Genomic DNA, 42,553 nt, shown 5'->3' on the forward strand with positions numbered 1-42,553 from the left:
TTCGCTCGACTTGCATGTATTAGGCACGCCGCCAGCGTTCATCCTGAGCCAGGATCAAACTCTCCAATAAAGTTAGTTTGTCTAGCATCTAAAATAAAAATTGACGTTTCACGTTGTTTGTTTCGTTTAGTTTTCAAAGTTCAATATCGCGTTTCAGCGACTTTTATAATATATCATAGTATATTATTTTCGTCAACAAGTTTTTTTGATAAGTTATATCTCTCATTTGCTGACTCTGCCTATTATATAGGCTTTCTTTTCCCTATGCAAGTATTATTATAAAAAAATAAAGAGAGGGAAAATCCCCTCTCTTATTCTTCTGAAGAAACCTCTTCACTCGTTTCTTCCTCTTCATCTTTTTGTGCTTTTGCTACCGTCGCTACCTCTTGGTCTTCCTCTAATCGAATTAGACGAACACCTTGTGTATTACGTCCCATTTGAGAGATTTGATCAACTGGCATACGAATAATAACGCCTGCCGCTGTAATTAACATAATATCTTCTTCACCTGTAACAGATTTAACAGCTACTAATTTACCGTTCTTATCTGTAATGTTACAAGTTTTCAGACCTTTACCACCGCGACTTTGCAGACGGTATTCATCAATCGGTGTACGCTTTCCGTAACCATTTTTCGTTACAATTAGAACATTTACATCCTCTTCGACAATTTCCATACCTACAACTTGGTCTTCATCGCCCAACGTAATAGCTTTAACACCTGCAGCATTACGTCCCATAGAACGAACATCTTGTTCATTGAAACGAATTAGCATACCGTTACTTGTCCCGACAATAATATCCTTATCACCCGATGTTAAACGTACAGATATTACCTCATCCTCTTCACGAAGAGAAATTGCAATTAAACCATTTGTACGTATATTTGCAAATGATGAAAGTGGCGTTCTCTTAGAAACCCCTTGTTTTGTCGTAAAGAATAAGAACTGATCGTCACCAAATTCACGAATCGGAATAATAGCGTTAATCCACTCACCCTTATCTACCCCTAATAGGTTAATAATTGGTAGTCCTTTTGCAGTACGACTATACTCTGGAATTTCATATCCTTTCGTACGGTATACTTTACCCTTGTTTGTAAAGAATAAAATATGATCATGAGTAGACGTTGTTAATAAATGTTCAACAAAGTCATCATCATTCGTACCCATTCCTTGCACACCACGTCCCCCACGGTTCTGTGTTTTGTACGTAGAAGCTGGTAACCTCTTAATATAACCGTTATGAGTTAACGTAATCGCAATGTTTTGTTCAGGAATTAAATCTTCATCTTCAATAAATTCCATACCGCCAATTGTAATTTCTGTTCGTCTCTTATCATTGAAACGCTCTTTTACTTCTGTTAATTCTTCACGAATAATCTCAAGAACTTTTTCTTCATCTGCTAAAATTGCTTTTAATTCAGCAATTAACTTCATTAAGTCTTGATATTCTTGCTCAATTTTTTCACGTTCTAATCCAGTTAAGCGTTGCAGACGCATATCTAAAATCGCTTGCGCCTGTTTCTCACTTAAACCAAAACGTTCCATTAAGCCTTGCTTGGCAATATCTGCTGTTTTTGAACTACGAATTAACGTAATAACTTCATCAAGATGATCTAAAGCAATTCGTAATCCTTCTAAAATATGAGCACGTGCTTCTGCTTTTTCTAATTCATAAGCAGTACGTCTACGAATTACTACCTTCTGATGCTCTAAATAATGATATAGATTTTGTTTTAAATTTAGTACTTGTGGCTCCCCATTTACAAGAGACAACATATTAATACCGAAACTTGTTTGAAGCGCTGTATGTTTATATAGATTGTTTAATAGTACGTTTGCATTAGCATCACGACGTACTTCCATGACAATACGCATACCATTACGATCTGATTCATCACGTAAATCTGTAATACCTTCAATTTTCTTATCGCGAACTAATTCTGCGATTTTTTCAATTAATCGTGCCTTATTAACTTGATAAGGTAGTTCAGTTACGATAATAGATTGTTTACCGTTTGACTTCTCTTCAATTTCAACCTTAGCACGAAGCATAATGGAACCGCGACCTGTTTCATAAGCTCTTCGAATTCCACTTCTTCCTAAAATTAAACCTGCCGTCGGAAAGTCTGGACCGGGAATATATTCCATTAATTCCGCGATAGTAATATCAGGATTATGACTTAATGCCAACACACCATCAATTACTTCGCCAAGCTGATGCGGCGGTATATTTGTTGCCATACCAACAGCAATACCTGTTGTACCGTTTACTAATAAATTAGGGAAACGCGCTGGTAGTACTATCGGTTCTCTTTCGGAACCATCATAGTTATCTTGATAATCAATTGTATTTTTTGAAATATCACGTATTAATTCCATAGAAATCTTAGACATTCTTGCCTCTGTATAACGCATTGCAGCTGCTGAATCTCCATCTACAGAACCGAAGTTACCATGCCCATCTACAAGCATATAACGTTGACTAAAATCTTGCGCCATACGTACCATTGTTTCATAAACGGCTGAATCACCATGAGGGTGATACTTACCGATTACTTCACCGACAATACGTGCTGATTTCTTATACGCTTTATCAGCTGTAATTCCTAAATCATTCATCGCATATAAAACCCTACGATGCACAGGTTTTAATCCATCACGAACATCTGGTAATGCACGAGATACGATAACACTCATTGCGTAATCTAAAAATGAGGTACGCATTTCATGACTAATATTAATTTCTCGAATTCGTGCTTGTTGTTGATTGTCTGACATCAACGAGCACCTCCTCTTACATTTCCGTTACACATACATTGATTTATATGTAGAAGACAGGAATACTTAGATTCCTGTCATTACTCATTTAAATATCAAGGTTCTTCACGTATTTTGCATTCTCTTGGATAAAGTTACGACGCGGCTCTACTTTATCTCCCATTAAAATTTCAAATGTTTCGTCTGCTTCAATTGCATCTTGAAGGGAAACTTGAAGTAATGAACGTACTTCTGGATCCATTGTCGTCTCCCATAGCTGAGTTGGATTCATTTCCCCTAGACCTTTATAACGCTGAATCCCTGGCTTAGGTTGGGCCGGTAATTCTGCTAAGATTTTTTCAAGTTCCTTATCGTTGTAAGCATATTGAATTTTTTTACCTTGTTGTATTTTAAACAACGGCGGCTGTGCAATATAGATATAACCACACTCAATTATTTGACGCATATAACGATAGAAGAACGTTAATAATAGGGTACGAATATGTGCACCATCAACATCGGCATCGGTCATAATAATAACCTTATGATAGCGTGCTTTTTCAATATCGAAGTCTCCACCAATATTTGTACCAATCGCCGTAATAATTGTACGAACTTCATCATTTGATAAAATCTTATCTAAGCGTGCCTTTTCCACATTAATAATTTTACCCTTCAGCGGTAAAATTGCTTGGAAATGACGATCGCGTCCTTGTTTTGCAGATCCACCCGCAGAGTCACCCTCTACGATGTAAATTTCACTAATTGCTGGATCTTTCGAAGAGCAATCAGCTAATTTACCAGGTAAACTTGAAACTTCTAACGCACTCTTTCGACGTGTCAATTCACGCGCTTTTTTCGCAGCTACACGTGCACGTGCAGCCATCGTACCTTTTTCTACAATTTTTCGCGCTACATTAGGATTTTCTAGTAAGAACTTTTCAAACGCCTCTGAGAATACAGACTCTGTAATTGTTCTCGCTTCACTATTCCCAAGTTTTGTCTTCGTTTGTCCTTCAAATTGTGGATTTGGATGCTTGATTGATACAATTGCTGTTAAACCTTCACGAACATCCTCACCAGTTAAATTACTGTCCGCATCTTTTAAAATGCTATTTTTACGACCATAGTCGTTGATTACACGAGTTAAAGCTGTTTTAAAACCTACCTCATGTGTACCACCTTCATACGTATGGATGTTATTCGTAAATGAGTAAATATTATTTGTGTATCCCTCGTTATATTGAAGAGAAACCTCAACCTGAATACCATCTTTTGAACCTTCTACGTACACAGGCTCTTCATGAATCGGTTGTTTTGAGCGATTTAAATGCTCAACATATGATTTAATTCCACCTTCGTAATGGAATTCTTTCTTTTGCTTATGTTCACGTTTATCTTCAATTGTTAATTTAATATTGCGATTTAAAAACGCTAATTCACGCATACGAGTTGCTAGCGTATCAAAATCGTATACTGTTGTTTCTTGGAAAATTTCCGGATCTGGTTTAAATCGAGTTATTGTTCCTGTTTGATCTGTGTCACCAATGACTTTTAAATCCGCAACCGGAATACCTCTTTCGTATTTTTGGTAATGGATTTTACCTTCACGATGTACAAATACTTCTAATTCTGTTGATAGAGCATTTACAACCGATGCCCCAACACCATGTAAACCACCAGAAACTTTATAACCGCCACCGCCAAATTTACCACCGGCGTGGAGAACAGTCATAATAACTTCTACAGCTGGACGTCCCATTTTTTCTTGTATACCAACCGGAATACCACGCCCATTATCCGTTACACGAATACTATTATCTTCTTCGATACTAACATTAATTTCATCACAATAACCTGCAAGTGCTTCATCAATACTATTATCTACGATTTCCCACACAAGATGGTGAAGCCCTTTTCCACTTGTAGATCCAATATACATACCAGGGCGTTTCCGAACTGCCTCTAGTCCTTCAAGCACCTGTATCTGACTTTCATCATATGCATTTTCTTGCATTTGCTTTTGTTCCATTGACACAAAGATCACCTACTTTTCCATTTAAACAGGGGTTATTCCCTATCTATTTCACAATCTACAGTGCCGTTCGTTACATGAATTGTTTTCGCTTCTTTTAATGTTTCGTGTTCAATTCCGTCGACACTCGTCGTTGTAACAAATGTTTGCACTTTTCCTTGAATTGTATTTAAAAGATGTGATTGACGATAATCATCTAATTCTGATAAAACATCATCCAACAAAAGGATTGGATATTCTTTAACCTCTGAATAAATCAATTCAATTTCAGCTAATTTTAGGGATAGTGCGGTCGTTCGTTGTTGTCCTTGCGAACCAAAGACTTGAACATTTTTACTATTAACGAAGAATTGTAAATCGTCACGATGAGGACCAATTAAAGTCGTACCACGGAAAATTTCACGTTGTTTCACAGATTGAAAACTTTCATAGTATACTTCTTTTATTTTCGACAAATCCATTGATTCTGATACATCTACACTTGGTTTATAGACAATTTCTAACTCTTCTAATCCACGGCTTATACCTCGATGAATTGGAGCTGCCCATTCCTGTAGCAAATGCAAAAATTCAAAACGTTTTTGCAGTATTTTCGCACCATGCTCAATTAGTTGAAGTGTAAATACATCCAACATCGTTTCCTCATTCTTACTATTCCCTTGCATTTTTTTCAACAAGTGATTTCGTTGCGTGAGCACCTTTTGATATTGACTTAATTCATACAAATATACAGGAGCTATTTGTCCTAATTCCATATCTAAAAAGCGTCTTCTTACTTGAGGGCTTCCTTTTACAAGATTTAAATCTTCTGGGGCAAACATGACAACGTTCATCACGCCAATATATTGACTTAACTTTTGTTGTTCAAGTTGATTTAATTTTGCCTTTTTACCTTTTTTCGAAATATTTAATTCCAAAGACAAAGAACTGTTTCTTTTTTGTAATTTCCCCTTTATTTGACCAAAATCTTCATCCCAGCGGATAAGTTCGCGATCATTAGAGGTTCTATGAGATTTCGCCATCGCTAAAACATAAATAGCTTCCATCAAATTTGTTTTCCCTTGTGCATTTTCGCCGATAATTACATTTACCTTATCTTCAAAGGAAAGCTCTAATTTTTCATAATTGCGATAGTTTTTTAATTGTATTTCTGAAATAAACAAAGGGCTCCCCCTTTATGCCTGAACTTGGAAAGTTCCGCTTCCTGGAATTTCAATAACATCATTCGCATATAGTTTGCGACCTCTTCTATTTTCAAGTTCGTTGTTCACGTACACTTCATATTCTTGTAAAAACCATTTTACAGCGCCACCTGTATCAATTACATCAGCTAACTTTAAAAATTGTCCTAGTGTAATATACTCTGTTGAAATTTTAATACGTTTCATAAAATCGCTCACTTTCTGAAAGTGTTCATTCTTTCATTGTACTAAATAAACTAGCATTAGGAAAGTAATACCCAAAAATCAAATAAGGGCCACTAGCATCTTTAAACTAGCAACCCTTATTCCTTACCTAGTAAGTACGAACCGGTAAAATTAATTGAATAATCGAATCATCATTTACTGTACGAATTAAGAACGGTCTCATTGCCCCAGTAAAGCTAACTTTAATCTCTGTACTATCCAAAGCTTTTAATGCATCCATCATATATTTTGCACTAAAAGATATTTTTAACTCTTCTCCATCTACTTTTTCGCATTGTACTTCTTCGACAACTTTTCCGATTTCTGGTGAATTCGAAGAAATCTCTAGCATTTCTTGCTCTAAAGTTGATAATTTAACAACGTTATTGCGGCCATCTCTTGCTAATAGTGAAGCACGATCAATTGCTTGTAGGAATTCTTTTGTATTTACAAAAATATCCGTTTTACTCTCTGCTGGAATTAAACGTGTCGTATCAGGATAATTTCCTTCTAACAATCTTGAGAAGAATAATAAATGTTTTGTACGGAATAATACTTGATACTCCGTAATAACGATATCTACCATTTCTTCAGACTCATCTAAAATTTTACTTAATTCATTTAAGCTCTTACCTGGAATAACAACATTAGCTTGGAATTCATCTGCAATGTTATGTCCTTCAATTTTTGCTTTTCGAAGTGCCAGTCTATGACTATCTGTTGCAATACAAGTTAACTCGCTGTTATATACCTTCCAGTTTACACCTGTCAAGATCGGTCTTGTTTCAGAAGTAGAAACTGCAAATACAGTTTGTCTGATCATATGCTTAAGTAAATCTGTTGGTATCTTAAATACATGATGTTCTTCAATCTGTGGCAATAACGGATATTCTGCAGAATCTAAACCATTTAAGTTAAACTCTGATTTTCCAGATTTTATTTTTGTCATAAAATGATTTTCTACAGAAATTTCGACAGTGTCTTTAGGTAGTTTTTTTACAATCTCACTAAAATATTTTGCCTGTAAAACAATGCTTCCTGATTGAGCAATTTCTACGATTTCTTTTCCATCTTCTTCGACTGGAATAAACGATTCAATAGAAATATCAGCATCGCTTCCTGTTAATGTAACCCCTTCTTCAGTAGCTACAACTTTAATTCCCGTAAGGATGGGGATTGTTGTACGAGAAGAAACTGCCTTCATTACATCTTGTACACCTCTTACAAGATAGTCTTTTTGTATTGTAAAACGCATAAAGAAAAACCTCCGGTAAGTATAAGATTTTATTTAATTAATAAAGATAAAAAAATAGTAGTAATAGTAATAGGGCTTGTGGATATGTGGATAACCCCTATAAAGGATGTAAAAACAGTCTATCTACATGTGGATAGACTGTGCGTAAAACAAGGTAAGTTATTCACACTATTCAGCTACTACTTTAAAATACCATTAATTTCTTCAACTTGCTTTTGTAATTGCGTATCGGTTTTTAGTAGTTTAGAGATTTTTTCATGGGCATGGATAACTGTTGTATGATCACGTCCACCAAATTCTTCACCTATTTTTGGTAAAGAGGAATCTGTAAGCTCGCGCGATAAATACATTGCAATTTGGCGAGGAAACGCAACTGATTTGGTACGTTTTTTCGCTTTAAAATCTTCTAATTTCACTTGATAAACATCCCCGACAGCTTTTTGAATATCATAAATAGAGATAATTTTCGGCTTAGAATTTGGAATAATATCTTTAAGTGCTTCAGCTGCTAAATCAGCATTAATATCTTTATTAATTAAAGATGAATAAGCTACAACTCGGATAAGTGCACCTTCTAATTCACGAATATTTGAATCAATTTGATTTGCGATATAAAGCATAACTTCATTTGGTATATCAAGCCCTTCAGCTTTTGCTTTTTTGCGTAAAATCGCAATTCGTGTCTCTAAATCTGGCGGCGTAATATCTGTAATAAGCCCCCATTCAAAGCGGGAACGAAGACGATCTTCTAAAGTCGGAATTTCTTTTGGTGGTCGATCACTAGAAATTACAATTTGTTTACTTTCTTCGTGTAATGCATTAAATGTATGGAAAAACTCTTCTTGAGTTTGTTCTTTTCCAGCAAGAAATTGAATATCATCTATCAATAAAACATCTACGTTGCGATATTTATTACGAAAATCAACAGCCTTATTATCACGAATAGAGTTAATAAATTCATTTGTAAATTTTTCTGATGATAAATATACAACTTTTGCATTTGGATTATGTTCAATTACATAATGACCAATTGCGTGCATTAAATGCGTCTTTCCAAGCCCAACTCCCCCGTAAATAAAGAGTGGGTTATACGCTTTAGCTGGCGCCTCGGCTACAGCTAAAGAAGCTGCATGGGCAAAACGGTTACCAGAGCCGATAACAAATGTATCAAATGTATATTTTGGATTTAACATGCTCTGTGGTAAATGAGCTGAATCATCTTGTGCTGGATTCGGCTTAACTGGAGGCAGATCAATATCCTCTTCAGCTTGACTTTGGGGAATAATAAAGCGAATTGCTAATTTTGCCCCTGTTAAATCGTATAGTGTTTCTGAAATTAGTTCGGAGTAATGAGATTCTAGCCAGTCACGAGCAAATTCATTTGGAGCTGTAATCGTTAATACGTCTTTCTTCAAGTTATGAGCCGTTGTTGATTTTAACCATGTCTCATAACTAGGCTTGCTTACCTTTTTTTCTAATTCTTTTAAGGCACTATTCCATAAATCAGAGATATTTTCCAAAGGTGTCCCTCCTTTACTAAGATGGTAAAAGAATAAGGTTGCGCAACAAATGTACAACCCAATAAATATAAAATGTATATTTATACGAAACGTATTTTAAAACCTAAAAACGTCGTTTGTATATGAGATAGGGTTTTCGACAAAAAAAGCAAATGTGGACAACTATTTACCCACATGTTATTAAAACTGTCCACATGTTATACACAAACTGTGGATAAAATAAAGGTGTGGAAAACTTATTCAAAGTGAAAACACAACTATAATATCAAAAAAAAGTGGCTATAGCAATGAATTTAAGAAAGTTATCCACAAAATCAATACCTTGTGGAATAAACTTGTCCACAACACGATATACTGTGTAAAAGTGCGAAAAAAGTTTGTGGATATAAAAAACGTGAAAAAACATTTATCCACAAGGAAATATAGGTACTGTGTAAAAGTATGTGAATAGGTTCAAAATGAATATTTGATGAAAATTTCTAGAACCATTGACATTTTCCTAGTTGATTAACTATAATTTATAGGACTGTCTTTAACAGATATTCCTCAGGGAGGTGTCATATAATGAAAAGAACTTACCAACCAAATAAACGTAAGCGCAGCAAAGTACATGGTTTCCGCAGCCGTATGAGCACAGCGAACGGACGTAAAGTGCTAGCAGCTCGTCGTCGTAAAGGAAGAAAAGTATTATCTGCGTAGACCACTGATCGTTCAGTGGTCTTTTTTTCTAATAATAGTGAATTTCCGCTGATGAAATACAGGAGTGTCAATTGATATGAAGAAAAAACATCGTATAAAGAAGAATGATGAATTCCAGGCGGTTTTTCAAAAAGGAAAATCAAATGCGAATCGTCAGTTTGTTGTATACCAATTAGATAAAGAAGAACAGCCAAACTTTCGCATCGGCCTTTCTGTTAGCAAGAAAATTGGAAATGCAGTAGTTCGTAATCGAATTAAGCGTATGGTCCGTCAGGCTATTACAGAGTTAAAAGATGAGATAGATTCTGGGAAAGATTTTGTTATAATAGCAAGGAAGCCTTGTGCAGAGATGACATATGAAGAAGTAAAGAAAAGCTTAATTCATGTCTTTAAACGCTCTGGTATGAAAAGAATAAAAAGGTAGCGTAAGGAAATGAATTACACTATATACATACCGATACAAGGAGGAGTAGGCTTTGAAAAAGAAATTAGGTTTACTAGCCATGGTCGTTGCATTAATGGCGATTGCCACCGGTTGTAGTGAAACGGGTCAGCCGATTACATCGAAAAGTACTGGGATTTGGAATGAATATTTCGTATATCCGCTTTCTCAGTTAATCACGTATTTTGCCGAATTATTTAACAGTAATTACGGTTTAGCAATTGTTATTACAACTCTTATCATTCGTTTTGCATTATTACCATTAATGATTAAACAAACGAAGAGTACAAAGGCAATGCAAGCGTTACAACCAGAAATGGTGAAGTTAAAAGAGAAATATAGTTCTAAAGATCAAGCAACACAGCAAAAACTACAACAAGAAATGATGCAGTTATATCAAAAGAATGGTGTAAATCCATTGGCAGGATGTTTACCGATATTTGTTCAGATGCCTATTTTATTCGCGTTTTATCATGCGATTATGAGAACAACAGCAATTAGTGAACATACATTTTTATGGTTTGATTTAGGAAAGGCAGATCCGTTCTTTATCTTACCGGTTGTTGCGGCAATTACGACATTTATTCAGCAAAAGCTTGCAATGGCAGGAACAGCTGGCCAAAATCCACAAATGGCAATGATGCTTTGGCTTATGCCGATTATGATTTTAATCTTTGCAATTAACTTCCCAGCCGCATTATCACTTTACTGGGTTGTTGGTAATATCTTTGGTATTGCTCAAATGTACTTTATCAAAGGGCCAGAAATTAAGGCTAGCAAAGCTGGAGGCTCAAGCAAGTGAGTGTAATTACTGCTAAAGGACAAACAGTCGAGCTGGCAGTAGAGGATGCTTTAAGGCAATTAAATACATCAAAAGATCGAGTAGATATAAATATTGTTGATGAGGGTAAAAGAGGATTCTTAGGTTTATTTGGGAATCGTCCTGCAGTAGTAGAAGTTGTATTGAAGAAAGATCCAATTCAAGAATGTGAAGAATATTTAAGAAATGTTATTCACGATATGGGTGTGGAAGTTGAGATTAGTAAAATTGTAAAAGGACGCGAAATTGAATTTACAATTTCTGGTGATAATGTAGGTGTTTTAATTGGGAAAAGAGGTAATACATTGAACTCTTTACAGTATTTAACAAAACTTGTCGCGAATCGTAACACGAAGCAGTATATCGGTATTACACTAGATGCTGAAAATTATCGTAGTAAAAGAAAAAGTACGTTAGAATCACTTTCTTATCGATTAGCAAAACAAGTATTTAATACGAAAAAAAGAGTTATTTTAGAACCGATGCCATCTTTTGAACGAAAAATTATTCATCAGGCACTATCAAATCATCAAGGTATCAATACAACTTCTGAAGGAAATGAACCACATCGGCATGTTGTAATATCTCCTAAATGACCGGTTGCTCAAATGAGTGCCGGTTTTTTTGAGCGGAAAATAGATGTGGATAACTAAAAAACACTAAACTTATCCACTGTGAATAAGTTTAGTGTTTTTTACATGGGGATATAATAAAATGAGTTATTCTTCTTTTGTAGATAGGTTCGTTATGGTATCCTAATAATTTAGTGAAAGAAATAATCATGTTGAAATAGAGATAAATAAGCAAGTGAGGTGAAAGGACATGGAATTTGATACAATTGCTGCGATTTCCACAGCGCTTGGAGAGGGTGCAATTGCCATTGTTCGAGTAAGTGGGGATGATGCGGTTGAGAAAGTTAATCGTATTTTTAAGGGGAAGGATTTAACAGAGGTTCCTTCTCACACTATTCATTATGGTCATATTGTTGATTTAGATACAAATCAAGTTATTGAAGAAGTTATGGTGTCTATTATGCGCGCACCAAGGACTTTTACACGTGAAAATATAGTGGAAATTAACTGTCACGGTGGACTTGTTTCAGTAAATAAAGTATTGCAACTTATTCTAGCACAAGGAGTACGATTGGCAGAACCGGGCGAATTTACAAAACGTGCTTTTTTAAATGGACGTATCGATTTATCACAAGCAGAAGCTGTTATGGATTTGATTCGAGCAAAAACAGATCGTGCGATGAATGTAGCAATTAATCAAATGGAAGGGCGATTATCTAAATTAATTGGTCTTTTGCGTCAAGAAATATTAGAAACATTAGCTCATGTTGAGGTAAATATAGATTATCCAGAATACGATGATGTAGAAGAGATGACACATAATATTTTAATTGAGAAAGCGACGCATGTTCGTTCGGAAATCGAAAAAATATTAGAAACATCAAAACAAGGGAAAATTTTACGTGAAGGTATTGCTACGGCAATTATCGGTAGACCTAACGTTGGGAAATCATCGTTATTAAATAGTCTTGTTCAGGAGAAAAAGGCAATTGTAACTGATATTGCAGGAACAACTCGTGATGTTATTGAAGAGTACGTTAACGTGCGTGGTGTACCTCTTAAACTTATAGATACAGCCGGTATTCGGGAGACAGAAGATGTTGTTGAACGAATTGGTGTGGAACGTTCAAAAGAAATGATGAGCCAAGCGGATTTAGTATTAGTTGTTGTAAACTATAGCGAGGCTTTAACAAATGAGGATGAAGAACTATTCCGTGCGGTACAAGGAAAAGAATTTATTGTTATTGTGAATAAGACTGATTTACCGCAAGCGATTGATATGGAACGTGTTACAGAGTTAGCCGCGGGAAATCGTGTTATTACAACATCCTTAATTGAAGAACAAGGAATAGATGAACTCGAAAAGGCAATAGCTGATTTATTCTTTGAAGGAACAATCGATTCTGCAGATATGACATATGTTTCTAATGCGAGACATATTGGATTATTAACACAAGCAGGAAAAACAATCGGTGATGCAGTTGAGGCGATTGAAAATGGTGTACCAATTGATATGGTACAAATTGATTTAACAAGAACGTGGGAAATACTTGGTGAAATTACTGGGGACACAGTGCATGAAAGCTTAATTGACCAGTTGTTCTCTCAATTTTGTTTAGGAAAATAATATAGTGAAGTTGTAGAAAGATAGAGATTATTAGGAGGAATAAACAATGGGATACAATGCCGGTTCATACGATGTCATAGTAATCGGTGCAGGTCATGCAGGATGTGAAGCTGGTCTTGCGGCAGCACGAATGGGCTCAAAAACATTAATGTTAACAATTAACTTGGATATGGTAGCATTCATGCCATGTAACCCTTCTGTTGGTGGACCAGCAAAAGGGATTGTTGTTCGTGAAATTGATGCATTAGGCGGAGAAATGGGACGTAATATTGATAAAACTCATATTCAAATGCGTATGCTAAATACAGGTAAGGGACCAGCCGTACGTGCACTTCGAGCGCAAGCTGATAAATTCTCTTACCAACATGAATTAAAGAAAACAATTGAAGAAACACCAAACTTAACGTTGTTCCAAGGAATGGTAGAGCGTTTAATCGTTGAAGAAGGTGTATGTAAAGGGGTAGTTACACAAGCTGGTGCAGAATATACAGCAAAGACAGTTGTAATTACAACTGGAACATTTTTACGCGGCGAGATTATCATGGGCGACTTAAAATATTCAAGTGGTCCAAATAATCAGCAACCGTCTATTACATTATCTGAGCATTTAGAGGAGCTTGGATTTGATCTTGTGAGATTTAAAACAGGGACACCTCCTCGTGTAAACAGTAATACAATTGACTACAGTAAAACAGAAATTCAACCAGGTGATGATAAGCCACGTGCATTCTCTTTTGAAACAACGAAATTTATTATGGATCAAATTCCATGTTGGTTGACATATACAAGTACAGAAACACACCGTTTAATAGATGAAAATTTACATCGTTCAGCTATGTATTCTGGTATGATTAAAGGAACAGGTCCTAGATACTGTCCTTCTATTGAAGACAAAGTAGTAAGATTTAATGATAAACCACGTCATCAAATTTTCTTAGAGCCAGAAGGGCGTAATACACAAGAAGTATATGTACAAGGTTTATCCACAAGCTTGCCAGAAGATGTACAACGTGACATGCTTAGAACAATTCCAGGCCTAGAAAATGTTGAAATGATGCGTACAGGTTATGCAATTGAATATGATGCAATTGTGCCAACACAACTATGGCCAACACTTGAAACGAAAAAGATTAAAAATTTATATACAGCAGGACAAATTAATGGAACTTCTGGTTACGAAGAGGCGGCCGGACAAGGGCTTATGGCTGGAATTAATGCAGCATGCCGTTCTTTAGGTAAAGAAGAAGTTGTTTTAGGTCGCGAGGATGCTTATATTGGCGTCTTAATTGATGATCTTGTAACGAAAGGTACAAATGAACCATATCGTTTATTAACGTCTCGTGCAGAATACCGTCTATTATTACGCCACGATAATGCTGATCTTCGTTTAACTGAAGTTGGTCGTAAAATTGGATTAATTAAAGAAGAGCGCTATGAGCGATTTACAAATAAAAAATTACAAATTGAACAGGAAAAGGAACGTTTAAGCAGCATTATTATTAAACCACGTCCTGAAGTTCAAGAATTAATTCGCAATATTGGCGGAAGTGAATTGAAAGATGGAATACGTGCAAGTGACTTATTACGTCGTCCAGAGATGACATATGAGCATATTCATCTTTTAGTACCAAGTGAAGTAGAATTAAGTGATGAAGTTAAAGAACAAGTTGAAATTCAGATTAAGTATGAAGGATATATTGAAAAATCTTTACAGCAAGTAGAGCGTATGAAGAAAATGGAGAATAAAAAAATCCCTGTAGATATTGATTATGATGCGATTTCTAGCATTGCTTCAGAAGCTAGACAGAAATTGAAAGATGTTCGCCCACTTTCAATGGGGCAGGCTTCACGTATTTCTGGCGTAAATCCAGCGGATATTTCCATTTTACTTGTGTATATAGAACAAGGAAAAATTGCACGCGTATCGAACCAATAAATAGTAAGGAGATATTGCTAGATGAACATAGAACAATTTCAATCTATGCTAGAAGAGAAGGGAATCACCCTCTCTTCTAGACAGTTAGAGCAGTTCAAAATCTACTTTGAAACATTAGTAGAGTGGAATGAAAAAATGAACTTAACGGCTATTACAGAAAAAGAAGAAGTATATTTAAAACACTTTTTTGATTCCATTACAGCTGCTTTTTATTATGATTTTTCAAAACCATTCTCAATTTGCGATGTTGGTGCAGGGGCTGGATTCCCAAGTATTCCTTTAAAAATTTGTTTCCCGCATTTAAAAGTAACAATTGTAGATTCGTTGCAAAAACGTATTAATTTCTTAAATCACTTAGCACAAAAGTTAGAATTAAGTGATGTTGCATTTTGTCACGATCGTGCTGAAACGTTTGGGAAAAAAGAAGGTGTACGTGAATCATACGATATTGTAATGGCACGTGCAGTTGCGCGTCTTTCTGTATTAAGTGAGCTATGTTTACCGCTTGTAAAAGTTGGAGGAACATTCATTGCAATGAAAGGTGCAGCAGCAAACGAAGAAATTGAAAATGGCAAGTATGCTTTAGAGGTGCTAGGCGGAGAGTTAAAAGAGATGTCTACGTTCCAATTACCGTTTGAAGAGAGTGAACGTAATATTTTATTAATCGAGAAAAAGCGCAAGACACCAAAGAAATATCCACGCAAACCGGGAACACCCAATAAATTACCTATTGAAAAATAAATCTTATTAGACGTAAGATTAAATTATATAAATGAAAACGTAAATGTTTCATAGGAAACATTTTATGGAGAATAGTCAATAGGCCTAAAAGGTGGTGGAATATGTATGAAAAATACGTTTTCTCGTTTATTTGGCTTTGGAGATAAAGAGAGCGAATTCGAATTACAAGACGAAAGCCATGAAGAGATAGATAAAAAGGTATATGAAGAAATACAAGAAATTCCGATAGTAAATATTACCCCTAACCGTTATCAACCAAGAACAGTTTTTGATGATGCGCGTATTGATGAGCTAGCATTAACAATTCGTACACATGGACTTATTCAGCCGATTGTTGTAAGGCAATATGAGGATGATAAGTACGAGATTATTGCTGGAGAAAGACGTTTTCGCGCGGCAACAAAGTTAGGTTGGGAAAAGGTTCCTGCAATTATAAAGAACTTAAATGATACAGAGACAGCTTCTGTAGCTTTAATTGAAAACTTGCAACGTGAGGAACTAACGGCAATCGAGGAAGCTGTGGCATATCAAAAGCTGATTGAGTTACATAATTTAACACAAGAAGCATTGGCACAACGACTTGGAAAAGGACAATCTACAATCGCAAATAAGTTGCGATTGTTAAAGTTGCCTGAAGAAATAAAAAGTGCATTATTAGAAAAAAGCATTACAGAACGTCATGCCCGCGCTCTCATTCCTTTAAAAAATGAGGAATTACAACTGAAAGTTTTACAGGAAATTGTGGAGAAACAACTAAATGTAAAGCAAACAGAAGAACGAATTGCGAAGTTACTAGAGGAAGCGAAACCGAAGCGTAAGGCAAAGCAAAAAGCAGTAAGTCGAGATACGAGGATTGCTATGAATACAATTAGACAATCTTTACAAATGGTTACTGAAAGTGGTTTGAATGTTAATTCTGAGGAAGAAGAATTTGATGAGTACTATCAAATTACAATTAAAATTCCAAAGAAAAAATAATAATGACGTGCTAGAGACCTTATCCTATTGGAGAGGTCTCTTTTACTATATTTTCTTGTTAAATGAAGAAGGAGTTTAGAAATAAATTTTGAAGTTTAATAAAGGACGTAAAAGAAAAAGTTTTATTTCATGTTACAATAAACGTAATTGTTACTAGAATAAGATAGAAAGGTTGAAAGTAGGTGACATCATGGGAAAAATCATTGCTATTGCTAATCAAAAAGGCGGTGTTGGAAAAACAACAACATCTGTTAATTTAGGGGCTGGATTGGCGCAAGTAGGTAAAAAAGTCCTTCTTGTAGATATTGATGCTCAAGGAAATGCAACGACTGGTGTGGGAATTGAAAAATCTGAATTAGATCAATGTATTTACAACGTTCTTGTGGAAGATGCAGATGTTCAAGGGGTTATACAGAAAACCGCAACTGAAAACTTAGATGTTCTACCCGCTACAATTCAATTAGCTGGTGCTGAAATTGAATTGGTACCGACTATTTCCCGGGAAGTACGTTTGCAAAGAGCATTACAGCCAGTTCGTGATAAATATGACTATATTATTATCGACTGTCCCCCATCTTTAGGGTTATTAACGATTAATGCATTAACAGCAGCGGATTCTGTTATTATTCCTGTACAGTGTGAATATTACGCACTAGAAGGGTTAAGTCAGCTATTAAATACAGTTCGACTTGTACAAAAACATTTAAATAAAAATTTAGCAATTCAAGGTGTATTGTTAACAATGTTGGATGCCCGTACAAATTTAGGAATCCAAGTTATAGATGAAGTGAAAAAGTATTTTAGGGATAAAGTATATCGCTCGATTATTCCGCGTAATGTACGCTTGAGCGAGGCTCCAAGTCATGGGAAACCTATTATGCAGTATGACGCTAAATCAAGAGGAGCAGAAGTATATATAGATTTAGCAGAGGAAGTGATTGCAGGTGGCTAAAGGATTAGGAAGAGGAATTAATGTGTTTTTTCCTGATTTAGATGTGAAAGAAGAGGAAACAATTCAGGAGATTCTTGTAACTGAATTAAGGCCGAATCCATATCAACCGCGTAAACACTTTAATAAAGAGGCGATTCAGGAATTAGCAATTTCGATTAAGGAACACGGTATTCTACAACCATTAATTGCTAGGAAGAGCATTAAAGGATATGAAATTGTTGCAGGTGAAAGACGATTTCGTGCTGCGAAAGAGGCTGGTTTAGAAAAAGTACCTGCGGTTGTAAGACAATTAAATGAACAGCAAATGATGGAATTTGCTTTGTTAGAAAACTTACAACGAGAAGATTTAAATCCTATGGAAGAGGCAATGGCATACCAGATGTTAATGAATGAGCTAAATGTAACGCAAGAACAATTAGCGAAACGTCTTGGTAAAAGCAGACCTTACATTGCAAATTATACTAGGTTATTAAGCCTACCTTCTTTCGTACAAGATATGATTGCAAATGGTCAACTTTCAATGGCTCATGGGAGAACTTTACTTACGATAAAAGATGAAGAACAATTGAAGTCCTTATTGAAACGCATTGAAAAAGAAGGATTAAATGTTCGTCAATTAGAGAAAATCGTCCAAGAGATTAATCAACACGTTTCACGTGAAACAAAAAAAGTGAAAAAAGAGCGAAATATATTTTTCGTAGAACGTGAAACGTTCTTAAGAGAAAAGTTTGGCACAGATGTGAAAATTAAAGAGACGAAAAAAGAAAAAGGTAAAATCGAAATTGAATTTTTTAATAAAGAAGATTTAAATCGTATTTTAGAACTATTAGCACAGAAAAATTAAAAAGCAAACCATCTTATTATTTATAGATGGTTTGCTTTTTTTAATGCGGATAATTTTTGATCCGTCTCTTTTATACTTTGTGCGATTACATCAGCCATTTTCATGACTAAACTTAATCTTGTATTTTGAAGAACGAAAAACTCCATAAACCCATTTAGATTGACGATACCGTGTATGTGCAAATCACCAACTGCAGGTAATTTCTTATTCATAGCAGCTCCAGGTTTACTAGGTCCCTTTCCAGTAGTGATCGATCCGATATTTTGGGACTTTCCTAAACATGCATCAACAGCAATTATAAATGCAGTAGGATATTCTTTCTGTATATTCTGAATTTTCTCTTCTAAATTTAGCGCATGTACTGGCTCATCTAGTGTACCGAATACTTGGAGGTTTTGGATGTCTATTTGTTCAAGTTTTGTACCAACTAATGGGCCGAGTGCGTCACCTGTAGAGCGATCTGTGCCGATACAAACGAGAATGAGTGGTATATTAGTTTTAATAGGAATATGGGTAAGTAAGAAATTACTGATTATCTCGGAGGCTTCTAGATCTTGGTGCATAACGTTTTGAGTTTCTTTCTCAAAAAATGGTAAGCGAAAACTTCCAATATTCATGAAGCACCCATCCTTTTAATAAATTTTCAATATATGTTATATGGTGAGGAAAATGGAAAGTTATAAGTGCATAATTTTTGCAAAATGTGAATGAAAACGGAAATAATAGTACTAGTATATATATATTCGTTCCATTTTATACCTGGATGTCGGGGATAAAATAGGATTAAAATCATAAAATTTTTTCAGCAATTAGGGGACTTCTGATACAATAATAAGGGTAACTAAAAAGAAATTTTAGCTAGAGAGGTAGAGGTACATGGATTTATTAGCGAAGTGGTTTAATTCTATGAAACAGTATTTATTAGATGCTGATCGTTGGGCTCATATTGGAGTTGCGACATTAAAAATATGTATTATTTTAACAATTGGTGCAGTTGTTGTGCGAATTGCAAGAGCGGTTGTACGAAATGCGTTTCGCATGGGAAGTCGTTCTCCAATTCAAATTTCAGAACGTCGTACAGTTACAGTAGCGAAATTACTTGAAAATATTGTAGCGTACGTTGTTATGTTCATTATGCTAATTGCTATTTTAGGTGTGTTTGATATTAATGCATCAGGTTTATTAGCGGGTGCTGGGGTAATTGGTTTAGCAGTCGGATTTGGTGCTCAAAGTTTAGTGAAAGATGTTATTACAGGTTTATTTATTTTGTTAGAAGATCAGTTTTCGGTTGGCGATTATGTTAAAATCGGTCAATTTGAAGGAGTCGTTTTAGAAATTGGACTTCGTACAACGAAAGTAAAGAGTTGGACAGGTGAAATTCATACTTTACCAAATGGAAGTATTGTTCAAGTTACTAACTACTCAGTTAGTAATAGTGTAGCGTTTGTTGATGTATCTATTTCATATGAGGCTGATATTGCGAAAGCAGAGCAAGTTATTGAAGATTTATTAGTAGAATTACCTTCAAAGTACGAAAAAATGGTAACAACACCTCAATTATTAGGTGTGCAAACATTAGCTGCATCAGAAGTTATATTACGTGTTATTGCTGAAGTAGAACCGATGCAACATGCAGTTATTGCAAGGGCACTTCGTAAAGAGATTAAAAATCGTCTTGATTTACATGGAATTGAAATTCCATATCCACGTATGGTTTTATATAATCGTGAAGAATTAGTTAGTGGAAAAGCAATTTAGTATGGAGAGGAGTTTGGAGAGTGGAGCAAAAGGAATATAACTTGTATGATGTTGTAGAAATGAAGAAAGCCCATCCATGTGGCGAGAATCGTTGGAAAATTATTCGTATGGGAATGGATATCCGCATTAAGTGCGAGGGGTGTGACCATTCAGTAATGATTCCTCGAAGAGAGTTTGATCGTAAGGTGAAAAAAATACTTGTGAAGCACGAAGAATAGAGGGAGAGTAACAGTTACAGTAGGTAACTGTTACTTTTTTTCGTTTGGCGGAAACTTGTCATTTTTTTCGTTACTATCTATAATGATGAAAGATTGAGACATAGGAGTGAAAAATATGGGATTAACGGCTGGGATTGTTGGATTACCTAACGTAGGGAAGTCCACTTTATTTAATGCAATTACACAAGCAGGAGCAGAATCTGCGAACTATCCATTCTGTACAATTGATCCAAACGTAGGGATTGTAGAAGTACCAGATGAGCGTTTAAATAAATTAACGGAATTAGTAGAACCGAAAAAGACTGTTCCGACTGTATTCGAGTTTACTGATATTGCAGGTATTGTAAAAGGTGCTAGTAAAGGTGAAGGTTTAGGAAATAAATTCTTATCTCACATTCGTCAAGTAGATGCAATTTGCCAAGTTGTTCGTTGTTTTGAAGACGAAAATATTACGCACGTTTCAGGGAAAGTAGATCCAATTGATGATATTGAAACAATCAATTTAGAGCTAATTTTAGCGGACTTAGAGTCTGTTGATAAGCGTATCGAGCGTGTTGCGAAATTAGCAAGACAAAAAGATAAAGAAGCGGTATATGAGCATGAAATTTTAGTTCGTTTAAAAGAAGCTTTTGAAGAGGGAAAACCGGCTCGTACTGTTGAATTTACAGAAGAGCAGATGAAGGTTGTTAAAGGCCTTCATTTACTTACAACAAAAGAAATGTTATACGTAGCGAATGTAAGTGAAGACGATGTTATCGATCCTTCGGAAAATAAATACGTACAAATGGTAAAAGAATTTGCAGCAAATGAAAATTCTCAAGTAATCGTTGTATGTGCAAAAATCGAATCAGAAATCGCTGAATTAGACGAAGAAGAGAAAAAAGTATTCCTTGAAGAATTAGGAATTGAAGAGTCTGGTTTAGATCAATTAATTCGTGCAGCATATGACCTATTAGGACTTGCTACTTACTTTACAGCTGGCGTTCAAGAAGTACGTGCTTGGACATTTAAACAAGGAATGAAGGCACCGCAATGTGCTGGTGTTATTCATACAGACTTTGAGCGTGGATTTATTCGTGCAGAAACAGTTTCTTACGATGACTTAATGACAAACGGTTCTATGACAGCTGCAAAAGAAGCTGGAAAAGTACGTTTAGAAGGAAAAGAATATATCGTAAAAGACGGAGATGTTATGCACTTCCGTTTTAACGTTTAATTTAATATTTCCTAGGAAAAATAAAGATATGAGCTTGGCAAATATATTATATGTTTGCCAAGTTTTTTATGTATTGGTGAGTTGATTCATATAACTTACTATGATATAATCTAAACTCGTGAGTAATTACTATAAATTAATTGCTCCTTGCCCATTACGGGCCGTTTAGACCAAAAGGAGGTGAAAGTGTAATGAGAAAGTACGAAATTATGTACATCATTCGTCCTGGCGTTGAAGAAGAAGCTCAAAAAGCTTTAGTTGAACGTTTTGCAGGTGTTTTAACAAACAATGGTGCAGAAATCATTAACACGAAAGAGTGGGGTAAGCGTCGTTTAGCTTACGAAATCAACGACTTACGTGAAGGTTTCTACATGATCTTAAACGTGAAATCTAACGCAGAAGCGATTAATGAATTCGACCGTTTAGCTAAGATCAACGAAGACATCCTTCGTCATATCGTTGTTAAAGAAGAAGAAAAATAATTGATATATAAGGGAGAGTGGTTCGATTGATGAATCGTGTTATCCTCGTTGGTCGTTTAACTAAGGACCCTGACTTACGTTACACGCCCAATGGTGTTGCAGTAGCTACTTTTACGTTAGCTGTGAATCGCGCATTTGCCAATCAACAAGGTGAGCGTGAAGCTGACTTTATTAATTGTGTAATATGGCGTAAACAAGCAGAAAACGTAGCAAATTATTTGAAAAAAGGTAGCTTAGCAGGCGTAGATGGACGTCTTCAAACTCGTAATTACGAGGGACAAGATGGTAAACGTGTATACGTAACAGAAGTTCTTGCGGAAAGCGTGCAATTTTTAGAGCCGCGTAATGGCGGTGGGGAGCAACGTGGTTCATTTAATCAGCAACCATCAGGAGCTGGTTTCGGTAACCAAGGCTCTAACCCATTTGGTCAATCTAGTAATTCAGGTAACCAAGGTAACTCTGGATTTACGAAGAATGACGATCCATTTTCAAATGTAGGTCAACCGATCGACATTTCCGACGACGATTTACCGTTCTAATACAGTAAATTTGTTAGTTTTAACAAAGAATGGAGGGAAATAGACATGGCAGGACGCAAAGGTGGACGTGCGAAACGTCGTAAGGTGTGTTTCTTCACAGCTAACGGCATCACTCGCATTGACTATAAAGATGTTGATTTATTAAAACGTTTCGTTTCTGAGCGTGGTAAAATTTTACCTCGTCGTGTAACAGGAACAAGCGCGAAATACCAACGCAAACTTACAGTTGCAATTAAACGTGCTCGTCAAATGGCACTTTTACCATATGTTGGTGAATAATAGCGTATGAAATGCACAGTAGAGTCGGACTCTACTGTGCATTTTGCTATGCTTTTCTTTTTTGAAAGAGAGGTTAAAATGTGAAACAAGCAAGATTTATTACTGAAGGTGCCGCGTTGTTGGCTATATATGCAATGTTATTGCTTATATCTATGTATGTTCCGATTTTGGGTACAGTTGTAACTTTTGCGTTGCCGTTACCATTTATACTATTAATGATAAGACATAAACTATCTAATGTGCTCGTGGTTTTTGTAGCGGCACTTTTTGTTACTGTTATTGTGAGTCAACCGATGAATTTAGTGAAGACAATTATGTTTGGATTGATAGGGATTGTTTTAGGATATATGTATAAAACAAGAAAAAAGCCAGTGGAAATCTTAATAGCTGGGACGCTTGCATACTTAATTGGTTTTGTACTTATTTATGTTGCGAGTATAAAGTTTTTCAACATAGATATAATGAAGCAAATGCAAAGTATATTTAGTGAAAGTATGGCGAAAAGCGAAAAGATAGTAAGTGCTACAGGTATGCCGATTAGTAAGGAACAAAAAGAGTTACTTGCACAAATGAATGATATATTACAATCGTTACTTCCGAGTATACTTGTGCTAGTTTCAGTATGTTTTTCTTGGATTACAGTGATAATATCAGGTAGTGTTTTGAAAAAGTTAAAACATGACGTTATATCTTGGCCTAAATTTAAAGATATACAATTACCAAAGAGTATCATTTGGTATTACGTTATGTTTATTTTGTTAGCAACTTTTATAAAAGTAGAACCAACATCATATTTACATATGGTATTTTCTAACCTAAATGTCATATTTGCACTATTGCTTGTACTGCAAGGTCTGACATTTATCGCCTTTTTAGCGTATAGAAAAGGTTTTACTAAAGGGGTTCCTATTATTAGTTTTATTGCATGCATGTTTATTCCGATGCTGTTTCCTCTTGTGACAATCTTAGGTATAATTGACTTAGGGATTTCATTGCGTTCTAAAATAGGGGGATAAAATAATATTCCTTATACTATTTTAATCTGTTTAACTAACTGGAAGGTGAGTTAGTTTTACTTTATAGGAGTTGTATACATGCCTGAATTTGATAAGAAACAGTGGTTTTTATATCCTGTTTATGTATTGGCATTTTTTGTGTTTGTGCTCATTTCAATTCTCTGTTATTTTCATTTAATTATGGGGATAGCTGCTTTTGTCATTTTTTGTATCGTATTCTTTATCGTTATACGATTTGAACTTAATTTTCAAAGGAATTTCGAAAAGCATACGACAGATATGATTACAAGGGTAAAGAAAGTGAGTAATGAAGCATTTAACCAGATGCCGATTGGTATTTTGTTATACAATAAGGATTATGGGATTGATTGGGCAAATCCTTATTTATCTTCATGTCTGGGACAGCATGCATTAGCTGGATGGCACCTTTACGATGTATCAGAAGCATTACTTCTTTTCATTAAAGGAGAAACTTCTGATGATATAGTCTCTTTAAATAATCGAAAGTTTCGCGTTTTTGTAAGGAAAGAAGAAAAGTTAATTTATTTCTTTGATGTAACGGAACAAACAGAAATCGAAAAGATGTACGAGGATCAAAGGACTGTTTTAGCTGTCATCTATTTGGATAATTATGATGAAGTTACACAAGGATTAGATGATCAATTACGTACGAATATAACAAGTCTTGTGACATCGCGACTAAATGAATGGGCACTTAAGTATGGGGCGTATTTAAAACGTGCATCTTCAGAAAGATTCTTCGTTGTGCTAAATGAAAGTATTTTGACGCAGATGGAAAAAGGGAAATTTAGCATTTTAGATCAGGTGCGTGAAGAAACATCTAAAAGGAATATACCACTTACATTAAGTGTGGGTGTCGGATCAGGTGATTTACCTTTATCAGAGCTTGGAGCAATGGCTCAATCTGGTTTAGATCTTGCGCTTGGGCGTGGGGGAGACCAAGTAGCTATTAAACAAGCGACAGGTAAAGTTAAGTTCTATGGAGGTAAGACAAATCCGGTTGAAAAACGTACCCGTGTACGCGCTAGGGTCATTTCGCATGCGTTAAAGGATTTAGTATTAGAAAGTAGTAATGTCATTATTATGGGGCATAGGGCTCCCGATATGGACGCAATTGGTGCTGCGATTGGTATTTTAAAAGTGGCTCAATTAAATGAGCGTAAAGGATATATTGTGTTAGATGAAAATGATTCCGATAAAGGAATTAAGCGTTTGATGGACAAAGTGAAACAAAATGAGGAGTTATGGTCTCGTTTTATTACTCCAGAGCAAGCGATGGAATTTGCAAATGATGAGTCGTTACTTGTTGTTGTCGATACGCATAAACCTTCTATGGTGATGGAGCAAAAACTGTTACATAAAATTGAAAATGTAGTAGTTATTGATCATCATCGCCGTGGAGAAGATTTTATTGAAGATCCATTGCTAGTTTATATGGAACCATATGCTTCTTCAACAGCAGAATTGGTTACAGAATTACTTGAGTATCAACCTAAAAATTTAAAGATGACAATGTTAGAAGCGACGGCATTGTTAGCGGGTATTATTGTCGACACGAAAAGTTTCACATTCCGGACAGGGGCTCGTACATTTGATGCTGCTTCTTATTTACGCTCACATGGTGCAGATACTGTACTTGTACAAGAACTTTTAAAGGAAGATATGGATCAGTATTTACGGGTTGCAAAAGCTATAAAAAATGCGTACATTTATAAAAATGGAATTGCGATTGCTAAAGTTGATAGTGATGATTACTACGATCAAGTGCTTATTGCGCAATCGGCAGACACGTTATTAACGATGACAGGGATTATTGCATCATTTGTTGTTGCGAAACGTGGCGAGAATCTCATTGGAATTAGCAGCAGGTCTTTAGGTGAAGTGAATGTGCAGCTAATTATGGAAAACTTAGGTGGTGGCGGGCATTTGACGAATGCAGCCACACAGATGAAAAATGTTACAGTAGATGAAGCTGAGGAGAAGCTTCGATTTGTTATTGATGACTATTTACAGGGAGGCACACAATCATGAAAGTAATTTTTCTAAAAGATGTAAAAGGTAAAGGTAAAAAAGGAGAAGTAAAAAACGTACCAGATGGCTATGCAAATAACTTCTTATTAAAACAAGGATTAGCTGCTGAAGCAACAAATAGCAGTATGAAAACTTTAGAAGCTCAAAAGCGTAAAGAAGAAAAAGATGCAGCAGCAGAGCTTGAAAATGCAAAAGAGTTAAAAGAGACTTTAGAGAAATTAACTGTAGAATTAAAGGCGAAATCTGGAGAAGGTGGCCGTTTATTTGGTTCTATCACAAGCAAACAAATCGTAGATGCAATGCAAAAATCACACAAGATTAAGCTTGATAAACGTAAATTTGAAATGGACGATGCAATCCGCGCGTTAGGTTATACAAACGTTACTGTGAAATTGCATCCACAAGTAACAGCAACAGTAAAAGTTCATGTTAGTGAACAATAAAAATAAATTAAGCAAGGAGGATTGCGTATGAGTGATGTACTTGCTGATCGTACCCCTCCGCATAATATAGAGGCTGAGCAGGCGGTTTTAGGGGCCATATTGATTGATCAAGATGCGTTAACTTCAGCATCAGAGTTATTGGTACCTGATTCGTTCTATCGAACGAAACATCAAAAGATTTTTGAAGTCATGCTTGGGCTATCTGATAAGGGAGAGCCGATCGACTTAGTAATGATGACATCAGCAATGGCTGATCAAGGATTACTAGAAGAAGTTGGTGGGGTTTCTTACTTAGCAGAGTTAGCAGAAGTTGTGCCAACTGCAGCTAACGTAGAATATTACGCACGCATCATCGCTGAAAAGGCGCTTTTACGTCGTTTAATTCGCACGGCGACTCATATTGTATCGGATGGATACGAGAGAGAAGATGATGTGGATGGTCTTTTAAATGAGGCTGAGAAAAAAATATTAGAAGTATCCCATCAAACGAATGCAAAAGCATTCCAAAACATTAAAGATGTTCTTGTAGATGCTTATGACAAAATTGAACTTTTGCATAATCAAAAGGGTGAAGTTACTGGGATACCAACTGGGTTTACTGAATTAGATAAGATGACAGCAGGTTTCCAACGAAATGATTTAATTATCGTGGCAGCACGTCCATCAGTAGGGAAAACGGCATTTTCATTAAATATTGCACAAAACGTAGCGACGAAAACGGATGAAAATGTAGCGATTTTTAGTTTGGAGATGGGTGCTGATCAGCTTGTTATGCGTATGCTTTGTGCAGAAGGGAATATTGATGCACAAAGACTTCGTACTGGTTCATTAACTTCCGATGATTGGGCAAAATTAACAATGGCAATGGGGAGTCTCTCAAATGCTGGTATATATATTGATGATACGCCAGGTATTAAAGTAAATGAGATTCGAGCAAAATGTCGTAGATTAAAGCAAGAACAAGGTCTTGGTATGATTTTGATTGACTATTTGCAGCTTATTCAAGGAAGTGGGAAATCAGGAGAAAACCGTCAGCAGGAAGTATCTGAGATTTCTCGTACCTTAAAAGGGATTGCACGTGAATTGCAAGTGCCTGTTATTGCTTTATCACAGTTATCTCGTGGTGTAGAATCTCGTCAAGATAAACGCCCGATGATGTCTGATATTCGTGAATCCGGAAGTATTGAGCAGGATGCTGATATTGTAGCTTTCCTATATCGTGAAGACTACTATGATCGAGAAACGGAAAACAAAAATACAATTGAAATTATTATTGCAAAACAACGTAACGGTCCAGTAGGTTCAGTGGAACTTGCATTCGTCAAAGAGTTCAATAAGTTCGTTAACTTAGAACGTCGTTTTGAGGATGGACATGCTCCACCGGCATAAAGGCAGTATAAAAAAGAAACACATTTCTTATAATAAGATGTGTTTCTTTTTTTTTTATAAGAAAGATAAGGCTTTCATAAGTTAAATATATAATTCTTACGAACGAAAATGTTTTTTTGTGAAAAAATGTTCGCTTTTCGGTTGACTTCTCTTTCGGTTTTGGTACAATTATATTGTTTGAATAGATCGTTTGAAAATTGCGGAGGTGCTTTAATAATGTCTTCAGTAGTAGTTGTAGGAACACAATGGGGCGATGAAGGAAAAGGTAAAATCACTGATTTTCTTTCTGAGCATGCGGAAGTAGTTGCAAGATATCAAGGTGGAAATAACGCGGGACATACAATTGTTTTCGGCGGAGTTAAATATAAATTACACTTAATTCCATCTGGTATTTTCTATAAAGAGAAAATTTGTGTAATCGGAAACGGATTAGTAGTAGATCCAAAAGCATTACTTGAAGAGTTAAAATACTTACACGATCGTGGTGTAAGTACTGATAATTTACGTGTAAGTAACCGTGCACATGTTATTTTACCTTACCACTTAAAGCAAGATGAGTTAGAAGAAGCAAGTAAAGGTGATAACAAAATCGGTACAACGAAAAAAGGTATCGGTCCTGCATATATGGATAAAGCTGCTCGTATTGGTATTCGTATGGCTGATCTTTTAGACCGTGAAGCATTTAAAGAGAAGCTTGAGCGCAATTTAGTAGAAAAAAATCGTTTATTTGAAAAAATGTACGATACAGAAGGTTTCACTGTAGAAGAAATTTTCGAAGAGTACTTCGAGTACGGGCAACAAATCGCGCAATATGTATGTGATACATCTGTTGTATTAAATGATGCATTAGATAATAATCACCGTGTATTATTTGAAGGTGCGCAAGGTGTTATGCTTGATATTGACCACGGTACGTACCCGTTCGTTACATCTTCTAACCCAATTGCTGGTGGTGTAACAGTTGGAACTGGAGTTGGTCCTGCGAAAGTTACTCGCGTTGTAGGTGTATGTAAAGCATATACAAGCCGCGTTGGTGATGGTCCATTCCCTACGGAGCTTCATGATGAAATTGGTCATCAAATTCGTGAAGTTGGTCGCGAGTATGGAACGACAACTGGTCGTCCACGCCGCGTAGGTTGGTTCGATAGCGTTGTTGTAAGACATGCACGTCGTGTTAGTGGTTTAACGGATCTATCATTAAATTCTATCGACGTTTTAACAGGTATTCCAACTCTTAAAATTTGTGTTGCTTACAAATACAATGGTGAAGTTATTGATGAAGTTCCAGCTAACTTAAACATTTTAGCAAAATGTGAGCCTGTATATGAAGAGCTTCCAGGTTGGGAAGAAGATATTACTGGTGTAAAATCATTAGATGAACTTCCTGAAAATGCACGAAAATACGTAGAACGTGTTTCTGAGTTAACAGGAATTCAAATATCTATGTTCTCAGTTGGACCAGATCGTAACCAAACAAATATTGTTCGTAACGTATACGAAGCTTAATTAATAGTGTTTAGAAAAAACTCATGTCCGCATGAGTTTTTTCTTATTCTTTTATAAAAAAACGAAAAAAGTATTGCAATAAATACAGAATACATGTTATGATACATCTTGTCGTCACGAAAATATGACGTTGGTGAGTATGAGCCATTAGCTCAGTTGGTAGAGCATCTGACTTTTAATCAGAGGGTCGAAGGTTCGAGTCCTTCATGGCTCACCATTTTATTTTTCGTGGCCCGTTGGTCAAGTGGTTAAGACACCGCCCTTTCACGGCGGTAACACGGGTTCGAATCCCGTACGGGTCATGTTTTTTTTTGCTTATTTTTGGTCCCGTGGTGTAGTGGTTAACATGCCTGCCTGTCACGCAGGAGATCGCCGGTTCGACCCCGGTCGGGACCGCCACTTTTGTTTATACCACCATTAGTGGTTTTATATATAGTTTTGGCTCGGTAGCTCAGTCGGTAGAGCAGAGGACTGAAAATCCTCGTGTCGGCGGTTCGATTCCGTCCCGAGCCACTCTCAGGATATTAAGTGGGCCCACTTAATATCCTTTTTATTTATGTAATTTTACAAAACTGAGTAGTTATTTTAAAATAGAACGAGGAGCCTCTAGCAGTTGAAGCTAGAGGTTTTTCTATAGATCGTATAAGATGCCGTGTAAAAGTGGATCATACATGAGTCTATGAGAATAGAGGAGAAAATACTTAAACAAAGGATGCGGTCATATAGGACATACTATGTAAACATCAATATGTTTAGGGATTATTGACCATATTTTTATAAGGAGGAAATAGACGATGATGGGAAAGAAAATTTTAGTAGTTGATGATGAAAAGCCGATTGCAGATATTTTGAAGTTTAACTTAGAAAAAGAAGGTTTTGAAATAGTAATGGCACATGATGGTGATGAAGCAATTGAAAAGGCTAATGAAGAGCAACCAGATATGGTTTTATTAGATATTATGCTACCAGGTAAAGACGGCTTAGAGGTTTGCCGTGAAATACGTAAAAGCTCAGAAATGCCGATTATTATGCTTACAGCAAAGGACTCTGAGATTGATAAAGTATTAGGGCTTGAGCTTGGGGCAGATGATTATGTAACGAAGCCATTTAGTACAAGGGAATTACTTGCTCGTGTGAAGGCGAATTTACGCCGCCATCAACAAGGTGGTGCTGCGGAAAAAGAAGAAAATACAGAAATGGTTATTGGACCAATTGTGATTAATCCAAATGCATATAGTGTAACGAAGCGCGAGGAAAATATCGAGCTTACACATCGTGAATTTGAGTTGCTACATTATTTAGCGAAACATTTAGGACAAGTTATGACACGCGAACATTTATTACAAACAGTTTGGGGTTATGACTATTTTGGAGATGTGCGCACAGTAGACGTTACAGTACGTCGTTTGCGTGAAAAAATTGAAGATAATCCAAGCCATCCTACTTTAATTGTAACTAGACGTGGAGTAGGGTATTACTTGCGTGACCCAGAGCAGGAATAGTATATGAAGAAAGTTGGTTTTTTTCAATCTATTCATTTAAAATTTGTGCTTATATATATGCTATTAATATTAATAGCGATGCAAGTTATTGGAGTATATTTCGTAAGGGAATTAGAGAAGAGCTTAGTACAAGGTTTTAGGGATTCTTTAACGCAGCAAACAAACTTATTATCATATAATTTGAAGCAAGAGTTTAAAAAAAGTTATACAAAAGCAGAAACAGAGTCAACAGATGAAACGATTAAAACGTCAATTCGAAAATTTGCCTCTGATCAGAAGAAAGTTATACAAGAGGTAAGTGTATTTGATTCGCACAGAAAGTTACTGGCTATTTCAGATGAATCAAAGCAGAATAAGGTGAATCGAACATCAACTGATATAGCTGTTCAGCGAGTGTTAGTACAAAAAAAGCCAGAAGTGAAAATTGAGAAGGATGGTAGTACAGGTCATCGTGTTCAAGTTATGCTTACTCCGATTCTAGATGATAACGGTAAGGATGCGCTTGGTGTTATTTACATTGTGGCATCTATGGAAGATGTATATAAACAAATGAAGGATATAAATCAAATTTTTGCTACGGGAACAGTAATTGCTTTATTAGTAACGGCCGTACTTGGGATTTTGTTGGCTCAAACAATTACAAGACCAATTTCAGATATGCGGAGACAAGCAATCGAAATGGCAAAAGGAAATTATTCCAGAAAAGTAAAAGTGCATAGCCATGATGAAATTGGACAACTGGCATTATCCTTCAATAATTTATCGAAAAAATTACAACAAGCTCGTTCTTCTACAGAAAGTGAAAGGCGTAAATTATCATCTGTTTTATCACATATGACAGATGGAGTAATTGCTACTGATCGAAAAGGGGATATTATTTTACTAAATGACCCTGCGGAAAAGATGTTAAATGTTTCTCGTGAAACAGCGCTCGATCAATCTGTTTTAGAGGTATTAGGGATACAGGAAGAATTTACGCTCGATCATTTATATGAAGAGCCAGATTCTGTTTTATTAGATTTTAGTACGAGAAATGAACCATATATTTTACGTGCTAGTTTCTCTGTTATTCAAAAAGAAACAGGGAAGGCAAACGGCTTAATTGCTGTACTATATGATGTAACAGAGCAGGAACGTATAGAACGGGAACGCCGTGAGTTTGTGGCAAATGTCTCTCATGAATTAAGGACGCCATTAACGACGATGCGCAGTTATTTAGAGGCACTTACAGATGGAGCATGGCAGGATCCAAATATTGCACCACAATTTTTAACGGTTACACAAGAAGAAACAGAAAGAATGATTAGACTTGTAAATGCGTTGTTACAGCTATCTAAACTGGATAGTACAGAGCATCGTTTAATGAAAGAATGGGTCGACTTTACTGATTTCTTTAATAATATTATTGATCGCTTTGAAATGTCTAAAGAGCAAAATGTAAGTTTCAAACGATCTTTCTCTAAGAAATCTAGATTTATTGATATGGATACTGACAAAATTACTCAAGTGCTGTATAACATTATTTCTAACGCATTAAAGTATTCACCAGAAGGTGGAACAGTAACATATCGTTTACGTGATCGCGGTGATTTATTAGAAATTAGTGTAAGTGACCAAGGAATGGGTATTCCAAAAGAAAACGTTGATAAAATCTTTGAACGTTTTTATCGCGTAGATAAAGCTCGTTCAAGACAAATGGGTGGTACGGGACTTGGATTAGCAATTGCAAAAGAAATGATTGAGGCACATGGTGGCTCTATTTGGGCGAAGAGTGAAGAAGGAAAAGGGACAACTATTTATTTCACGTTACCAATGGCAGCAGATGAAGAGGACGATTGGGAATGAGTATGGAAAACTTTAAAACAATAGTTTTAATTAACCTAGTTGTAATTAGCCTATTTCTTACTTTTAATCTATGGACGTATGTGCCAGATTCTACATCCATGCAAAACGCGAAATTTGTACAGGGGAATGAAGGAATGAACCAAACTAAAATTTCCGATGTTGTCCGTCCTACTTCTATCATCGTGCATAAAGATAAAAATCATTATGGGAGCAGAAGAGAGGCAGATATAGAATCAATCTATAAGCCCCTGGAAGTAGGGGAACTACATGATTTTAGAGAGATATCAATCACTAAGGGTGATTTCCTTTCATATGTGCATGGTGAAGGGAAAGTTGAACTTGTTTTCCCTACCGATATCCCATTTGATGCAGTTAAATCCATGTTTAACATGAAAGAGAAAAGTACAGATAAGCCTAAACACTTTAATCGTATTCTCCTTGATCCTTCTAGAAGTAAGGATCAAGAAATTAAAATTAACTTTGTTTCTGATGGTGATAACTTTAAAATATACGAGGCAAAATTAAGTGGCTTGTATTTAAAAGATATTGTAAATGCCCAAAATCAATTTATAGTATCAGCAAAACCTTATTTTGATTATCAACTCAATGATATGAAAAAATTATTTTTACCAGATGGAACGACAGAGTTAAGCAATATAACATATATTTCATCTAATTTAGCAGTTGATACGTTTAAGAATGCTCTGTTTAGTGATCCTCGTTATTTAAGTCCGATTACCGAGATGTCGAAAGAAACATTTACAGATGGTATTAGATCCATGGAAATTGAAAACGATCGTCACATGCTAAAGTATAAAAACTCTTCTGTCTTAACTGAGAAAACGATAGATAATTTAATGCTTTTACAAAAAAGCTTTGAATTTGTAAGTGGTCACAGTGGGAGTTTGGATTCATATCGTTTGGACTATATGAATAAAGGAGAGACAGTATTTCGCTTAAATGAAGATGGATATCCAGTATTCAATGCAGATGGATTAGCGGAATTAAGACAAGTATGGGGATCAGAAGAAGTAATGGAATATGAAAGACCGTTGCTGTCTTTAAATACTAAAGGTATAGAACAGAAGGTTACTCTTCCGTCAGGGCATGTTGTAATAGCATCCCTAGAAAATAATCCAGAGATAAAGAAACAAGTAATTAAGGATATTGGCATTGGATACAAGTTATCACTAGATGGGCAAGTGGTTCGACTACAACCAATTTGGTATGTAAAGCTTGTTGAAGATGAAACAGGTAAACAGAAAATCTATGAGTGGAGTGAGGGAGGACTAAATGGATTGGGATCGGATTAAAACCATATTTATTGTGACCTTTTTTGTTTTGGACCTCTTTCTCATTTTCCAATTCATTCAAAAGCAAGATAGTAATCAATTGGAGCTTATTGCAGAAACAAAGATAGATCAAGAATTAAAAGCAAATAAAATTACGATGGGAAATATCCCTAAAGAACCGAAAAAAGAGTCATTTATTAGAGCGGAAAATAAAGCCTTTAAAGAAGAAGATATACAGTCTTTGAAAAATCAAACGGTGCATATACAAAATATGTACAAGATAGAAAGTAAGCTAAAAGAGCCTTTTTTAAATACGAAATCATTATCAAAAGATAAGTATAATGAATTTTTGAAGAACTATGTATTGGATGGACAAAAATATGAATTTGGAGCGGTGAAAGACTCTAAAATTTATTTCTTCCAAAAATATAAAGATAAGCCTATTTTCTATAATAATCAGGCGATGATTGTTGTGGAATTAAATGAAAAAAATGAACTTGTTTCATATACGCAGACAATGCTAACTGATTTAAAAGAAATGGGCGAAGGTGAAAAAACGAAAGAGCAAGAAATTATTACGGCTCAAACAGCTTTAGAAAATTTGTATTTAAAAAATAAAATTCATGGAAATACGCATGTTAAAGAAGCGCAAATTGGTTATGCCACTCTTACCGCATCTACTTCTAATAACCAAGTACTTGCTCCAACGTGGAATTTAAAAACGGAGCAGAAGCAGGACTTCTTTGTGAATGCAATTGAAGGACAAGTTATGGAATTAGGAGAAAAGGAAAATCAAGTGGTTGATGAACATACTGGAGTGAGAAAGAATGGGGTTGCATTTTAGCGTACTTGCAAGTGGAAGTACAGGAAATATGCTATACGTAGGAACCGATGAAAAAAAATTACTAGTCGACGCAGGTTTAAGTGGTAAAGCAACAGAGGCTTTATTTAAACAAGCAGAACTAAATATAAATGATGTATCAGGTATTCTTGTAACGCATGAGCATAGTGATCATATTAAAGGATTAGGTGTATTGGCACGTAAATATGATTTACCTGTTTATGCGAATGAGAAAACATGGAATGCAATGGAACATTTAATAGGAAATATCCCAACTGAACAAAAGTTTATTTTCTCAGTTGGTGATGTGAAAACATTTGGTGATATTGAAGTCGAGTCATTTGGAGTTTCTCATGATGCGGCAGAACCGATGTTTTATGCTTTCCATAACAATAATAGGAAATTAGCGCTTATTACAGATACGGGATACGTAAGTGACCGTATGAAGGGCGTTATTAAGGGAGCTAATGCTTTCGTATTTGAAAGTAATCATGATGTAGAAATGCTTCGTATGGGACGTTATCCATGGAGCATTAAACGACGTATTTTAAGTGACGTTGGGCATGTTTGTAATGAGGATGCTGCATTAGCGATGGCAGATGTAATTACAGATGAGACAAAGCATATTTATTTAGCTCATTTAAGCTTAGATAATAACATGAAAGAACTAGCGCGTATGTCAGTATCACAAGTACTAGAGGAAAAAGGATTTGGAGTGGGTGAATCCTTTGAAATTCACGATACAGATCCAAAAATGCCTACAAAAATTCAATACGTATAATTCTTCATTTTAGTAAACAATAAAGGTGAATATAGTTGTTTTCAGGAAGATAGGTGAACAAATATGTCCTTTATTGATGAAGAAAGTTATCGTATGAAACGTGCAGGAAAAAAGAAGCACAAAGGTATAGTTCTTTCGAGTATAGCGGGAACAATTGTAGGAGCTTCTTTATTTGCGTTTGGAGCGCCTTTATTTTCGAATTCTGCTGATACGCTTCCGCAAGCTGAAGCAAGCGGAAGTAATATGGCTGAAGCTCAAGGGATTAAACAGATTAGCTTTGTAGATGCTGTTGATCGTGCATCTGAAGCTGTTGTGGGTATTATTAACATTCAACGAGATAATTTTTCAGAGGCAGATTCAGAGGCCGGTACAGGATCAGGAGTAATTTATAAAAAGACAGATGGTAAAGCTTATATTGTAACGAATAATCATGTTGTAGCTGGAGCGAATCGTATTGAAGTAAGTCTAAGTGATGGTAAGAAGGTTCCTGGAAAAGTATTAGGAACCGATGTAGTCACAGATTTAGCTGTATTAGAAATAGATGCAAAGCATGTGAAAAAAATAATTGAAATTGGCGATTCTAATACTGTTCGCAGAGGAGAACCAGTTATTGCGATTGGAAACCCACTTGGACTGCAATTTTCTGGAACAGTTACACAAGGTATTATTTCAGCTAATGAACGTATTGTCCCTGTAGATTTAGATCAAGATGGACATTATGATTGGCAAGTAGAAGTGTTACAAACAGATGCAGCGATTAATCCGGGGAATAGTGGTGGTGCGCTTGTAAATGCAGCAGGACAATTAATTGGTATTAATTCAATGAAAATTGCTGCAAAAGAAGTAGAAGGAATCGGCCTTGCTATTCCGGTGACTAGAGCTGTTCCGATTATGAATGAACTTGAGAAGTATGGAAAAGTAAGAAGACCGTATGTTGGGATTGAACTTAGGTCATTAAATGAAATCCCAAACTATTATTGGTCAAAAACATTACATTTACCAGGTACTGTAACAGAGGGCGTTTGTATTTTGGATGTGAAAAGTCCTTCGCCAGGTGCGGATGCTGGTTTAAGAGAACATGATGTTATTGTGGCAGTAGATGGAAAACCGATTCGCGATATTATTGGATTCCGTACGGCCTTATATGATAAGGAAATTAATGATAAAATGACTCTTACGTTTTATCGTGGTACAAAAAGAGTAACAACAACAGTGAACTTAGGCATTCAAAAGTATTAAAAACAGGAGGGCCTACCTCCTGTTTTCTATTGTAGAAAAGTGAGGTGTAGAAAATGAATTTACCTTGTTGTTTAGAACATGTTGAATTAGCGTTAGATATTATTGTGGATGAGTGTGAAGTTGCACCAGTTATCAACAATGTGGATAACTCAGGAAAAGAGAAAAAACCATGTGGATTTTGTCAAAATGAGGCGATATATGTTGTATCGAACACAGATTCTCACACAATATGTGGGTAGTATTTGTGGATATGTGGATAAGTTTTGTGGATAACATGTTTGTAAGGTGGAGGATACGTGTGAATATCTCGATTATTTCAATTGGGAAATTAAAAGAAAAATATTTGAAACAAGGTATAGCAGAATACTTAAAACGATTATCTGCATACGCAAAAGTAGAAGTAATTGAATTACCTGATGAAAAGGCGCCAGAAAATTTAAGTGAAGCAGAAATGTTAATTGTAAAGGAAAAAGAAGGTATACGTATACTCGATAAAATTTCTGATGACACGCATGTGATTGCATTAGCTATAGAAGGAAAGCAAAAGTCATCAGAAGAATTTGCGGTAAGTCTAGATCGCCTTGCTACATACGGAAAGAGTAAAGTTGCATTTGTAATTGGTGGATCACTGGGACTAAGCTCAGAAGTGATGAAGCGTTCAAATGAATCACTTTCTTTTTCAAAGATGACATTGCCACATCAATTAATGCGATTAGTGTTGCTTGAGCAAGTGTATAGAGCATTTCGGATTAATCGTGGAGAACCGTATCATAAGTAATGTATTCTATGTAAAACACTGATATTATCATATTTATTTTATTATGCCTATAATTGGAGGCTATGTGAATGGTAAGTGATCAGACGAGATATTCTAGACTCGCAAATATAACAAAAATAATAAATACGAAATTAGAACTACGTGACGTATTGCAGCGTGTGACAATGGCGATATCAGAGGAAATTGTTAGGTGCGATGCTGTTGGAATTTATTTACCCCAGGAAGATGGAACATTTAGAGGGTTTGCAGGAAAACCAGAGACTATAAATGGCGTAACGCTCGATACTCAAGTAATTGATCCTGAAATAGACTTACTGGCAAAAGAGGTTATTGAAACGAAAAAAACCATCTATATTCCTGATACCTCAAAGGATCATCGACCAGATCCGAGACCGGTTAATGCATTCAAAATTAAGTCCTTATTAGCTCTGCCTATCTCATTTGGGCAAGAGTTATTTGGTCTAGTTTTTTTATTTGATTATGGAATTCCGATGAATTTAACAGATTCAGAAATTCAAAGTGTTGAAGCTTATGTAAATATGGCTGCGGTTGCAATTCAAAACACAAATAATTTAAAACAAAAGGAAAACCTTATTGCTGAGAAGCAGCTGTTACTAAATGTTACACGTGATTTATCAATGTGTTCCTCGATACAGGAGAGTTTTGATAAATGCTTTTTTTACCTAGAACAGATTTTAGAGAGTAAAAATATGACTGCCCATCTTCTAGATCCGCTAGATAAAACAACAATTAAAACAACGAAATTAAGTAAGGGCTGTCATTGGACAGAAGCGGATTGGACAGAGAAAAGCTATGAAGCCAAGATTCAAGAAGTTATTCAAACAAAAAATATAGATAGTAAGGGTCTATTGATGATTCCATTGGTTTCAATTGGAGAAGTATTAGGGGTAATCGTCGTTGGCAAAGAAGGAAAAGCTCACAATTATGATCATTCTCAACTTCAACTAGCAAAATCTATCGTTGATGCCACAGCCCCTACGTTTTCGAATTTGTCATATATGGATCAACTAGAAAGCATAGTGGAAGAGCGAACGAGAGAGCTAGCTGCTGCTAATGAAAAAGTTACAAGTGTGATTGAATGTATTACGGATGGATTTTTTATTTTAAATAATAAATGGGAATTTACGTACGTAAATAAGCACCAATATTTTCCTAAAAGAAAAACAGCAAAAGATGTATTAGGAAAGAATATATGGGATGTTTTCCCGAGTGAAATCGACACAGTTATGTATAAGGAATTTCATCGTGCGATGTCAGAGCGAACTACAGTTCATTTCGAATTTCTTTCTACTGCAGATGAATATTGGCACGAAGTTATTGCATACCCGTATGATGATGGTATTTGTTGTATTTTTAAAAACATAACGGAAAAAAAGAAATATGAACAGGAATTGAAAAGATTATCCAACATAGATTTAATAGGGCAAATGGCAGCAGGTATCAGCCATGAAATTAGAAATCCAATGACAACAGTACTAGGATTTTTACAGTTATTAAAAGAAGAGAATACCTATGAGAAACATAATAAGTACTTTCATTTAATGATTGAAGAACTTAACCGTGCCAATTCTATTATTACTGAATTTCTCTCAATGGGTAATACAAGGAAATCGGATTTGCAGATGTTAGATTTAAATTCAATTATCCACGATATTATTCCTTTAATAAAGATTGATACGTACAATCAAAATAAATATATTCAAGTCGATACAAATGACATTCCAGAATTACTTTTAAATCGTAATGAAATACGGCAATTATTAATGAATCTATATCGTAATGGCTTAGAAGCGATGAATACAGGGAAAGTTCTAACCATTAGCACTTACAAGGAAGGTCAAAATTGTGTGGTGCTTGCAGTGCGGGATCAAGGAAAAGGTATCAGGCCTGAAGTATTAGAGAAACTGGGTACGCCGTTTTACACGACCAAAGATAATGGAACTGGATTGGGGCTAGGTGTATGTTATGCCATTGCTGCCCGCCATAATGCAAAAATAGAAATTCAAACAGGATCGGAAGGCACTACCTTTTTTGTTAAATTTAATTATGAAAATAATAAAAAATAACCTTATTTAGAATAGTTACGGTGAACCGTATCATAAATAAATTTATTCTTTGCATATAAAAGGATAAAAAGACCATTGGACAAAAATTACCGATGGTCTTTTAAATATTATTAGATGGTATGTAGATTTCCTAAAATAAGTATGTTTCTATTTCCATAAAAATATGCTGTAATATGAAGAGGAAAAAGTATAAGTAGTTAGAGAAGTGAGGAATTAAAGGTGAAGAAGTTTAAGAAGTTTTACTTGGAGATTACGAGTGTATGTAATCTTGCGTGTAGCTTTTGTCCGCCGACGGAAAGGCAGAAGCAATTCATTTCTGTGGAGGATTTTGCTAAAAGATTAGACCAAATTAAACCTCACACAGACTACATTTATTTGCACGTGAAGGGTGAGCCGTTGCTCCACCCGAAAATAGATCAACTATTAGACTTAAGTCATGAAAAAGGGTTTAAAGTTAATATTACAACGAACGGAACGTTAATTAATAAGAGAAGACATAGGCTGTTAAATAAGCCTGCGTTAAGACAAATGAATTTTTCACTGCATAGTTTTGATGGACATCCAGGTTCGCAAGATAAAGAGGGCTATGTAAGGAGTATACTTTCCTTCATTAGGGAAGCGACAAGTCAATCAGATTTAATTGTATCGTTAAGGTTATGGAATTTAACTCAGGATAATAAAACGAATGCTGAAATCCAGAAAAATAGAGAGTTATTATCTATAATTGAAAATGAATTTGATCTATCTTATCAAATTGAAGAGAAGCTTACACCAGGAAAAGGTATAAAAATTGCAGAACGTGTCTTTATTAATCAAGACTATGAATTCCAGTGGCCAGCATTACATGAAGAAGAGGATGATGGGAAAGGATTCTGTCATGGACTTCGTAATCAAGCGGGTATTTTAGCGAATGGAACAGTTATTCCTTGTTGTTTAGATGGTGAAGGGATTATTAACCTTGGGAATATTAATAATGATTCATTTTCTAACATTATCGAAGGTGAAAGAGCAACAAACATTGTCGATGGATTTTCGAAAAGAGTTGCGGTTGAAGAACTTTGCAGGAAATGTGGATATCGCAAACGGTTTGGGAAGTAAATATGAAATAAGCCCTCATAAAGCGAGGGCTTATTTTTTATACTTGATAAGAATGCTCTAATTTATCAATTAATGAACCAACGTAAGAAACAGCTTTACGGATTGCATCTGGTTTTGACATATCTACTCCGGCATGTTTCATTGTACCACCAGCGATCAATAGCAGGTTGTACTTCCTCTTTAATCATTTGAGCTACTGCAGTGGATGCAGTGTGTGCTGCCTTTTTTGTAGTATTTCTAGTAACGATTTACGGAAAGGTTCAAGTTAATTTAAGAATTAATATACTTTGTCACCATTGAAAATCGAGTTTTTCACGACAACATAATCTACAGTACGAATAGCATCTAATTTTGTTCCACCAGCGTAAGAGATAGAAGATTGAAGATCTTGTTCCATTTCGATTAACGTATCTTCTAAAGAACCTTTATGCTCAACGAACATTTTCTTACCTTCAACGTTTTTCTTCTCACCCTTTTGGAATTCAGAAGCAGAACCGAAGTATTCTTTATAAAGTTTGCCATCTCTTTCAATTGTTTCCCCTGGAGACTCTTCGTGACCAGCGAATAGAGAACCGATCATGACCATAGTTGCCCCAAATCGTATAGATTTAGCTACGTCGCCGTGTGTACGAATACCACCATCAGCGATAATTGGCTTACTTGCAGCTTTTGCACACCAGCGAAGTGCAGCTAGCTGCCAACCACCAGTTCCGAAGCCTGTTTTAATTTTAGTAATACAAACTTTACCAGGTCCAATACCAACTTTTGTTGCATCGGCACCAGCATTTTCTAATTCTCTTACCGCTTCTGGAGTTCCAACGTTTCCAGCGATAACGAAGCTCTCTGGTAAATGTTTTTTAATATGTTGAATCATGTTAATCACAGCATTAGAATGACCGTGTGCGATATCAATCGTGATATATTCAGGTGTCAGTTGCTCAGCAGCTAATTGTTGTACAAATTCATATTCGTCCTCTTTTACACCAACGCTGATAGAAGCGATTAATCCACGTGATTGCATATCTCTAATGAATGAGATTCGTTTCTCTGGTTGGAAACGATGCATGATATAAAAGTAGTTGTTCTCAGCTAAATAAGTTGCAATTCTTTCATCAATAATCGTTTGCATATTTGCAGGTACGACAGGTAATTTAAATTTATGTTTTCCTAAAGTGACAGTTGTATCACATTCAGAGCGGCTATTTACAATACATTTTGCAGGAATTAATTGAATATCTTCATAGTCGAATACGTTTTCCATCATTTACACCCCTAAAATACGAATATTTTATTTTTATTAATCAAAAATGTTCGTCCATAGGATAATTTACATTATTTTTATTAAGAAGTCAAAGGATTTCTTAACATTTTTTGAAAAAGTAGATTTTATATCTGAAAAACAACGTTAAAAACGAATTTAAAACGTTTTTTTATTTTTATTGTTCGTTTATGAAAAAAGTTGAAAAATTAAGATAATTATACAAGGTTGTATGTATTCTTTTTATTTTTTTGGAGTGGATGTAGGATACTATGAAAAGGTTAATGCTAACAATACGAGAAAAAGATGTTATCAAGTAGTTGAACATTATATGAAATGATAAGG

39 protein-coding genes, 4 tRNA genes, 1 rRNA gene and 1 pseudogene are annotated in these 42,553 nt (G+C 35.6%); 35 read left to right on the forward strand and 10 right to left on the reverse strand.

Features of this window, described 5'->3' with window-relative positions:
- The 7 genes from GBN78_RS17890 to dnaA form a co-directional block, all read right to left on the reverse strand.
- Positions 1 to 70: ribosomal RNA gene (locus GBN78_RS17890) — 16S ribosomal RNA — on the reverse strand; the annotation flags it as partial.
- A 241-nt stretch (positions 71 to 311) separates the two neighbouring features.
- Positions 312 to 2,783, reverse strand: coding sequence for a DNA gyrase subunit A (gene gyrA / locus GBN78_RS17895; RefSeq protein WP_001282864.1), 2,472 nt, complete (start codon positions 2,781 to 2,783; stop codon positions 312 to 314).
- An 88-nt stretch (positions 2,784 to 2,871) separates the two neighbouring features.
- The gene (gene gyrB / locus GBN78_RS17900) at positions 2,872 to 4,794 is read right to left on the reverse strand and encodes a DNA topoisomerase (ATP-hydrolyzing) subunit B (protein WP_000435982.1); all 1,923 of its coding nucleotides are present in this window, start codon (positions 4,792 to 4,794) and stop codon (positions 2,872 to 2,874) included.
- Between the two features lie 38 nt (positions 4,795 to 4,832).
- Positions 4,833 to 5,960: a DNA replication/repair protein RecF gene (recF, locus tag GBN78_RS17905; RefSeq protein ID WP_000470745.1), complete on the reverse strand. Its 1,128-nt coding sequence runs from the start codon at positions 5,958 to 5,960 to the stop codon at positions 4,833 to 4,835.
- Positions 5,961 to 5,972: 12 nt separating this feature from the next.
- Positions 5,973 to 6,185, reverse strand: a complete 213-nt coding sequence (gene yaaA / locus GBN78_RS17910; RefSeq protein WP_000821364.1) for a S4 domain-containing protein YaaA — start codon at positions 6,183 to 6,185, stop codon at positions 5,973 to 5,975.
- Between the two features lie 127 nt (positions 6,186 to 6,312).
- Positions 6,313 to 7,458 (reverse strand): DNA polymerase III subunit beta, encoded by a 1,146-nt coding sequence (gene dnaN, locus GBN78_RS17915; RefSeq protein ID WP_001212884.1) that lies wholly within the window; start codon positions 7,456 to 7,458, stop codon positions 6,313 to 6,315.
- Positions 7,459 to 7,637: 179 nt separating this feature from the next.
- On the reverse strand, positions 7,638 to 8,978 hold the full coding sequence (dnaA, locus tag GBN78_RS17920) for a chromosomal replication initiator protein DnaA (protein ID WP_000428017.1): 1,341 nt from the start codon (positions 8,976 to 8,978) through the stop codon (positions 7,638 to 7,640).
- A gap of 564 nt (positions 8,979 to 9,542) precedes the next feature.
- On the opposite strand from dnaA, the gene rpmH reads away from it, so the two are divergent.
- The 10 genes from rpmH (at position 9,543) to spo0J (ending at position 18,589) form a co-directional block, all read left to right on the forward strand.
- On the forward strand, positions 9,543 to 9,677 hold the full coding sequence (gene rpmH / locus GBN78_RS17925; RefSeq protein WP_000831901.1) for a 50S ribosomal protein L34: 135 nt from the start codon (positions 9,543 to 9,545) through the stop codon (positions 9,675 to 9,677).
- Positions 9,678 to 9,753: 76 nt separating this feature from the next.
- Positions 9,754 to 10,101, forward strand: coding sequence for a ribonuclease P protein component (gene rnpA / locus GBN78_RS17930; protein WP_000726622.1), 348 nt, complete (start codon positions 9,754 to 9,756; stop codon positions 10,099 to 10,101).
- Positions 10,102 to 10,153: 52 nt separating this feature from the next.
- On the forward strand, positions 10,154 to 10,921 hold the full coding sequence (spoIIIJ, locus tag GBN78_RS17935; protein WP_087876001.1) for a YidC family membrane integrase SpoIIIJ: 768 nt from the start codon (positions 10,154 to 10,156) through the stop codon (positions 10,919 to 10,921).
- Entirely contained in the window at positions 10,918 to 11,535 is a 618-nt protein-coding gene (gene jag / locus GBN78_RS17940; protein ID WP_000111516.1) for an RNA-binding cell elongation regulator Jag/EloR, read from the forward strand. Before spoIIIJ ends, jag begins: the two co-directional genes overlap by 4 nt.
- 226 nt (positions 11,536 to 11,761) lie before the next feature.
- Positions 11,762 to 13,138: a tRNA uridine-5-carboxymethylaminomethyl(34) synthesis GTPase MnmE gene (gene mnmE / locus GBN78_RS17945; protein ID WP_098300441.1), complete on the forward strand. Its 1,377-nt coding sequence runs from the start codon at positions 11,762 to 11,764 to the stop codon at positions 13,136 to 13,138.
- Between the two features lie 46 nt (positions 13,139 to 13,184).
- Entirely contained in the window at positions 13,185 to 15,074 is a 1,890-nt protein-coding gene (gene mnmG / locus GBN78_RS17950; RefSeq protein ID WP_000541055.1) for a tRNA uridine-5-carboxymethylaminomethyl(34) synthesis enzyme MnmG, read from the forward strand.
- Positions 15,075 to 15,095: 21 nt separating this feature from the next.
- A complete protein-coding gene (gene rsmG, locus GBN78_RS17955) occupies positions 15,096 to 15,815 on the forward strand; it encodes a 16S rRNA (guanine(527)-N(7))-methyltransferase RsmG (protein WP_001019628.1) in 720 nt (239 codons plus the stop codon).
- A 105-nt stretch (positions 15,816 to 15,920) separates the two neighbouring features.
- Entirely contained in the window at positions 15,921 to 16,793 is an 873-nt protein-coding gene (gene noc, locus GBN78_RS17960; protein ID WP_000799016.1) for a nucleoid occlusion protein, read from the forward strand.
- A 190-nt stretch (positions 16,794 to 16,983) separates the two neighbouring features.
- Positions 16,984 to 17,745, forward strand: coding sequence for a sporulation initiation inhibitor protein Soj (gene soj / locus GBN78_RS17965; protein WP_000516115.1), 762 nt, complete (start codon positions 16,984 to 16,986; stop codon positions 17,743 to 17,745).
- Positions 17,738 to 18,589: a stage 0 sporulation protein Spo0J gene (gene spo0J / locus GBN78_RS17970; RefSeq protein WP_001051829.1), complete on the forward strand. Its 852-nt coding sequence runs from the start codon at positions 17,738 to 17,740 to the stop codon at positions 18,587 to 18,589. The genes soj and spo0J overlap by 8 nt, the downstream gene beginning before the upstream one ends.
- A gap of 20 nt (positions 18,590 to 18,609) precedes the next feature.
- Here the strand turns inward: spo0J and yyaC are convergent, their stop codons facing one another.
- Positions 18,610 to 19,206 (reverse strand): spore protease YyaC, encoded by a 597-nt coding sequence (gene yyaC, locus GBN78_RS17975; RefSeq protein ID WP_001020715.1) that lies wholly within the window; start codon positions 19,204 to 19,206, stop codon positions 18,610 to 18,612.
- A 259-nt stretch (positions 19,207 to 19,465) separates the two neighbouring features.
- Here yyaC and GBN78_RS17980 point away from each other — a divergent pair, with 259 nt between their 5' ends.
- From GBN78_RS17980 to GBN78_RS18100, 25 genes are all read left to right on the forward strand, one after another.
- Positions 19,466 to 20,347, forward strand: coding sequence for a mechanosensitive ion channel family protein (locus GBN78_RS17980; protein ID WP_000364815.1), 882 nt, complete (start codon positions 19,466 to 19,468; stop codon positions 20,345 to 20,347).
- Positions 20,348 to 20,367: 20 nt separating this feature from the next.
- The gene (locus GBN78_RS17985) at positions 20,368 to 20,565 is read left to right on the forward strand and encodes a DUF951 domain-containing protein (protein ID WP_000435485.1); all 198 of its coding nucleotides are present in this window, start codon (positions 20,368 to 20,370) and stop codon (positions 20,563 to 20,565) included.
- A gap of 115 nt (positions 20,566 to 20,680) precedes the next feature.
- Positions 20,681 to 21,781 carry a redox-regulated ATPase YchF gene (gene ychF / locus GBN78_RS17990; protein WP_000524672.1) on the forward strand — a complete coding sequence of 367 codons (1,101 nt, stop codon included), beginning with the start codon at positions 20,681 to 20,683 and terminating at the stop codon, positions 21,779 to 21,781.
- Between the two features lie 191 nt (positions 21,782 to 21,972).
- Positions 21,973 to 22,263 carry a 30S ribosomal protein S6 gene (rpsF, locus tag GBN78_RS17995; RefSeq protein ID WP_001233778.1) on the forward strand — a complete coding sequence of 97 codons (291 nt, stop codon included), beginning with the start codon at positions 21,973 to 21,975 and terminating at the stop codon, positions 22,261 to 22,263.
- A 26-nt stretch (positions 22,264 to 22,289) separates the two neighbouring features.
- Positions 22,290 to 22,802, forward strand: coding sequence for a single-stranded DNA-binding protein (ssb, locus tag GBN78_RS18000; protein ID WP_000981966.1), 513 nt, complete (start codon positions 22,290 to 22,292; stop codon positions 22,800 to 22,802).
- Between the two features lie 45 nt (positions 22,803 to 22,847).
- The gene (rpsR, locus tag GBN78_RS18005) at positions 22,848 to 23,081 is read left to right on the forward strand and encodes a 30S ribosomal protein S18 (protein ID WP_000918873.1); all 234 of its coding nucleotides are present in this window, start codon (positions 22,848 to 22,850) and stop codon (positions 23,079 to 23,081) included.
- 80 nt (positions 23,082 to 23,161) lie between these two features.
- Complete coding sequence (locus GBN78_RS18010) at positions 23,162 to 24,097, forward strand: YybS family protein (RefSeq protein ID WP_141444334.1); 936 nt, start codon at positions 23,162 to 23,164, stop codon at positions 24,095 to 24,097.
- Positions 24,098 to 24,175: 78 nt separating this feature from the next.
- Positions 24,176 to 26,149: a DHH family phosphoesterase gene (locus GBN78_RS18015; RefSeq protein WP_098300440.1), complete on the forward strand. Its 1,974-nt coding sequence runs from the start codon at positions 24,176 to 24,178 to the stop codon at positions 26,147 to 26,149.
- Positions 26,146 to 26,592: a 50S ribosomal protein L9 gene (gene rplI, locus GBN78_RS18020; RefSeq protein WP_000864228.1), complete on the forward strand. Its 447-nt coding sequence runs from the start codon at positions 26,146 to 26,148 to the stop codon at positions 26,590 to 26,592. The genes GBN78_RS18015 and rplI overlap by 4 nt, the downstream gene beginning before the upstream one ends.
- Positions 26,593 to 26,619: 27 nt before the next feature.
- A complete protein-coding gene (gene dnaB, locus GBN78_RS18025) occupies positions 26,620 to 27,981 on the forward strand; it encodes a replicative DNA helicase (RefSeq protein ID WP_001286148.1) in 1,362 nt (453 codons plus the stop codon).
- Positions 27,982 to 28,197: 216 nt separating this feature from the next.
- Positions 28,198 to 29,487, forward strand: coding sequence for an adenylosuccinate synthase (locus tag GBN78_RS18030; RefSeq protein ID WP_000100238.1), 1,290 nt, complete (start codon positions 28,198 to 28,200; stop codon positions 29,485 to 29,487).
- Positions 29,488 to 29,628: 141 nt separating this feature from the next.
- A tRNA-Lys gene (locus GBN78_RS18035) sits at positions 29,629 to 29,704 on the forward strand.
- Between the two features lie 13 nt (positions 29,705 to 29,717).
- Positions 29,718 to 29,789: transfer RNA gene (locus tag GBN78_RS18040), tRNA-Glu, on the forward strand.
- A 21-nt stretch (positions 29,790 to 29,810) separates the two neighbouring features.
- Positions 29,811 to 29,886: transfer RNA gene (locus GBN78_RS18045), tRNA-Asp, on the forward strand.
- A 41-nt stretch (positions 29,887 to 29,927) separates the two neighbouring features.
- Positions 29,928 to 30,000: transfer RNA gene (locus GBN78_RS18050), tRNA-Phe, on the forward strand.
- Between the two features lie 281 nt (positions 30,001 to 30,281).
- Positions 30,282 to 30,989, forward strand: coding sequence for a cell wall metabolism DNA-binding response regulator WalR (walR, locus tag GBN78_RS18055; RefSeq protein ID WP_000971865.1), 708 nt, complete (start codon positions 30,282 to 30,284; stop codon positions 30,987 to 30,989).
- A gap of 3 nt (positions 30,990 to 30,992) precedes the next feature.
- Entirely contained in the window at positions 30,993 to 32,834 is a 1,842-nt protein-coding gene (gene walK, locus GBN78_RS18060; protein WP_000755367.1) for a cell wall metabolism sensor histidine kinase WalK, read from the forward strand.
- A complete protein-coding gene (locus tag GBN78_RS18065) occupies positions 32,831 to 34,147 on the forward strand; it encodes a YycH family regulatory protein (RefSeq protein WP_000061563.1) in 1,317 nt (438 codons plus the stop codon). Before walK ends, GBN78_RS18065 begins: the two co-directional genes overlap by 4 nt.
- Positions 34,128 to 34,970, forward strand: a complete 843-nt coding sequence (locus GBN78_RS18070; protein ID WP_000383740.1) for a two-component system regulatory protein YycI — start codon at positions 34,128 to 34,130, stop codon at positions 34,968 to 34,970. The genes GBN78_RS18065 and GBN78_RS18070 overlap by 20 nt, the downstream gene beginning before the upstream one ends.
- Positions 34,954 to 35,748: an MBL fold metallo-hydrolase gene (locus GBN78_RS18075; protein ID WP_000522837.1), complete on the forward strand. Its 795-nt coding sequence runs from the start codon at positions 34,954 to 34,956 to the stop codon at positions 35,746 to 35,748. Before GBN78_RS18070 ends, GBN78_RS18075 begins: the two co-directional genes overlap by 17 nt.
- A gap of 63 nt (positions 35,749 to 35,811) precedes the next feature.
- A complete protein-coding gene (locus tag GBN78_RS18080; protein ID WP_152127575.1) occupies positions 35,812 to 36,987 on the forward strand; it encodes a S1C family serine protease in 1,176 nt (391 codons plus the stop codon).
- Between the two features lie 53 nt (positions 36,988 to 37,040).
- Positions 37,041 to 37,226, forward strand: a complete 186-nt coding sequence (locus GBN78_RS18085) for a CxxH/CxxC protein (RefSeq protein WP_152127576.1) — start codon at positions 37,041 to 37,043, stop codon at positions 37,224 to 37,226.
- Positions 37,227 to 37,285: 59 nt separating this feature from the next.
- A complete protein-coding gene (rlmH, locus tag GBN78_RS18090; RefSeq protein WP_001027003.1) occupies positions 37,286 to 37,765 on the forward strand; it encodes a 23S rRNA (pseudouridine(1915)-N(3))-methyltransferase RlmH in 480 nt (159 codons plus the stop codon).
- Between the two features lie 68 nt (positions 37,766 to 37,833).
- Positions 37,834 to 39,852: a GAF domain-containing sensor histidine kinase gene (locus GBN78_RS18095; RefSeq protein WP_000253110.1), complete on the forward strand. Its 2,019-nt coding sequence runs from the start codon at positions 37,834 to 37,836 to the stop codon at positions 39,850 to 39,852.
- A 219-nt stretch (positions 39,853 to 40,071) separates the two neighbouring features.
- Complete coding sequence (locus GBN78_RS18100; RefSeq protein WP_000713633.1) at positions 40,072 to 40,950, forward strand: radical SAM/SPASM domain-containing protein; 879 nt, start codon at positions 40,072 to 40,074, stop codon at positions 40,948 to 40,950.
- A 37-nt stretch (positions 40,951 to 40,987) separates the two neighbouring features.
- On the opposite strand, the pseudogene GBN78_RS31190 reads toward GBN78_RS18100, so the two are convergent.
- A pseudogene (locus tag GBN78_RS31190) lies at positions 40,988 to 41,180 on the reverse strand (oligoendopeptidase F); the annotation flags it as partial.
- 47 nt (positions 41,181 to 41,227) lie between these two features.
- Positions 41,228 to 42,211 carry a GMP reductase gene (guaC, locus tag GBN78_RS18110; protein WP_000432447.1) on the reverse strand — a complete coding sequence of 328 codons (984 nt, stop codon included), beginning with the start codon at positions 42,209 to 42,211 and terminating at the stop codon, positions 41,228 to 41,230.
- Positions 42,212 to 42,553: the final 342 nt, after the last annotated feature.

The sequence above is a fragment of the Bacillus sp. B2-WWTP-C-10-Post-4 genome, assembly GCF_009183805.1.
Taxonomy (GTDB): Bacteria; Bacillota; Bacilli; order Bacillales; family Bacillaceae_G; genus Bacillus_A; species Bacillus_A cereus.

What these genes read in the sequence shown, in the direction of transcription:
- walR (WP_000971865.1), top strand. Translation starts at nt 30,282, where the DNA reads ATGATGGGAAAGAAAATTTTAGTAGTTGATGATGAAAAGCCGATTGCA.
- dnaB (WP_001286148.1), top strand. Translation starts at nt 26,620, where the DNA reads ATGAGTGATGTACTTGCTGATCGTACCCCTCCGCATAATATAGAGGCT.
- GBN78_RS18070 (WP_000383740.1), top strand. Translation starts at nt 34,128, where the DNA reads ATGGATTGGGATCGGATTAAAACCATATTTATTGTGACCTTTTTTGTT.
- GBN78_RS18065 (WP_000061563.1), top strand. Translation starts at nt 32,831, where the DNA reads ATGAGTATGGAAAACTTTAAAACAATAGTTTTAATTAACCTAGTTGTA.
- ychF (WP_000524672.1), top strand. Translation starts at nt 20,681, where the DNA reads ATGGGATTAACGGCTGGGATTGTTGGATTACCTAACGTAGGGAAGTCC.
- rpmH (WP_000831901.1), top strand. Translation starts at nt 9,543, where the DNA reads ATGAAAAGAACTTACCAACCAAATAAACGTAAGCGCAGCAAAGTACAT.
- rnpA (WP_000726622.1), top strand. Translation starts at nt 9,754, where the DNA reads ATGAAGAAAAAACATCGTATAAAGAAGAATGATGAATTCCAGGCGGTT.
- yyaC (WP_001020715.1), bottom strand. Translation starts at nt 19,206, where the DNA reads ATGAATATTGGAAGTTTTCGCTTACCATTTTTTGAGAAAGAAACTCAA.
- GBN78_RS18080 (WP_152127575.1), top strand. Translation starts at nt 35,812, where the DNA reads ATGTCCTTTATTGATGAAGAAAGTTATCGTATGAAACGTGCAGGAAAA.
- guaC (WP_000432447.1), bottom strand. Translation starts at nt 42,211, where the DNA reads ATGGAAAACGTATTCGACTATGAAGATATTCAATTAATTCCTGCAAAA.
- soj (WP_000516115.1), top strand. Translation starts at nt 16,984, where the DNA reads ATGGGAAAAATCATTGCTATTGCTAATCAAAAAGGCGGTGTTGGAAAA.
- rsmG (WP_001019628.1), top strand. Translation starts at nt 15,096, where the DNA reads ATGAACATAGAACAATTTCAATCTATGCTAGAAGAGAAGGGAATCACC.
- GBN78_RS18015 (WP_098300440.1), top strand. Translation starts at nt 24,176, where the DNA reads ATGCCTGAATTTGATAAGAAACAGTGGTTTTTATATCCTGTTTATGTA.
- gyrA (WP_001282864.1), bottom strand. Translation starts at nt 2,783, where the DNA reads ATGTCAGACAATCAACAACAAGCACGAATTCGAGAAATTAATATTAGT.
- rpsR (WP_000918873.1), top strand. Translation starts at nt 22,848, where the DNA reads ATGGCAGGACGCAAAGGTGGACGTGCGAAACGTCGTAAGGTGTGTTTC.
- noc (WP_000799016.1), top strand. Translation starts at nt 15,921, where the DNA reads ATGAAAAATACGTTTTCTCGTTTATTTGGCTTTGGAGATAAAGAGAGC.
- mnmG (WP_000541055.1), top strand. Translation starts at nt 13,185, where the DNA reads ATGGGATACAATGCCGGTTCATACGATGTCATAGTAATCGGTGCAGGT.
- GBN78_RS17980 (WP_000364815.1), top strand. Translation starts at nt 19,466, where the DNA reads ATGGATTTATTAGCGAAGTGGTTTAATTCTATGAAACAGTATTTATTA.
- mnmE (WP_098300441.1), top strand. Translation starts at nt 11,762, where the DNA reads ATGGAATTTGATACAATTGCTGCGATTTCCACAGCGCTTGGAGAGGGT.
- yaaA (WP_000821364.1), bottom strand. Translation starts at nt 6,185, where the DNA reads ATGAAACGTATTAAAATTTCAACAGAGTATATTACACTAGGACAATTT.
- gyrB (WP_000435982.1), bottom strand. Translation starts at nt 4,794, where the DNA reads ATGGAACAAAAGCAAATGCAAGAAAATGCATATGATGAAAGTCAGATA.
- GBN78_RS18095 (WP_000253110.1), top strand. Translation starts at nt 37,834, where the DNA reads ATGGTAAGTGATCAGACGAGATATTCTAGACTCGCAAATATAACAAAA.
- dnaN (WP_001212884.1), bottom strand. Translation starts at nt 7,458, where the DNA reads ATGCGTTTTACAATACAAAAAGACTATCTTGTAAGAGGTGTACAAGAT.
- walK (WP_000755367.1), top strand. Translation starts at nt 30,993, where the DNA reads ATGAAGAAAGTTGGTTTTTTTCAATCTATTCATTTAAAATTTGTGCTT.
- GBN78_RS18030 (WP_000100238.1), top strand. Translation starts at nt 28,198, where the DNA reads ATGTCTTCAGTAGTAGTTGTAGGAACACAATGGGGCGATGAAGGAAAA.
- rpsF (WP_001233778.1), top strand. Translation starts at nt 21,973, where the DNA reads ATGAGAAAGTACGAAATTATGTACATCATTCGTCCTGGCGTTGAAGAA.
- GBN78_RS18085 (WP_152127576.1), top strand. Translation starts at nt 37,041, where the DNA reads ATGAATTTACCTTGTTGTTTAGAACATGTTGAATTAGCGTTAGATATT.
- rplI (WP_000864228.1), top strand. Translation starts at nt 26,146, where the DNA reads ATGAAAGTAATTTTTCTAAAAGATGTAAAAGGTAAAGGTAAAAAAGGA.
- GBN78_RS18075 (WP_000522837.1), top strand. Translation starts at nt 34,954, where the DNA reads ATGGGGTTGCATTTTAGCGTACTTGCAAGTGGAAGTACAGGAAATATG.